This window comes from Agaribacillus sp. DX54 (genome assembly GCF_056858335.1).
On record NZ_JBXEQE010000002.1, the window covers coordinates 115,344 to 173,014 of the forward strand.

At 40.6% G+C, this 57,671-nt stretch carries 59 protein-coding genes (2 of these 59 cut by a window edge); 24 read left to right on the top strand and 35 right to left on the bottom strand.

What is annotated here, in order from left to right; genetic code table 11:
• On the top strand, positions 1-498 hold the 3' portion of the coding sequence (locus AC04NP_RS03030; RefSeq protein ID WP_482857902.1) for a phosphoribosyltransferase family protein. Its footprint begins 12 nt before the window's first position; only the last 498 of its 510 coding nucleotides appear in the window; its start codon lies off the left edge, out of view; it ends in the stop codon at positions 496-498.
• 13 nt (positions 499-511) lie between these two features.
• Entirely contained in the window at positions 512-1,333 is an 822-nt protein-coding gene (panB, locus tag AC04NP_RS03035; RefSeq protein WP_482857903.1) for a 3-methyl-2-oxobutanoate hydroxymethyltransferase, read from the top strand.
• Positions 1,334-1,340: 7 nt separating this feature from the next.
• On the opposite strand, the gene AC04NP_RS03040 is transcribed toward panB, so the two are convergent.
• From AC04NP_RS03040 to AC04NP_RS03055, 4 genes are all read right to left on the bottom strand, one after another.
• A complete protein-coding gene (locus AC04NP_RS03040; protein ID WP_482857904.1) occupies positions 1,341-1,853 on the bottom strand; it encodes a DinB family protein in 513 nt (170 codons plus the stop codon).
• A gap of 119 nt (positions 1,854-1,972) precedes the next feature.
• A complete protein-coding gene (locus AC04NP_RS03045) occupies positions 1,973-2,485 on the bottom strand; it encodes a c-type cytochrome (RefSeq protein ID WP_482857906.1) in 513 nt (170 codons plus the stop codon).
• A 6-nt stretch (positions 2,486-2,491) separates the two neighbouring features.
• The gene (locus AC04NP_RS03050; protein ID WP_482857908.1) at positions 2,492-3,154 is read right to left on the bottom strand and encodes an SCO family protein; all 663 of its coding nucleotides are present in this window, start codon (positions 3,152-3,154) and stop codon (positions 2,492-2,494) included.
• A 45-nt stretch (positions 3,155-3,199) separates the two neighbouring features.
• The gene (locus AC04NP_RS03055; protein ID WP_482857909.1) at positions 3,200-3,736 is read right to left on the bottom strand and encodes a CopD family protein; all 537 of its coding nucleotides are present in this window, start codon (positions 3,734-3,736) and stop codon (positions 3,200-3,202) included.
• A 239-nt stretch (positions 3,737-3,975) separates the two neighbouring features.
• Between AC04NP_RS03055 and AC04NP_RS03060 the strand changes: the two genes are divergently transcribed.
• Entirely contained in the window at positions 3,976-4,653 is a 678-nt protein-coding gene (locus AC04NP_RS03060; RefSeq protein WP_482857910.1) for a Crp/Fnr family transcriptional regulator, read from the top strand.
• Between the two features lie 25 nt (positions 4,654-4,678).
• Here the strand turns inward: AC04NP_RS03060 and AC04NP_RS03065 are convergent, their stop codons facing one another.
• The 4 genes from AC04NP_RS03065 to AC04NP_RS03080 are packed head-to-tail and all read right to left on the bottom strand — an operon-like array spanning position 4,679 to position 7,364.
• Positions 4,679-5,290: a TIGR04282 family arsenosugar biosynthesis glycosyltransferase gene (locus AC04NP_RS03065; RefSeq protein WP_482857912.1), complete on the bottom strand. Its 612-nt coding sequence runs from the start codon at positions 5,288-5,290 to the stop codon at positions 4,679-4,681.
• Complete coding sequence (locus tag AC04NP_RS03070) at positions 5,283-5,804, bottom strand: rhodanese-like domain-containing protein (RefSeq protein ID WP_482857913.1); 522 nt, start codon at positions 5,802-5,804, stop codon at positions 5,283-5,285. The genes AC04NP_RS03065 and AC04NP_RS03070 overlap by 8 nt, the downstream gene beginning before the upstream one ends.
• A 41-nt stretch (positions 5,805-5,845) precedes the next feature.
• Positions 5,846-6,856: a methylmalonyl Co-A mutase-associated GTPase MeaB gene (meaB, locus tag AC04NP_RS03075; RefSeq protein WP_482857915.1), complete on the bottom strand. Its 1,011-nt coding sequence runs from the start codon at positions 6,854-6,856 to the stop codon at positions 5,846-5,848.
• Entirely contained in the window at positions 6,846-7,364 is a 519-nt protein-coding gene (locus AC04NP_RS03080; protein ID WP_482857918.1) for a DUF4442 domain-containing protein, read from the bottom strand. The genes meaB and AC04NP_RS03080 overlap by 11 nt, the downstream gene beginning before the upstream one ends.
• 54 nt (positions 7,365-7,418) lie before the next feature.
• On the opposite strand from AC04NP_RS03080, the gene AC04NP_RS03085 reads away from it, so the two are divergent.
• The 3 genes from AC04NP_RS03085 to AC04NP_RS03095 are packed head-to-tail and all read left to right on the top strand — an operon-like array spanning position 7,419 to position 10,676.
• Positions 7,419-8,555 carry an NAD(P)/FAD-dependent oxidoreductase gene (locus AC04NP_RS03085; RefSeq protein ID WP_482857919.1) on the top strand — a complete coding sequence of 379 codons (1,137 nt, stop codon included), beginning with the start codon at positions 7,419-7,421 and terminating at the stop codon, positions 8,553-8,555.
• A gap of 50 nt (positions 8,556-8,605) precedes the next feature.
• Positions 8,606-10,069 carry a Na+/H+ antiporter NhaC gene (nhaC, locus tag AC04NP_RS03090; protein ID WP_482857921.1) on the top strand — a complete coding sequence of 488 codons (1,464 nt, stop codon included), beginning with the start codon at positions 8,606-8,608 and terminating at the stop codon, positions 10,067-10,069.
• A gap of 4 nt (positions 10,070-10,073) precedes the next feature.
• The gene (locus AC04NP_RS03095; protein ID WP_482857922.1) at positions 10,074-10,676 is read left to right on the top strand and encodes a 3'-5' exonuclease; all 603 of its coding nucleotides are present in this window, start codon (positions 10,074-10,076) and stop codon (positions 10,674-10,676) included.
• Between the two features lie 19 nt (positions 10,677-10,695).
• On the opposite strand, the gene AC04NP_RS03100 is transcribed toward AC04NP_RS03095, so the two are convergent.
• Entirely contained in the window at positions 10,696-11,589 is an 894-nt protein-coding gene (locus tag AC04NP_RS03100) for a hypothetical protein (RefSeq protein WP_482857923.1), read from the bottom strand.
• A 131-nt stretch (positions 11,590-11,720) separates the two neighbouring features.
• Here AC04NP_RS03100 and AC04NP_RS03105 point away from each other — a divergent pair, with 131 nt between their 5' ends.
• Positions 11,721-12,668, top strand: a complete 948-nt coding sequence (locus AC04NP_RS03105; RefSeq protein WP_482857924.1) for a hypothetical protein — start codon at positions 11,721-11,723, stop codon at positions 12,666-12,668.
• 15 nt (positions 12,669-12,683) lie between these two features.
• On the opposite strand, the gene AC04NP_RS03110 is transcribed toward AC04NP_RS03105, so the two are convergent.
• Positions 12,684-13,628 (bottom strand): sulfotransferase family 2 domain-containing protein, encoded by a 945-nt coding sequence (locus AC04NP_RS03110; RefSeq protein ID WP_482857925.1) that lies wholly within the window; start codon positions 13,626-13,628, stop codon positions 12,684-12,686.
• Positions 13,629-13,723: 95 nt separating this feature from the next.
• Between AC04NP_RS03110 and AC04NP_RS03115 the strand changes: the two genes are divergently transcribed.
• Positions 13,724-14,683: a glycosyltransferase gene (locus tag AC04NP_RS03115; RefSeq protein WP_482857926.1), complete on the top strand. Its 960-nt coding sequence runs from the start codon at positions 13,724-13,726 to the stop codon at positions 14,681-14,683.
• A gap of 6 nt (positions 14,684-14,689) precedes the next feature.
• Here AC04NP_RS03115 and AC04NP_RS03120 read toward each other — a convergent pair whose 3' ends face one another.
• The 4 genes from AC04NP_RS03120 to AC04NP_RS03135 form a co-directional block, all read right to left on the bottom strand.
• Positions 14,690-15,502 carry a phytanoyl-CoA dioxygenase family protein gene (locus AC04NP_RS03120; protein ID WP_482857927.1) on the bottom strand — a complete coding sequence of 271 codons (813 nt, stop codon included), beginning with the start codon at positions 15,500-15,502 and terminating at the stop codon, positions 14,690-14,692.
• Positions 15,503-15,666: 164 nt separating this feature from the next.
• Complete coding sequence (gene rsgA, locus AC04NP_RS03125; RefSeq protein ID WP_482857928.1) at positions 15,667-16,590, bottom strand: ribosome small subunit-dependent GTPase A; 924 nt, start codon at positions 16,588-16,590, stop codon at positions 15,667-15,669.
• Entirely contained in the window at positions 16,580-17,833 is a 1,254-nt protein-coding gene (locus AC04NP_RS03130; RefSeq protein ID WP_482857929.1) for a 3-deoxy-D-manno-octulosonic acid transferase, read from the bottom strand. The genes rsgA and AC04NP_RS03130 overlap by 11 nt, the downstream gene beginning before the upstream one ends.
• An 89-nt stretch (positions 17,834-17,922) precedes the next feature.
• Positions 17,923-18,552 carry a peroxiredoxin gene (locus AC04NP_RS03135; protein ID WP_482857930.1) on the bottom strand — a complete coding sequence of 210 codons (630 nt, stop codon included), beginning with the start codon at positions 18,550-18,552 and terminating at the stop codon, positions 17,923-17,925.
• A gap of 330 nt (positions 18,553-18,882) precedes the next feature.
• Here AC04NP_RS03135 and AC04NP_RS03140 point away from each other — a divergent pair, with 330 nt between their 5' ends.
• Positions 18,883-19,962 (top strand): DUF6588 family protein, encoded by a 1,080-nt coding sequence (locus AC04NP_RS03140; protein WP_482857931.1) that lies wholly within the window; start codon positions 18,883-18,885, stop codon positions 19,960-19,962.
• Positions 19,963-20,437: 475 nt separating this feature from the next.
• Here the strand turns inward: AC04NP_RS03140 and AC04NP_RS03145 are convergent, their stop codons facing one another.
• Positions 20,438-20,635, bottom strand: a complete 198-nt coding sequence (locus AC04NP_RS03145; RefSeq protein ID WP_482857932.1) for a hypothetical protein — start codon at positions 20,633-20,635, stop codon at positions 20,438-20,440.
• 417 nt (positions 20,636-21,052) lie between these two features.
• Between AC04NP_RS03145 and AC04NP_RS03150 the strand changes: the two genes are divergently transcribed.
• Positions 21,053-21,538: a low molecular weight protein-tyrosine-phosphatase gene (locus AC04NP_RS03150; RefSeq protein WP_482857933.1), complete on the top strand. Its 486-nt coding sequence runs from the start codon at positions 21,053-21,055 to the stop codon at positions 21,536-21,538.
• On the top strand, positions 21,535-22,422 hold the full coding sequence (locus AC04NP_RS03155) for a fructosamine kinase family protein (protein WP_482857935.1): 888 nt from the start codon (positions 21,535-21,537) through the stop codon (positions 22,420-22,422). Before AC04NP_RS03150 ends, AC04NP_RS03155 begins: the two co-directional genes overlap by 4 nt.
• Positions 22,423-22,434: 12 nt before the next feature.
• On the opposite strand, the gene AC04NP_RS03160 is transcribed toward AC04NP_RS03155, so the two are convergent.
• Entirely contained in the window at positions 22,435-23,715 is a 1,281-nt protein-coding gene (locus AC04NP_RS03160) for an aspartate kinase (protein WP_482857936.1), read from the bottom strand.
• Positions 23,716-23,842: 127 nt separating this feature from the next.
• Between AC04NP_RS03160 and fbp the strand changes: the two genes are divergently transcribed.
• A complete protein-coding gene (gene fbp / locus AC04NP_RS03165; RefSeq protein WP_482857937.1) occupies positions 23,843-24,838 on the top strand; it encodes a class 1 fructose-bisphosphatase in 996 nt (331 codons plus the stop codon).
• A 111-nt stretch (positions 24,839-24,949) separates the two neighbouring features.
• Here fbp and AC04NP_RS03170 read toward each other — a convergent pair whose 3' ends face one another.
• Entirely contained in the window at positions 24,950-25,366 is a 417-nt protein-coding gene (locus tag AC04NP_RS03170; protein ID WP_482857938.1) for a DUF5606 family protein, read from the bottom strand.
• A gap of 15 nt (positions 25,367-25,381) precedes the next feature.
• A complete protein-coding gene (yihA, locus tag AC04NP_RS03175; RefSeq protein WP_482857939.1) occupies positions 25,382-25,987 on the bottom strand; it encodes a ribosome biogenesis GTP-binding protein YihA/YsxC in 606 nt (201 codons plus the stop codon).
• Between the two features lie 262 nt (positions 25,988-26,249).
• On the opposite strand from yihA, the gene AC04NP_RS03180 reads away from it, so the two are divergent.
• The 4 genes from AC04NP_RS03180 to AC04NP_RS03195 all read left to right on the top strand — a co-directional run bounded on the left by AC04NP_RS03180 (position 26,250) and on the right by AC04NP_RS03195 (position 30,840).
• A complete protein-coding gene (locus tag AC04NP_RS03180; protein WP_482857940.1) occupies positions 26,250-28,307 on the top strand; it encodes an OmpA family protein in 2,058 nt (685 codons plus the stop codon).
• A gap of 354 nt (positions 28,308-28,661) precedes the next feature.
• Positions 28,662-29,384 (top strand): bifunctional demethylmenaquinone methyltransferase/2-methoxy-6-polyprenyl-1,4-benzoquinol methylase UbiE, encoded by a 723-nt coding sequence (ubiE, locus tag AC04NP_RS03185; RefSeq protein ID WP_482857941.1) that lies wholly within the window; start codon positions 28,662-28,664, stop codon positions 29,382-29,384.
• Entirely contained in the window at positions 29,333-30,079 is a 747-nt protein-coding gene (gene porT, locus AC04NP_RS03190) for a type IX secretion/gliding motility protein PorT/SprT (RefSeq protein ID WP_482857943.1), read from the top strand. Before ubiE ends, porT begins: the two co-directional genes overlap by 52 nt.
• Before the next feature lie 2 nt (positions 30,080-30,081).
• A complete protein-coding gene (locus AC04NP_RS03195) occupies positions 30,082-30,840 on the top strand; it encodes an SDR family NAD(P)-dependent oxidoreductase (protein ID WP_482857945.1) in 759 nt (252 codons plus the stop codon).
• Here the strand turns inward: AC04NP_RS03195 and AC04NP_RS03200 are convergent.
• From AC04NP_RS03200 to AC04NP_RS03250, 11 genes are all read right to left on the bottom strand, one after another.
• Positions 30,837-31,478: an alpha/beta hydrolase gene (locus AC04NP_RS03200; protein WP_482857946.1), complete on the bottom strand. Its 642-nt coding sequence runs from the start codon at positions 31,476-31,478 to the stop codon at positions 30,837-30,839. The genes AC04NP_RS03195 and AC04NP_RS03200 overlap by 4 nt on opposite strands.
• A gap of 69 nt (positions 31,479-31,547) precedes the next feature.
• Positions 31,548-31,979 (bottom strand): hypothetical protein, encoded by a 432-nt coding sequence (locus tag AC04NP_RS03205; RefSeq protein ID WP_482857947.1) that lies wholly within the window; start codon positions 31,977-31,979, stop codon positions 31,548-31,550.
• A 13-nt stretch (positions 31,980-31,992) separates the two neighbouring features.
• Entirely contained in the window at positions 31,993-32,889 is an 897-nt protein-coding gene (locus AC04NP_RS03210) for a hypothetical protein (protein ID WP_482857948.1), read from the bottom strand.
• 110 nt (positions 32,890-32,999) lie between these two features.
• Positions 33,000-36,086: an ATP-binding cassette domain-containing protein gene (locus tag AC04NP_RS03215; protein WP_482857949.1), complete on the bottom strand. Its 3,087-nt coding sequence runs from the start codon at positions 36,084-36,086 to the stop codon at positions 33,000-33,002.
• A gap of 135 nt (positions 36,087-36,221) precedes the next feature.
• Positions 36,222-36,584, bottom strand: a complete 363-nt coding sequence (locus AC04NP_RS03220) for a DUF1987 domain-containing protein (protein ID WP_482857951.1) — start codon at positions 36,582-36,584, stop codon at positions 36,222-36,224.
• A gap of 48 nt (positions 36,585-36,632) precedes the next feature.
• Positions 36,633-37,178, bottom strand: coding sequence for a SiaB family protein kinase (locus tag AC04NP_RS03225; RefSeq protein WP_482857952.1), 546 nt, complete (start codon positions 37,176-37,178; stop codon positions 36,633-36,635).
• Positions 37,179-37,267: 89 nt separating this feature from the next.
• A complete protein-coding gene (locus AC04NP_RS03230) occupies positions 37,268-40,702 on the bottom strand; it encodes a PAS domain S-box protein (RefSeq protein WP_482857954.1) in 3,435 nt (1,144 codons plus the stop codon).
• A gap of 24 nt (positions 40,703-40,726) precedes the next feature.
• Positions 40,727-41,602 (bottom strand): GAF domain-containing protein, encoded by an 876-nt coding sequence (locus AC04NP_RS03235; protein WP_482857955.1) that lies wholly within the window; start codon positions 41,600-41,602, stop codon positions 40,727-40,729.
• Between the two features lie 2 nt (positions 41,603-41,604).
• Positions 41,605-42,198 (bottom strand): chemotaxis protein CheB, encoded by a 594-nt coding sequence (locus AC04NP_RS03240; protein ID WP_482857956.1) that lies wholly within the window; start codon positions 42,196-42,198, stop codon positions 41,605-41,607.
• Between the two features lie 27 nt (positions 42,199-42,225).
• Complete coding sequence (locus AC04NP_RS03245; RefSeq protein ID WP_482857958.1) at positions 42,226-43,050, bottom strand: CheR family methyltransferase; 825 nt, start codon at positions 43,048-43,050, stop codon at positions 42,226-42,228.
• 405 nt (positions 43,051-43,455) lie between these two features.
• Positions 43,456-43,944: a cytidine deaminase gene (locus tag AC04NP_RS03250; protein WP_482857960.1), complete on the bottom strand. Its 489-nt coding sequence runs from the start codon at positions 43,942-43,944 to the stop codon at positions 43,456-43,458.
• Between the two features lie 102 nt (positions 43,945-44,046).
• Here AC04NP_RS03250 and AC04NP_RS03255 point away from each other — a divergent pair, with 102 nt between their 5' ends.
• Both AC04NP_RS03255 and AC04NP_RS03260 read left to right on the top strand, forming a co-directional pair.
• Complete coding sequence (locus tag AC04NP_RS03255; RefSeq protein ID WP_482857962.1) at positions 44,047-45,384, top strand: saccharopine dehydrogenase family protein; 1,338 nt, start codon at positions 44,047-44,049, stop codon at positions 45,382-45,384.
• Positions 45,385-45,430: 46 nt separating this feature from the next.
• Positions 45,431-46,210, top strand: coding sequence for a helical backbone metal receptor (locus AC04NP_RS03260; RefSeq protein WP_482857963.1), 780 nt, complete (start codon positions 45,431-45,433; stop codon positions 46,208-46,210).
• On the opposite strand, the gene aroA is transcribed toward AC04NP_RS03260, so the two are convergent.
• Complete coding sequence (gene aroA, locus AC04NP_RS03265) at positions 46,203-47,444, bottom strand: 3-phosphoshikimate 1-carboxyvinyltransferase (RefSeq protein ID WP_482857964.1); 1,242 nt, start codon at positions 47,442-47,444, stop codon at positions 46,203-46,205. The two genes, AC04NP_RS03260 and aroA, sit on opposite strands and share 8 nt — an antisense overlap.
• A 107-nt stretch (positions 47,445-47,551) precedes the next feature.
• On the opposite strand from aroA, the gene AC04NP_RS03270 reads away from it, so the two are divergent.
• The gene (locus AC04NP_RS03270) at positions 47,552-47,749 is read left to right on the top strand and encodes a YtxH domain-containing protein (RefSeq protein ID WP_482857966.1); all 198 of its coding nucleotides are present in this window, start codon (positions 47,552-47,554) and stop codon (positions 47,747-47,749) included.
• 41 nt (positions 47,750-47,790) lie between these two features.
• Here the strand turns inward: AC04NP_RS03270 and aroB are convergent, their stop codons facing one another.
• Complete coding sequence (aroB, locus tag AC04NP_RS03275; RefSeq protein WP_482857967.1) at positions 47,791-48,864, bottom strand: 3-dehydroquinate synthase; 1,074 nt, start codon at positions 48,862-48,864, stop codon at positions 47,791-47,793.
• Between the two features lie 41 nt (positions 48,865-48,905).
• Here aroB and AC04NP_RS03280 point away from each other — a divergent pair, with 41 nt between their 5' ends.
• Complete coding sequence (locus AC04NP_RS03280; protein ID WP_482857968.1) at positions 48,906-50,102, top strand: proline dehydrogenase family protein; 1,197 nt, start codon at positions 48,906-48,908, stop codon at positions 50,100-50,102.
• Positions 50,103-50,155: 53 nt separating this feature from the next.
• On the opposite strand, the gene AC04NP_RS03285 is transcribed toward AC04NP_RS03280, so the two are convergent.
• A complete protein-coding gene (locus AC04NP_RS03285) occupies positions 50,156-50,611 on the bottom strand; it encodes a nuclear transport factor 2 family protein (RefSeq protein ID WP_482857969.1) in 456 nt (151 codons plus the stop codon).
• Between the two features lie 77 nt (positions 50,612-50,688).
• Complete coding sequence (locus AC04NP_RS03290) at positions 50,689-51,876, bottom strand: OmpA family protein (RefSeq protein ID WP_482857971.1); 1,188 nt, start codon at positions 51,874-51,876, stop codon at positions 50,689-50,691.
• Between the two features lie 141 nt (positions 51,877-52,017).
• Here AC04NP_RS03290 and AC04NP_RS03295 point away from each other — a divergent pair, with 141 nt between their 5' ends.
• Positions 52,018-52,671, top strand: a complete 654-nt coding sequence (locus AC04NP_RS03295; RefSeq protein ID WP_482857972.1) for a hypothetical protein — start codon at positions 52,018-52,020, stop codon at positions 52,669-52,671.
• A gap of 320 nt (positions 52,672-52,991) precedes the next feature.
• A complete protein-coding gene (locus tag AC04NP_RS03300; protein WP_482857973.1) occupies positions 52,992-53,186 on the top strand; it encodes a DUF2158 domain-containing protein in 195 nt (64 codons plus the stop codon).
• 114 nt (positions 53,187-53,300) lie between these two features.
• On the opposite strand, the gene AC04NP_RS03305 is transcribed toward AC04NP_RS03300, so the two are convergent.
• A complete protein-coding gene (locus tag AC04NP_RS03305) occupies positions 53,301-55,475 on the bottom strand; it encodes a S9 family peptidase (RefSeq protein WP_482857974.1) in 2,175 nt (724 codons plus the stop codon).
• Between the two features lie 124 nt (positions 55,476-55,599).
• On the opposite strand from AC04NP_RS03305, the gene AC04NP_RS03310 reads away from it, so the two are divergent.
• Entirely contained in the window at positions 55,600-56,556 is a 957-nt protein-coding gene (locus AC04NP_RS03310) for a calcium/sodium antiporter (protein ID WP_482857976.1), read from the top strand.
• A 40-nt stretch (positions 56,557-56,596) separates the two neighbouring features.
• Here the strand turns inward: AC04NP_RS03310 and AC04NP_RS03315 are convergent, their stop codons facing one another.
• Complete coding sequence (locus tag AC04NP_RS03315) at positions 56,597-57,307, bottom strand: DUF547 domain-containing protein (protein WP_482857977.1); 711 nt, start codon at positions 57,305-57,307, stop codon at positions 56,597-56,599.
• A 289-nt stretch (positions 57,308-57,596) separates the two neighbouring features.
• On the opposite strand from AC04NP_RS03315, the gene AC04NP_RS03320 reads away from it, so the two are divergent.
• Positions 57,597-57,671 carry the 5' end (the start) of an NAD(P)/FAD-dependent oxidoreductase gene (locus tag AC04NP_RS03320; protein ID WP_482857978.1) on the top strand. The gene runs 1,230 nt beyond the window's last position, so the window shows 75 of its 1,305 coding nt (coding positions 1-75); its start codon is at positions 57,597-57,599; its stop codon lies off the right edge, out of view.

The window sequence follows — 57,671 nt, forward strand, 5'->3', positions numbered from 1 at the left end:
GGACGGTTAATCCTTACTGAAAAGCAGGTTTTACAAAAAATAAGGAGAATTGCCTTTGAAATATATGAAAACAACTTTTCTGAAAAACAGATCTGGATAGCCGGGATTCATGACCAGGGATATATTTTTGCCGGCCTTTTGGTTGAGGAAATTGAAGCTATTTCACCGATAAAAGTAAACCTGGTAAAAGTCAGCATTAATAAAGAAGACCCTGAGCATAGTGATGTGGTGCTGGACATCAAGGACCCTGCCATTCGCAACAAATGCCTGATACTGGCCGATGATGTACTGAACACCGGCAAAACGCTGGCCTACAGCCTGAAATCATTTTTAAATCGAGGGGTTAAAAAAATTGAAACCGCTGTGTTAGTTAACAGAAAGCACAGCCTTTTCCCAATCTCAGCTACCTATACAGGCTATGAATTGAGTACCACCCTTACCGACCATGTTCAGGTGGTGCTCACGGCAAAATCAAAAAGTGTTTTTCTGGTTGATTGAAATTACAATGTATATGTCTGTACATAAATCCGATATTAAAAAAATTACCACCCACCAGCTTCAGGAAATGAAAGTAAGAGGTGAAAAAATAGCTATGTTGACAGCCTATGATTATTCAATGGCAGGAATTATCGACAAGGCTGGCATAGATGTGATTTTAGTTGGTGATTCTGCCTCCAATGTGATGGCGGGCCATGAAACCACCTTGCCAATCACACTGGATCAAATGATCTATCATGCGACCTCTGTTGTCAAGGCAGTGAACCGGGCATTGGTGGTGGTCGACATTCCGTTTGGTTCCTATCAGGGCAACTCATCAGAAGCCCTGAGGTCCGCGATAAGAGTCATGAAAGAAGCGGGGGCCCATGCAATTAAAATGGAGGGGGGTGAAGAGATAAAAGATTCCGTAAGCAGAATTCTGAGTGCCGGAGTGCCGGTGATGGGGCATTTGGGGCTTACCCCACAGTCTATTTTCAAGTTTGGCACTTATACAGTCAGGGCAAAGGATCAGCAGGAAGCTGAAAAGCTTATCAAGGACGCTAAGCTGCTGGAGGAATTTGGGTGCTTTTCAATTGTATTGGAAAAGATTCCAGCCAGTCTTGCTAAAAAGGTAGCCGAGGAGGTAAGCATTCCGATTATTGGCATTGGTGCCGGGCCTTATGTCGATGGTCAGGTATTGGTAGTTCACGATATGTTGGGCATTACGCACGAATTTAAGCCCAGGTTTTTGCGGCAATATGCCGATTTGAATGCTATCATGACCGATGCCGTATCCAACTACATTAAAGATGTGAAAGGTAGCGACTTCCCCAATGAAAAAGAGTCGTATAAATAAACAATATTTACCACACAAACCCGCCCGAGGGTGGAGGCCAGGCCCCAAAAATGCGCCGGAGTAAGATCAACTCAGCCAGGTGGTAGGATACGTGGGAAGCCATGGACTGCACCACGTCATACTTCGTAGCATAAAAAGTTTGATCCCGGATGGGATTGTCCTGTTCAGTCATAAGCGTCTTTGTCAGCTCGATGCTTTGTAAAAGTTTATTGATTTCCTGGTCCAACTCCTGTTGACTGTCCGCGTTAAACGTTTCCTCCCATCCTTCAACCCAACTGGCATCTTCCGTGACTTCTTCCCCCTGAAGCCGGGCGAGAAATTTGTCCTGCCAATAATTCATGTGTTTCAGCAGTTGCCAGATGGTATAGGGTGTGTTCGGGATTTTGCGGCCTGTGACATTCAGTCTTAAACCTCCCAATGCTCTGTCAGGACTAAGATGGGCCTGTTTTCCTTCCAGGGCACATTCGAGAATTCTATGGAGGGTATTGATTTGACGAGGGTTGTTTTCCAAGATTTCCATGATTAAATTTTGTTGCCAACAGCATCGCTAAGAATTGTCGAATCTAATCAATTCTCACCATCAAAACAAATTTAGAAGGTAAAAAATATATCTCAAAGACAAGCTAACCTGTTCTCGGATTATTGCTTATCACCACATTGCTTCAGGACTTGCCTTACTTGTTCAACCGGTATAATTTCAGACATTCCTCCCCAGGTATTATAAACATAAGTCACCAATTCTGCGATTTCAAGTTCAGTCAGCTCCTTGTTGCCCGGCATTTCGTGGTTATAGTCTTTTCCGTTGACAATGATCTCTCCGGACAACCCGTATTTAACGATGCAAATGGTCCGGTCTACATCTTCCTTTAAATAATCTGCCTCTTTTAGAGGTGGGATTAACCTGCCCAAACCCGAGCCATCCTTTTGGTGGCAATTGCTGCAGTTTTCAAGGTATAGCCTTTGACCTTCGACCAGGTAGTGTTTAAGCCTGATCCTGCTTCTTCGGTCGGTCGACTCATTTTCAGTCCCTGATTCAACTTTATTTGTTTTATCGTGACAACCTGCACATAAGAGCAACAGTGGGGACAACAGCAACAGCCACTGCAGGGGTTTTGGAATAAGAGGAGCCCCTTTGATCTTTGGTAACTTCATTTCAGTTTAATCAGGGGTATGGTACTCGGCCATTAGTCTGGGTATGTCGGACATCAAAAGATCGACCTTTTCTTCCTTGGTACCATCATAAACACCCCGTATTCTTCTTTCTTTATCCACCAAGATAAATGCGCCACTATGAATAAATCCGCCGGGGGCGTCCGGGCTTTCATCCGCGGTTACCATGTACCCATTCAGTCCGATATCGTAGATTTTTTCCTTTTCACCGGTTACAAAAAACCATTTGCCTGATTCTTCCACACCAAGCCGCTCGGAATAGTCCTTCAATACCGTTACAGAGTCTCTTTTCGGATCGATGGTATGCGACAACAAGGCAAATTCATTATTGTCTTTAAACTTCTCATATACGCGCAACATCTGTGTTTTCATAGCAGGGCAAATATCCGGGCACGAAGTGAAAAAGAAATCTGCTACGTATATTTTGTCGCTGAATGTCTCCTGTGTAACAGCATTGCTGTCCTGGTCGGTAAAATGAAAGTCAGGAATGGTGTGATAGACCGTATCGATCACCTTTTTCCCGTCTCTCACGCGGTCAACCAAATCCATGTTTCCCAGTATGGGTAAATGACCCTCCCTTTGTTTAGAATCGCAGGAGGAAATGATAGCTGCCAGGGCAACCACCAAAAAAATAGCATTGTTAGTTTTCATTTGACCAATTTAACAGTTACTAATTGATATATTTTAGTACTTATATCAGGTATTTTTTTGCCTTATCTTCTTGTATGCTTTAATACCTATCATCAACAGGATACTTAATCCTATCAACCCCACCACCCCCCAAACCATATTTAATGTATCCCTTAATATTACTAGAAATACGATACTGAATAAAAAAAGTGTCGCCACTTCGTTCCAAATACGCAATTGAGCCGGGCTATAATTGATAATCCCTTTTTGTAACTGCCTGTGGATCATGTAGGATAAGAAATGGTAAACATATAATCCCAGTAACAGGATTAATTTGATTATCAGCCATTTCGGTAGATTATCCAGATACTGGTGGAGGAGGCTAAATCCGAAAATGAGTGTCAAAACAGCCGATGGCCAGGTGATAATATGCCATAACCTCGCTGACATAACCTTGTATTGATTGGTTAGTATCAACCTTTCCCGCTCTTCTTTTTCCTGGGCCTCGGCGTAATAAATGAATAACCTCACATTGTAAAACAGGCCTGCAAACCAAGTGACAACAAAAATAATGTGCAGGGCTTTGAGATATAAAAAAACCATAAATGTTATTTAAGGTTAGGCAAATTTAAGGATCAATGAGAAATTGACGTTATTTATGTTAACTTTATTTATCAGTTGCTGACTGTTGCCTGTCGATTCTCGGTGATCAGAACTTATTTTGCCAATAAAAGGTTGATGTTTAGTATTTGGTCATATGCCATTTTCGGCGACAAAGGATTTGAAATAGATAGTACAAATTATTAATTTATTGGAAAAATTTACCCAACCAATAGTGAGCTATGAACGAACGCAGTAATTTGTGGTTTTTCGAAGATGTAAACCTATATGAAGTATTATGCCCCCACCGGGTAGAGAGTATGAAGGATACACATACCTTTGTAGATTTTAAAAAAGATGAATTTGTTTATTTTCCGGATCAGCCGTCGGATCATATCTATTTGATTGCCAACGGAAGGATAAAAATCGGTGCCTATACCGAGGATGGAAGGGAGAATATAAAAACCATCTTATCTAAAGGTGAAATCTTTGGGGAGTTAGCCCTGGTTGGGGAAGAAAAACGCTCTGATTTTGCCCTGGCTATGGATAATGAAACACGGGTTTGTCCTATGAGTATTGAGGGTATGCAGATGCTGATGGCTGAAAATAAGCCGCTTAGTTTAAAAATCTTTAAATTGATTGGATTCAGGATTAAAAAACTGGAGCGACGGATAGAGTCATTGGTTTTTAAAGATGCCAAGTCGAGGATAATTGACTTTTTAAAGGACCTTGCCTATGAAAAAGGTAAGAAGGTTGGATTCGAAACCCTGATTAAGAATAATTTCACCCACCAGGATATTGCCAACCTCACAGGAACTTCACGTCAAACAGTTACAACCATCCTGAATGAGTTGAAAGAACAGAATGTTATCAATTTTGACCGTAGAAGAATCCTGATCAGGGATTTGAAAAGTTTGTAGCCCTTTGCTCAATCCATACCTTAAATTACAGGTTGCGCGACCTGAAGGCCTTTTTCAGAGTTTTGAGATCTTTTTCTTCATCGATATCACTCAATGGTTCTAAAAGGCTGGTGCTGAGCTTTAGCTGTTTGGTCTGCTCCAGCGTTTCGGTTAACAATCGGTTAGTGCTCCATGATTTATTAAAAAATAGAGGTTTGTGAAGGCGATTCATGCCTAAAAAATAATAACCACCATCTTTTGCCGGACCTATCACCAGATCATTACTCTTTAGTTTTGTAAAGGCATCGAGGAGCAGTCCTTCGGAGATATCAGGACAATCACTCCCGATAATACCCACCATGCGATATCCTTCGTTGAATCCGGACTTAAATGCTTCATACATTCTTTCTCCCAGGTCACCGCCCTGTTGTAACGCCTTATCAAAAAGGTTGTTATCCCAAAGATCATCATCATCGATAAAATCTGAATAGTAGATGATCTTGGCCAATGGAAGATTTTCAATACTTTGCCTGGTTTTTTGAAGCAGCACCCTGTAAATATCCAGCGCTTGTTGTTCACCAATGCTTGCAGCCAGCCTGGTTTTTACCTTTCCCAACTCAGGGTTTTTGACAAATACAATCAGCAGGGCATTATTCATAGACTTTGATTCCTTTCTTTAGCCATTTCGACCAGGCTTTACTGTAGGTGTGGACAGAATCGGTTTTAATTCCCTTGGTATCTACTACAGGCTTGTCCTGATTTTTCCATTGGAATATACCGCCATACAAATTCCGCACGTTTTCAAACCCCATATCTAAAAGCTTTTCCCCTACTCTTTCACTACGGTAGCCGACAGCACAGTAAACGATGATATTAGCATCCTTATTCAGGTGACTGATTTTGTCTTTGTTGAAAGAATCGTAATCTATGAACATTGAATTGGCCAGATGACTAACCTGATATTCTTTTTGTGAACGAATATCGAGAAGCACCAAACTTTCATTATGCTGCATTAAATCACTTAATTCCTCGGGTTTGATCAGGGGAACCGTGTTTTTATACAGGTTATCGAGGAGTTTATCGTATGGGGTCTGAGCCACTGCACTGAAGGCCAGGGTAAATCCCATGGAAAATTGAAAAATCAGTTTTTTTAGTAGAGGTAACAGATGCATGGTATGATTTTTTTGGGTAACAAGTTTTCATGTCGTATAGTTCAACCATTTATAGATTTTTGCTCAAAGATCTGCGTTAGGTGATTGGCTGCTTTCAGAGCGGATATTTGGCCATTTTCTACTTGTTTGGTAATTTTTCCCAGTTCACTTTTGATGGCTGGATGGTTAAAAAACTCTGTTCTTAAATATTCATCGATCCCTTCGTACATCCAGGCTACGTTTTGCCGGTTTCTTCTTTCCTGCCAGTAGCCATTTTGTTTTACCTTTTTTCCATAATCTTTAATTAACTGCCAGATTTCCCGGATGCCGGTATTTTCATTGGCTGAGCAGGTAACCACTTTGGCCGCCCAACCGGACTCAGCGGCAGGAAACAGGTGGAGGGCATTTTGGTATGCTGCTTTTGCTTTTTTTGCAGCATTCATATTCTCACCGTCAGCCTTGGTAATGGCAATACCATCGGCCATTTCCATAATACCTTTTTTAATGCCCTGCAATTCGTCACCGGCCCCGGCTAACATCAATAACAAAAAGAAATCCACCATTTCATGAACGGCAATTTCTGACTGCCCCACACCCACCGTTTCAATAATAATGACATCATAACCGGCTGCTTCACACAGTAACAGCGTTTCCCTGGTTTTGTGGGCAACGCCACCCAGGGAAGTTCTTGCGGAAGATGGCCTTATAAAGGCATTTTCATTTTTTGAAAGGCTTTCCATTCTGGTCTTATCTCCTAATATGCTTCCTCCTGATTTTTTGCTACTGGGGTCGATGGCCAGTACTGACAGTTTGTGCCCTTGTCCTACTACCAGGTTACCAAAACTTTCAATGAAAGTGCTTTTGCCTACTCCTGGCACCCCTGTGATTCCAATTCTGGTGGAATTACCCGTATAAGGCATAATCTTTTCGATAATCTGGCGGGCCAGTTGGTTGTCCTCGTGAAGCTGACTTTCAATCAGTGTGATAGTCCTGCTGAGAAGTATTCTGTCTCCACTTAGAATCCCTTCAACACACTCATTCACGGTGGGGCGGGTTTTCCTGTTATAACTCATTCAACGGGGTTTTGACCTTTTGCCACAATTTGATTTGCCAATGTACGTGGCCGGTAGTGAGGTGGTTGCCCTGGATGTCGTGCACCTTCACTTCGCATGTGACCACGGTGGAGTCCTGGTTCTCCAAAGGAATAGATATATGCTCATGCACCCATTGATCGGATATCGAATAGCTGGCAACTGCATCCATTTTTCCCTGATAATGATAATCCATTTGTAAATTTTTCAGGATAATCCGGTATTTTGAGGTGTCCAGTTCATGGAGTAAGAGTAGACCTGTTGAAAATTCCGAAACAGTGGCCAAGGCACAGGCATGCAATCCTTTTATATGATTTAAATTCACCTTTTTATACGGTAAGGATACCTTGATGGCCTTTTCACTGATTTCAATGACACGAAAAGCGTGGGGCCTGTTGAATGGAATAAGGCGACCTAAAGCAAAATTCAGCATTTTCAGATAGAATTTTGATGTTTTGGCCTTTTCTATTAAAGCATTTGCTTTAAACATAATTGAATAATCATTTTATTTTGTAATTAGCAATTTAACAATCTTCTTTTTGACATGATAAGTTTTTGGGAAAAACGTTCATTGGTCGATTATAATTATCTTGTTATCGGAGGAGGAATCGTCGGACTTTCTACAGCCATATCAATTAAAGAGAAAGTACCGAAATCCAGTGTATTAGTAGTGGAAAGGGGGATTTTACCATCAGGTGCCAGCACAAAAAATGCAGGATTTGCCTGCTTTGGCAGCTTGACTGAACTTCTATGTGATATTAAAAACATGGGAGAAGACCAGACCCTGGCATTGGTGGAAGCAAGATGGTTGGGTTTGCAAAGACTGAAGTCAAGATTGGGAGAAAAAAATATCGATTATCAAAATCACGGCGGTTATGAGTTGCTGAGAGAAAATGAAGCGGGTGTTATTCATTCAGTGCAATCTGTCAACAAGATTTTATCACCTCTGTTTAGATCAGATGTTTTCTCAGAGCGCAAGGCTTTGATCAGACAGTTTGGATTCAACTGTAAAGTCATCAAAAATCTGATTTACAATCCATTCGAGGGACAAATCGACACGGGTAAAATGATGAAATCCCTGACAAGCCTCGCACAGCAAAAAGGAGTTGCCCTGTTAACCGGTGCCAGGGTATTGGCGGTTGAAAGAGGACCGGGCGCTGTAGAAGTCCGGGTAGAAAACATACTAAACATGCAGCCAATTCCTTTCAGAGCAGATTATGTTGCCATTTGCACCAATGCTTTTGCCAGGGATCTGGTGCCCGGAATGGAGATAAGTCCCGGGCGCGGTCAGATCCTGGTTACCTCGCCGGTGCAGGATTTGCCATTTAAAGGAACCTTTCATTTTGATCAGGGGTTTTTTTATTTCCGGAATTTTGGCGAGAGGATCATATTCGGCGGTGGCAGGAACATTGATTTTGATGAAGAAACATCTTATGAATTTGAAGTAACCCCTCCGGTGATGGATAACCTGAAGCGGATGTTGCGGGAAATTATTATTCCAGGCCGGGATTTTGACATTGTCGGTCAATGGGCGGGTATCATGGGTTTTGGAAGCGAGAGAACGCCAATCTTAAAGAAAATTTCGGACAGAATAGTGGTTGGCGCCCGGCTGGGAGGTATGGGAGTAGCTATAGGCAGTCGCCTTGGAGATCAGATTTGTGAATTGATTGTATCCGGATAATCAATAAAATTTTTAATTTAGCTTTTTAATAAACTCGATAAAAATACGGTATGCCCCCAAAAGTTAAAAATCCTACCTTATTTGAAGCCTTGATTCCTATCTTCATTTTAATTGGATTTTTAAGTATCAATGTTTGGATATTTAAAGATGATTCATCTTACGGGTCCAACCAAGTTGCTTTAATTACAGCCGCGGCAGTAGCTGGCCTGGTGGCTTTCAGACTTGGGTATCGATGGAAAGCCATTTTGGAAGGCATTGTCAGTAGCATTAGTGCTGCCATGTCAGCTATGCTGATTTTATTAGTAATCGGAGCGTTAGCCGGTACATGGATGATCAGTGGTATTGTGCCGGCGATGATTTATTATGGGCTTGACGTGTTGAATCCTACCATTTTCTTATTTGCCGCGTGTGTCGTGAGTGCCATTGTATCTATTGCCACAGGGAGCTCATGGACCACTTCTGCTACGATTGGGGTGGCGCTGGTGGGGGTCGGTAAGGCTTTGGGAATATCAGAAGGAGTGATTGCAGGGGCGATCATATCAGGAGCCTATTTTGGTGATAAAATGTCTCCTTTATCAGATACCACCAATTTAGCCCCGGCCATGGCCGAAACGGAATTGTTTACGCACATCCGGTATATGTTTTATACAACAGGACCGTCTATTGCTATTTCTTTGCTGGTCTTTTTAATATGGGGTTTTACGCTGGATGCTACCGCGGGCGTGAATGATGTGGCGGCTGTGCAAAGTGCCATTGCCAGTAAATTTAATATTAACTTTTGGCTGTTTCTGGTGCCGGTAGCAGTCATTGTGATGATCATCAAAAAAGTACCGGCCCTCCCGGCTTTGTTCTTAGGATCCTTATTCGGGGCATTTTTTGCCTTGATTTTCCAACCCGAAATAGTAATATCCGTATCTCAAAGTGATGTGTTTTCAGGAAAAGCTGCTTATGAGGGCGTGATGAGGGCAATTTATGGGGACATCAGCATCGCCACAGGCAATAAAAGTGTCGATAAACTGTTAACATCCGGAGGCATGCAAGGGATGTTAAATACCATTTGGCTCATCATAAGCGCTATGATTTTTGGCGGTGTTATGGAGAAGGCAGGATTGTTGAAAAGAATTGCGAATACCATCATTAAATCTGCCAATTCGGTAGGTTCCCTGGTAGCGTCCACGGCTGCTACATGTTTCGTATTTAATGTATCGGCGAGTGATCAGTATATTGCTATAGTTGTACCTGGCCGCATGTATTCCCAAGCTTACCGGGACAGAGGGCTAGCGCCCGAGAATCTTAGCAGAACCCTGGAAGATTCAGGAACGGTTACCTCTGTTTTGATACCCTGGAATACCTGTGGAGCCTACCAGTCAGGCGTACTAGGTGTGGCTACCCTCACTTATTTGCCATTTTGTTTTTTTAATCTTGTAAGCCCATTTATGACCATATTGTTTGCTTATCTGAATATTAAGATCAGAAGGTTGGATACAAAGCAGGAAGAGAAAATTTTGGCTTAACTGTATGCTAAATAATTACATAACTAAAGAAGAAATAAATCAGCTACCCATAGGACAATTTGAAGGCGAAGTGGTGGTGATCAATAAATTAACAAATGTAGCCTCCGCTGCCAAGGAAATTTCACAGTATGAATTTGTTGGATTCGATACTGAAACCAAGCCATCATTCCAAAAAGGTAAAATAAATCATGTTTCACTGGTACAATTTGCGGTGCCGGGCAAGGCTTTTTTATTCAGGGTTAAAAAATTTGGCCTGACCGATCCCCTGGTCGACTTGTTTATGAATCCTGGTATCAAGAAAATCGGATTGGCTTTAAGAGACGATGTCAAAGATTTGCAAAGATTAAAACCTTTTAATCCCGAAGGATTTGTAGAATTAAGCGAGATCACAAAAGAGTTAGGGATTGTCAACGCCGGCGCCAGAGGCCTCGCAGGACTTCTTCTCGATATCAGAATTTCGAAAGCCCAGCAAACCTCAAACTGGGAAAATGCCGTCTTAACCAAAAAACAAATAAAGTATGCCGCTACCGATGCCTGGGTTTGCTTGGAAATATACCGCAAATTACTGCTAAAGGGCTATTTGAGGGGGAATGCTCCTGACTCCTAAAATGGAATCGCCTCCCATATTAAAATCCGGAATGGATCTCCTGATAGGAAACCAAATAAATGGAAATGATAGCGATAATTACACCGGCAATATTGAGTTTCATCACTTTTTCTTTAAAAATAATCACTGCAGCCAGCGTGGACAACGCAATAATACCTGTGTTTAAAATTGGGAAAAGCAGGGCTCCGTCATTTTTGAACGCGGTCAATGCTTTCAGAATAAAGTAGACAGAAAAGTAATTCGGGATGCCCAAATAAAAGCCCCCGATAAAACTTTTTAACTGGATTTTTTCCTTTTTAACTAATAAAAATACCACGCCTGTCAGGCCCGCGGTTATAAATATGACCACAGGAAAAATATCATCGTCGCCGGTGGGAATTAATGTTGAATTGGCGTAATTAATGATCGTATCGATACCACCCTGTAGTATAAATATGGATACTGGCAATAAGGTAGCCCAGGGGTGGCCCTTTTTATAGACTTTTTGACTACCTGCATTCAAAGAGGCCAGAATTACTGCAATAACTGCTATTAAGATGCCCAGATAGTTGAACACATCAAATTCCCTGGATTGTAAATCAAAAACAAAAAGGGCAAAGACAACAGGTATTACCAACGACATACGAGAGGCAATTGAAGCCACTGTAACACCTGATTTTTGGGTAGTAATCGCAATAGCGTAAAAAGTCACCATAAAAATTAACCCCAGCAATAGTGCTACCGGAAACCACTTCGCACTGATGACTGCCGACATGGAAAAGCCATCTTTACCGCTGTAAATCATACCCACCGAGGCACAAACAAAATAATTAATTACCACTGCTTGCAGCGTAGGGATCCTGAATTTTTTATAGGAACGGAAGGCTACAAAGATCCAGACATTCAACAAAATGCTCAGAACCAGATAAGTCATGAATGTTTTCAGTTTGATCAAAATTATAAAAATGCCATCAATAAAATAGCGGAGGGTTTTTAAAATTAAGATTCACTTTTATTTTTGTAATCTACCTTCTATTCATGATAGCCTGCCATAACTGATATCTGATGAAGTTTAATAACAGATATTCTGTAGTATTTAATGATGACATAAGTGACTATCGAGAGAACTTTACCACTTATCTCTACAACAGACCCGAATTTATAATGCTCAAAGAGGGCTACCAACCAGTATACTGCCAGTTGTTGGATCACCGGGAGAAAAAAATTCTTGTCAGAGCAGTCTTTTTATGTGACGGTGACACAGCCGTGAGCCTCCCTCAGACACCTTTTGGTGGGATCTTTTATCACCATGTTTCAATAGATGGGGTGAAAAGTTTTATTTTGGAACTAATTAAATATTTTACCTCCAGGCATTTTAAAAAAATTGTTATAAAAAACCCGGCTGACATTTACAACTCCGGGCAAAATGCCATCTTGACCAATTGCCTTGTCAATGCGGGGTTTGTAATCACAAATTATGATATTAATCATCATATAAAGGTGGATCAATCCGGGTTTTCTGCCAAAATCCACAAAATGGAAAACCGAAAGCTGAACGCTTCGATAAAGCAAAATTTTAGTTTTCAGGAAATCACCGGAAGTAAAATCGTGGAGGTTTACAATTTTATCCGTGCCTGCAGGCATGAAAAAAAAGTAAATATGAACATTACTTTTGATCAGTTGAATAAGGCTGTAAAAAAGTTTCCGGAACGCTACAAGTTTTTTATGGCTGTTTCTCAAGGGAAGATCGCTGCTGCCACGGTAGCCGTTTTTGTTCATGACAGTATTTTATACAACTATCTGCCCGCTTCACCGGTCGTTTACAACAGGTTGAGCCCCATGGTTTTTTTATTGGAGGGTCTATATAAGTATTGCCAGGCAAAATCGGTGGAGATATTAGATTTGGGAATTTCCACCTTAAACAACAAACCCCAGGAAAGTCTGATTTTGTTTAAGGAAAGGGTGGGGGGTGAGGCGACACTTAAATTGACATTTATGTTAGATTGCTTCTAGCTGATGCGAGATTACTTACTGAGACTTGCCGGATAAATTCATGATCAAGTCATTATAATCTTCAGCATAGTTAAAATAGGTAAAATCCCGGTGATAATACGTGTACACCTTTCTGGCCGTTTCAAGAGAATAAATGTTATCAAGTATCTCCTTGTTTGAATGCCCCTTATTAAGATGCGCCAAAGTAAAATCAAAGTTTGCCATTAAATATGAATTGAGAACTGTATCGATTTCCTCCATTTTGAAGATTTTTATCTTTCTTACACATTGATGATTGTATATTAGTTCATATTGTGGCCTGAAATGATAATCTGCAATTGCCGGAGGGATTTTAGTCACAGCGTTAACAAAACGATCAAAGTCCATATCTCTTGTGAATAGACCGAATAGATAACTCTCGTATATGAAATCTTTTGGAGATCCTTGAAAAATGGTTCTGTACACAGCGTGAAGACGGGATAGAGGATTCCTTACTATGGCTATATTTTGAAAGTGGGCGGTATGGCTTTTCAATTTATTTTGAAACAGAAGATCTCCCAAAATATCGATTTGTTTTTGTGACAATTTTTCAGGTTCTATTGAAAGTTCTTTGGAAACCAGTAATTGCAATATTGAAGTGCTGGCGGCCTTTGGTACTCTAAAGTAATTCATTTTTATGGTTCCGGCACTAAGGATATTGTTGGGGTTATGGGTAATGGCGGTTTTGATGTAAGCAAAGTTTTGAACTAAACTACTGAAAAAAGCAGACCTATCTACTTTTTTTCTTAATCGGACCCCAGTACTTGGCGGTTTTGCCAGCTGGTAAATCTGATCAAAGCCTTGTTGAATCAAGGAGTCAAGTACTAATCGTTTTTCTTGATTAAAATCAATGCTATCTTTTCGAAATCTAATAGAACCAGAAATAGTTCTATTGACCAGATAGATTAAAATTTGAAGAATGCGTTTAACCCTGCTTGTCAATAAAAATTAGTTTTAATTCCAAGATTGCTTTTATTCCAAAAATTGGATATAAGATAAATTTGTGTCAATTTAATTAAATAGAATAATTAAAATCAATGTTTCAACCGAATAGGCCCTTGGTTACCGTAATATGCCTCTGCTACAATCACGAAAGATTCCTCGAGGCCTCCATTGGATCGGTGATCGATCAAACCTACCCCAACCTGGAAATAATTCTTGTAGATGATGCCAGTACAGACGGAAGCCCGGAACTGTTGCGCCAATTTAATAATCACAGCAGGGTGCAAATGGTCATGTTAACACATAACCTCGGTAATTGCGCAGCATTTAACCGGGGACTTGCCCTTGCAAAAGGCAAGTATGTCGTTGATCTGGCCACTGACGACATTTTGTTGCCGGAAAGAATTGAAAAACAGGTAGCTTTTTTTGAAAAGCTGGATGCAAGTGTAGGCGTAATTTTTTCCAACTGTGAATACGTTGATGAGGATGATAACCATTTAAGGTATCACTATCCGGTGAACCGGGAAAAACAAGCTAAACGAGCCATTCCGCAGGGCAATGTCTTTGCCGATCTTTTATCTGCCTACTTTATTTCTCCACCTTCAATGATGATGAAAAAAGAGGTGCTGGATAAACTGGGGGGTTATGATGAAAACCTGGCCTATGAGGATTTTGATTTTTGGGTAAGGTCGTCCAGGTATTATCATTATGCCTATCAGGATTTTGTCCTGACAAAGGTCAGAAAGGTAAAAAATTCTTTGTCTTCCAGGTGGTATGTGCCGGGAGATCCACAATTACATTCCACTTACCTTGTATGCCGCAAAGCTGTTGATTTAATCAGAAATGGGGCAGAAAAGGATGCTTTGATAAAAAGGATAAAATTTGAAATAAGACAGGCCGTTTTTTCTGAAAATTTTGCAGAAGCTACGAGTTTTATAGGATTGCTCAAAGAAATAAATCATGTAGGCGGATTATATGCATTTTTAGAGTGGTTAAATAACAGACAATTAAGACTTTCACTGTTAAGAAAGTTATATCACCGGATCAGATATTAAAATTCATTACTTTTTCCGCCAGAGTCGCATTTCAAGGGATATCCTGGTCGTATCTTCGTTCAGGTTAATGGCACCACCATGAATCAGATATGGAGAAAACACCAATACTTCATTTTCGGCCGGATTGGGCCTGGTAATATCAAGTTGCTTTTTTGACCTGGTCAGACCAGGAACATTGAACCTGATTTTATTGACTATGGCTCCCCGGGAAGTCCTTTCTGTTAAGTCTTCAGTCCAACGATGACTTCCGGGCACAAGCGTTAAAGAGGAAAGCTCATTACTGCCGGCAAGCGGGATATATAAATTAATGGCATGCCGGTTTTCATGCTGCCACACATCGCGATGCAAAGGGTTGTGATCAGTCGTATGAGGTCTGACAATTCGGAAATGAAATACCTCTTCGCGTGTCAATGGGTTTTTTACCTTGAGGGGCACCTTGCAAATATCGGATATCCTGTTTTCCACATGCCTGATATCAATGGGAAAATCGATGTTTTGAACAAGTTTAGTTCTTTCAATAACCTTTAAATGTTGCTGGTAGTCGTCACCGATCAACCGATGATACCGGGTTAAATTGAAATTGTCATCGATGCGCAGCCCTGAATTTCTGAGATGACGAAGTATTAAAGATTTGATACCAGCCATGAATGGTTGATAGAGGGTTTCTTTCAAAAATGGTTTTAAGGCGTATCCTGTACCGGCAAATTCGGTATCTTGTGTTAAATCATCATCTTCAGACAAGAGGTTGACTTTATCCCCAAAGGCCCTTTCCCCTTCAATATTGAGTTGAATATTATGTCCATTCAAGTGTAACATCATGGCTAACCAGGCTATGTAAAAATGAAACGTTTAAAACTTTTCTCAAAATATTATTTTGAGAAAAGTCGATGAAATGAGCATATGTTATTTATTTTTTCCTTCAATTAACTAAAGCAGCATTTAATTTGGTCAATTTTTGCAATATTGTTGTTTTCACACAGCCTCTAACGGCGATTGTCCTGATTTTGATACATGCTAAGATAGCTATCATATCTGGTTTGGGCAATGTCTCCTTCCCGGACAGACTGCAGGATGGCGCAACCTGGTTCATGAATATGGTGGCAATTGTGAAACTTGCATTCTCCCAGCAATTTCCTCATTTCAGGAAAGTAGTGGCAGAGTTCGTGCTGGCTTATGTCCGATAAGCCAAGCTCTTTGATGCCTGGCGTATCGATGATGTAAGTGCCCTCTTCCGCCTCAAACATTTCTGCAAATGTTGTGGTATGTACCCCTTTGTTGGCAAAATCAGAAACATCGGCTGTTTTTTGATCGATTCCGGGTATAATCTTATTGAGAAGCGAGGATTTTCCTACCCCGGAATGCCCTCCCAGCAAGGAGGTCTTGTTTTTTATAGCCTGTCGAAAGCCCGACATACCGGTGGCATGTAAAACGGAAATTAAATAGGAATGGTACCCAATAGATTGATAAACCGACATGATTTGCATCACCTCCTTTTTTTCTTCTGCATTCAGGAGATCACATTTGTTGAACAAAATCATCACAGGAATCCTGAATGATTCGGCAGTCACCAGGAATCTGTCAATAAACCCTAGCGAGGTTTTTGGATAGGCAAAAGTAGCCATTAACATAGCGTGATCGATGTTTGAAGCCAATATGTGGCTCTGTCTCGACGTTTTTGTGGCTTTTCTGATAAGGTAGTTGCTGCGAGGCAGAATGTCTGTGATTACCCCTGTCCGGTCCTTGTTGTCTTCCGGATGAAACGTTACATAGTCGCCTACTGCAATAGGATTGCTGGTTTTCATACCTTCAAGTTTAATTTTTCCCCGTAACCTGCATTGATGGCGATGGTGATTGTCATCGACCACCTCATACCACATACCGGTTGATTTAAAAACCCTACCCTGCATGTAACAACAGGTTTTTGCAATGATCAAGAATTTTTTCTGTGGCACCCGTATGGTGCTTTACATAATCGCTGTTGATGGTGCTTGTTCTGGACCAGGCCGTTGGATCATTGTTGAGTTTGCTGAACTTTGCTGATAAACTGGCACTGTCTGAAACGGTGAATGCGCCTCCCCGGGCAACGAGGTCCCTGGCTTCCTGAAATTTAGCATAATTTTTATCTCCGAAAAAAACAGGTAAACCAAAAGTAGCTGCCTCCAGAATATTGTGCAATCCCTTGCCAAATCCCCCTCCGACGTAAGCAAATTCGCCAAATTGGTAAAGTGAAGACAACATGCCTACATTATCGATGATCAAGACCTGGTATCGATGGCCGTCATGGCCAATTAATGAGGAATACCGGATTGAAGGCTGTTGCAATTTGTTTTCAACGGATGCCATGTCCGCATCCTTGATTTCATGCGGGGCGATTATAAATTTAATCTCCTTGCAGGCATTGATGAAGGGGATCAAAACCTCCGTGTCTTCAGGCCAACTGCTGCCAACGACCATCAATTTGCTATCGGCTTTGAAAGCAGCCACCTCTTCCATAGGGTTAACCTGTTGGCAGATTTTCCACACCCGGTCAAAGCGGGTATCACCACTTACAGAGGTTTGTGTAATATTGATGCTTTTCAAAAGATTAAATGAGGCATCGTTCTGCACAAAAATGTGGCTGATGTTATGTAAAATGTTCCTGTAAAATCCTCCCCAGGGTTTAAAGAATAATTGATTTGACCTGAATATGGCCGAGAAGGAAATGATGGGAATGTTTTTCCTTTTCAACTCCAGGATGTAGTTATGCCAAAACTCATATTTAACAAAGAAGGCAACAGCGGGACTGATGATACCTATGAAACGGCGGGCGTTTTGCCAGGTATCCAGGGGAAGATAATAGACAAAATCGGCGCCCTGATAATCTTTTCTTATCTCATAACCGGATGGGGAAAAAAAAGTTAACAGGATTTTATACTCAGGCATTTCCTCCTTCAATGCCTCTATTACGGGTCTTCCTTGCTCAAATTCACCCAGCGATGCGCAATGAAACCAGGCTACCGGTGCCTGATTATCCTGGAATTCAGTAGATAGTTTGTCAAATAAGTCTTTTCTTCCCGCTAAAAACTGCTTGGCTTTTTTGTTAAAAAGAGAGGCCAATCGCAGGGCTAAACCGTAAGTTTGAATGAGCAAATTGTAAAGGAGAGACTTCATTCAATTTTTTGTTTACCCTGCAAAAATAAAAAACCCTTCATGAAAAAGACTACAAAAGCCCTGAAGACTTTTGTAGCCTCAAACCAATACTAGTTGTTTGAAAGGTAGTGGGCAATGCCTTCCCTGGTAGCAGCCATAGCCTCTTTGCCTTCCTGCCAGTTGGCCGGACAGACCTCTCCATGGGCCTCAACATGATGCAGCGCATCAATTAACCGGATCATTTCGTCAATATTTCGACCCAGGGGCAGGTCATTGATGGTTTCATGTCTGACTATTCCTTCCTTATCAACCAAAAAGGTGCCCCGGTAAGCGATAGGCAACCCATCGAATGCTATTGAACCATCTTCATTGTAGTGCCATTCCCCGCCCAATACACCATAATTTGCTGCAATTGTTTTTGCCGTATCGGCTACAAGCGGATAAGTGACTCCTTCGATACCTCCTTTATTTTTTGGCGTGGACAACCAGGCCAGATGCGTTTCCTCAGTGTCAGTGGAAATACCAACCACAGCTACATTTCTTTCTTCAAAAGCTTTTAATTTTGATTGGAACGCGATGATTTCAGTGGGGCAGACGAAAGTAAAGTCTTTAGGATAAAAGAAGAATATTACTTCTTTTTTACCCACATATTGTTCCAAAGAAAAATCTTCAATGATCTGGTTCCCATCTATAACCGCCGGAGCGCAAAATGATGGGGCCTTTTTTCCTACTAGCGACATTTTTGTTGTGTTGTTTTAATGTTTGACTTTAAAAAATAGATGCAAATGTGAATAATCTTTACGAGATTTCATAGTGACTAATGATACAAATTTTTAATTGTTCCGGCCTTATTTCAGAGCCGGTTGTGTTGGCATAATGCGTATTTTGCGATGGATAAATAGCTTTTTAATCCGGTCATCTGACATACAGATAGTTACAATTCAAAATCACAATTCCCGGGAGGTGGAGAGATATGGTCTAATTCAAACAAATGTAAGATTTGTCAGTAAAGATGATAAAGAATTTTGCCTATTATGAGCACATTTGTATATTATAGTCAAATTTGAAATATGGGATTAGAACTACGAATTAAAATGAGAATACTCATAAAATTGCTGCTACTTGCGGCTACACTTTTGTTTTTAGTTAATCAGAAGGCCAAAGCGCAGGATGAGTTTGATGCTTTACTGGAAAGTGGGGCCGAGGATGCGGAAAAATACCTGGGTAAATACATCGAGCCTGTTTTTAAGGGTGTTGGCATAGGACTGACCAACGGCTGGTACAATACGGCAAAACCTCACAAGTTATTTGGTTTTGATATTACCGTTACAGGTAACTTGGCCATGGTGCCGGACAAAGATTTGGTATTCAGGTTCGCCAACAGTGATTTTGAAAGGATCCGATTGGAAAGCGGGGCAACCAGTGCTGATCTTCCCACTGTGCTGGGGCCCAAAACGACCGAAAATATTGAGCTGGTGGTTTTCGATGAGAATGAACTGCCCACAGGTACTACATTGTCCATTGAGGCCCTTTCAGGGTTGGATTTGGAGGAGGAAGTAGGCCATAACTTTGTGCCGGTTCCTATGGCGCATTTGGGCGTTGGTTTACCCAAAAATACGGAATTAAAGTTGCGATGGGCGCCTACCGTAAATGCAGACGACTTTGAGGGCACAATTTTTGGCTTTGGTATAATGCATGACATCAAACAATGGATCCCCAGCCTGGAGGAATCGAAGTTCAACCTGTCGGGTTTCGTGGGCTATACGAAAATAAATGCCAGCTACGATCTCACAAACTCTGATTTTAACAAAGGCACCAATGACCAGGTTTCAGAATACCGTGTTCGTGCTTTAACTATTCAGGGCCTCATATCCAAAGACCTGATTGCGAAGAAACTTTTCGAATTTACAGTTTACGGAGCCATTGGTTTTAATGACACAAGTTCTGAGCTGGAAATGTTGGGTACCTATGAACTTGATGAGTCTGTCGACACGCTTGTAGATCCTATTGGTTTATCGTTTTCCAGTGCGGGACTGCGTGGAACTGCCGGTTTGAGGATGAAGCTCCTGGCTTTCCTCACCATTCACACAGATTATACACTGCAGGAATACAATACTTTAACAGCCGGTGTGGGGATCAATATAAGGTAAAGGTTCCCACACCTGATTATTTTTTTTCCCCATTATACTTCTTTTCCATTATATTATTGCACCAGATTAGAAAATGCTGTTGTGACGATAATCGATAGAAATTTTTGTTGTTAAGTGCCGGACACAGAACTCACTCCGAAAAGAAGTTATCGCCTATAGCAACTGCTATACACCTATCTCAGACCGGCAATATGGTCACATGATCGACATTTTGCTATGTATGATACATAGGTCCCATATGATTTCAATGCTCCCCTTTTCAACTCTATAAATGTGCTTTACTTTCAAACGGCGAGCCGGACGGTCGATTCCGCTTTCAAATTAGCATAAAAAGAAAAACCTTCTTTTTTTAGAAGGTTTTCCGGAAAAATGTTAAACAGGTGTATGAATAAAATAAAATGTGTGTGTTATGTACCCATATATACCGGATACTCATCATAGGTAACCTCCCTATGCAAATTTTTTTAAATTTTTTTTAGACACTTTGATTGCCGGTTATTTTAATCTTCTTTTCAGGCGTTTTTTGATCAGTACCATTGGTGATGATCAAATCAACCGCTCCCTTTTGCGCTGGTGAGCTGCGCTGATTGTTTTTTGCATATCCCGCCAGCAGAACTGCCACCAGCGTTACAATTTTGGTCAGAAATTTAATTGAGTCCCTATTGATTTTCATGAACCAAACTTAATACTTTAAATAATAATTTAGATTTTACAGTCATACAAATATCTTATTTTTCATATTCAATGAGGATGTCAATTTATGCAAATATATGGGGCATGTAGTGTTTTTTCGGTTTTTGAAGAAAAAAGACCGCATATATTCAAACACATAATCGGCAAATCCTGCCTTACCCTCATATGAACATGTGTGCTATAAGCTTTCAGTACATCAAATTCGAACTTTTGTGATATTTCCTGTTGGGATTATCGACACTATCGATTTTTAATGTTTCGACTGATAAATATTTAAAAGATAGGTATCGTTTCCAAAGAAAAGGCATATTATTTTTTTGTTATGGAATGAAAGACTATTAAAGTTTTTGAAAGTTTTGTAGTCTTGTTCATAAGTTTGAAGCAAAAAACGCATGTTGTGATTAAAGTTATGTTTGTTTGCCTGGGGAACATTTGCAGATCCCCTCTGTCTGAGGCTATTTTTAAGCGACAGGTTGCAGACCTCGACCTCAGCGATAAGATAAAGTGCGATTCATCAGGCACTTCCAACTACCATATTGGAGAGGACCCCGACCACAGGACAGTCACTAACGCCCTGAAAAATGGTTTACGTTTAGACCACAAAGGTCAGCAATTCAAAGTGGAGCACTTTGCTTTGTATGACTACATTATAGCCATGGATCAGAGCAATCTCGATGACATTTTGTTGTTGCAGGAAGCGCATCGAGCCTATGAATTCGGGCTCATGAAAATGCGACAGTTTGACAACCTTGGAAAAGGTTCGGATGTACCGGATCCTTATTTTGGTGGGCCGCAGGGTTTTCAGCATGTTTTCGAGATATTAGACCGTTGCAACAAGCATTTTTTAGATTACCTGATTAAAAAACATGCATTAATCCAGTGAATTTGGTTTTCAAAAATCAACATCAGCAACTAGAGGGAGCGCTAAGCAAGGTACTTGGAATAAATGCCAGCGTGAAAGCTGTCAGGCATCTATCGGGTGGATGTATAAACAATGCTGTCTTGGTGACAACGGATCAGGGCCCCTTTTTTGTAAAATGGAATCATAAGGAAAAATATGACATGTTTTTGGCAGAAAGCAAAGGACTCGTATTGCTTAAGGATTACAGCCGGTTTACAATCCCGGAGGTACTGGGATGTGAGATAGTGCAGGAAGAAAGCTACTTAGTACTGGAATTTATTGAAAATGGGCCGGCAAACCAGCGCTATTGGGAGGCCATGGGCGTTAACCTGGCCGCATTGCATGGTCATCACCATGATTTGTTTGGGTTAACACACCATAATTATATCGGATCACTTCATCAAGATAATACCCGGAAGGACCAATGGATTGATTTTTTCATTGAAAACAGGCTTGAAGTGCCACTTAGACTGGCATTACAAAGGGGGATGATATCCCGGGAATATGCCGATGGTTTTAGAAGTATGTATTCCAGGTTTAAGGATCTTTTCCCTAGAGAAAAGCCTTCTTTATTGCATGGAGACTTATGGAGTGGCAATGTTATGACGGCCTCTAATGGCGATCCCTGCCTGATAGACCCTGCCACGTATTACGGGCACCGTGAAATGGAAATTGCATTTACCCGGCTTTTCGGAGGGTTTGACCAAGTATTTTATGATAGTTACCAGGAGGCCTATCCCATGGAAAATGGCTTTGATCACCGACAGGATGTGTATAATCTTTATCCATTGCTGGTGCATCTCAACTTATTTGGTTCCTCTTACCTGAATAGTATTGACAGGATTGTACGCAGATTTACTGATTAGTCGACACAGTCGTCAAATCATATATTTCCAGTGCTGGTCTTCAACAACGATTTGATAGGTATGCTTTGTTTTTTGCTCCAGCAAAATCTCTTTTCCTTCGGAGACCTTTTTGATAGTTTCCAGGTCATAGTTTTTGACTGTAGTCAGGGATAAGCCCGTATGATGCTGAACTTCAAAGTCGTTTTTGAGCGAAGCTATCAGTTCGGAAACCTTTTCCACCTGATTGTCCACACAGATGGAAAATGAAATCGCAGAGTTTTGCATCATGTTGATTTTTATATTGAGTTGGTCCAACAGGTGAAAAATGATGCTTAAATTGTTTTCATTAATGAAGGTAAAATCTTTGACCTTGAACGTGACCAGACTTTGGTTAGGCTTAAAAATGATGGAAGGAACGCTTTGAACAGTATCCAATGCGTTGATAGCGGTACCATTTTCTTCCGGCCTTTCAAAAGATTTTACCAATAAAGGAATGTTTAAATTGGCCAGTGGCTTGATGGTTTTGGGATGAATCACAGAGGCCCCATAGTAGGTCATTTCTGCTGCTTCATGGTAATTAAGGTTTTCAAATTTTTTGGCTTTGCGGATGATCTTCGGATCGGCATTAAGTATGCCTGGCACGTCTTTCCAAATAGTTACCGACTTTGCTTTCAGGCACGAGGCAATGATGGCAGCCGTAAAGTCCGACCCTTCTCTTCCCAGCGTAGTGTATTCCCCATCCGGTGTGCCGCCTATGAAGCCCTGCGTTAACAAGATATAGTCTTTCAACAGGGGTTTTATCGCGCCGTTTATATTCTTTTCGGTCTGGTCCCAATTGATTTTTGCTTCCCTGAAATTAAAGTCGGTAATAATAAAGTCCCTGGCGTTAACCCATTTTGCGTTCAGGTTATTTTCGTTCATCCTCGCGTGAATAATTTTGGAAGAAAGCCGCTCTCCATAAGAGACTATGTTATCGTAGAACGCAGCTTTGGCGAGGGCAGGAGGGCGATTATTTAAATCTTTGTGAAGCTCGTTAAAGAGCTGGTTGATAACTTCAAAAATCTGATGCTTATCATCTTTGATAAGCCCTGAAGCAATAGTATGGTGATAGGACTTTAATTCATTAAATGGCTTTTCAAATTGACGTCTGGCAAATGCCAGGTGATACAATTCTTCCAGGGCGTTGGTAGTCTTTCCCATGGCTGATACAACAACTACCAGTTGCTCCGGTCTGTGACTTTCCACTATCCTGATCATGTTGTTTACGGCTTCTGCATTTTTGATAGAGGCGCCACCAAACTTGTATACCTTCATTTATTTACCAGCTTTGTTGTTAATTCGTAAGTTTCCCGAAAATTTCATTTTCCGCAATGGTTTTAAGTATTATTTTTGGCAAATTAAATATAGAAACAATAAATTAACATAAACTTCAAAATTTTTCATGGAAGATTCCAGGATTGCCTTACCTATGGGGACGGCTTTGGACCGTTTCATTAAAATAAAGCAAGACGATTTTCAGTATGCTTCAGGTGAACTCTCTCAGTTGTTGCGTGACCTGGCCTTGGCGGGAAAAGTGGTAAACCGGGAGATGAATAAGGCCGGACTGATTAATATCATCGGTTCTATCGGGACTCAGAACGTGCAGGGAGAAGATCAGCAAAAACTCGATGTGCTGGCCAACATCCGCTTTGTCAGGGCTTTTACCAAGGGGCAGGAAGTATGTGCCATCATATCGGAGGAAGATGATGAAGTGATTGAAATCGACAATAACAAAAAATACATAGTGGCCATAGATCCCCTGGACGGCTCATCCAACATCGATGTCAATGTTTCGGTAGGAACCATTTTTTCCATTTATCGTAGGATTTCTCCTTTGGGAAGTACAGTAGAGGGAAGAGATTATTTGCAAAAAGGCACTGAACAGGTCGCTGCAGGCTATATTTTGTATGGTTCTTCCACTATGTTGGTATATACCACCGGTCATGGGGTGAATGGTTTTACTTACGACCCGTCTTTGGGAGAGTATTTGTTATCTCATCAAAACATGACCATCCCGGCAGATGGAACTATTTATTCTATCAATGAAGGTTCCAGCTTAAGCTTTGATGAAGGTATTAAACGCTACATCCGGTATTGCCAGGAGAACAAATACTCTGGTCGTTATATAGGTTCGTTGGTCGCCGATTTTCATAGAAACCTGCTAAAAGGAGGCATATATTTGTACCCGGCAACAGAAAAAAAACCTAATGGCAAACTAAGACTTCTTTATGAATGCAATGCCCTTGCACTTATAGCCGAACAGGCCGGTGGCAAGGCCATGGATGGGAGTCAAAGAATCCTTGACATCCAACCTGCTTCCATGCACCAGCGCGTCCCCTTCTACGTTGGCTCCAAAAACATGGTAGACAAGGCAGTTTTCTTCCATACCGACAATTGAGCGTAAGAACTCACTACATGAACACCACGAAACCATAGATAATTGACAATTTACAGTTGATAATTAACAGTTTAAAATGGACAGTTGATAATTGACAATTTAAATCTCGGATTAGCTGTCGTTTTCATCTTTCCCGGTCAACACTTCAGGGGCATGCTTGTATAAGATTTTATACCATGACACTAATTTTTTGATATCTGATGTGTATACCCTTTCCTGATCATATTCGGGTAAAATGTGGCGAATAAAGGCTTTCAGTTCATCTGCAGAAGCGTTATTGTCCAGTCCCGGGTCATCGTCAAATTCTTTGGCAATCTTATGAAAAATTTTTTTCAAAGGGACAGAACCGTCTTCGGTGGTGGTGTAGATAGAGATTTCTTCCAATACTGAAACCCGGTGCTGGGCATTGGCCACCAATTTGGTTTTTTTATCATCCAAAGACTCGAGTATTACGCCGGTCCGTGTGGGCTTTAGAACCCTGAACAATCCGCTTTTACCAGATAAAGTGGCAATTTCACTTAATTCCATAAATTTTAAAATGTTTCAGTGTGTCTTATAGTTTTCATTAACATTTGCGATAAAGCTGAGTATCTCATCCCGACCGTTTTTATTAACCGCCGAACTTAAAAAGTACTGGGGCATTTCCTCCCAATCGGACAGTAGGCGTTTTTTGAACTTTGCTATGGATTGAGCGACCTTGTTGCTGGTAATCTTGTCGGTCTTAGTAAAAACTATGACACACGGTATACCCTTTTGACCCAGCCAGTTGATGAATTCAATATCAATAGGTTGAGGGGTGAGCCTTGAGTCGATCAGTACGAAAACACATTGCAAATTTTCCCTTCCTAAAAAATAGTCCCTGATCATTTTTTCCCATTTGGCCCTTTCTGTTCTACTTACTTTGGCCCATCCATAGCCAGGCAAATCAACCAGATACCACAATTTATTGATCAAAAAATGGTTAATTAATTGTGTTTTGCCAGGTTTTGTGGAAATTTTTGCCAGCCTTTTGTTACCTGCCAGCATATTGATCAAAGATGATTTCCCTACATTTGACCTTCCTATAAAAGCATATTCCGGCTTGTCTGCGTTGGGACATTTTCTGTAATCGGTGTTGCTGCGAATAAATACTGCCTCCTTTATTTTCATAGTGAAATTCCTGAGGGAGGCGTAAAATTATGAAAAATTCAAAAAATATGATTAATAATATTAGTGTAATATGTAATCCAAATTAGCATATTTATTAACACACATTAATCATAAATTAGCATTCAGTTAAAGTTTTTTACGGTGATGCCTTACCTTTTAGCGCGATCTTACGGTCGTCTCAAAATGTATGGCTTTGACCTAAATTAGTGTATACATAACCAGTAATTCGCGATTTAGGGATATTAAACAATAATAATCAGTAATGGCAAAAAAGTATTTAAAAGGATTTTTTGCATTTGCTTTTATATTGGGACTTCACTTTGGGGCAATTGCCCAGGACGAGAATAAGGAAGTTGCCAAGCAGTTGGTAGAGATTGCCGATGAGATCTATTTTGAACAAAAGGCGGTGGTCATTGCCAATGAACAATATGTTGCGGCAGCCAACATGGACCCGGATAATATCAAGGCAAATTACATGGCAGGCAGGACTTATATCGAGTCTGTCAATAAGGACAGATCTTCAAAATATTTCCTGAGGGCCTATGAAATTGACCCTGAATACCGGTTTGATTTACTATACTACGTCGGCAAAGGCTATCAATACGGTATGGATTTTGACAATGCCCTGAAATACTATAACCAATACAAAGAAAAGCTATTACAAGAGAAGAACTACCGCGGGCAGGATGTTGTTCCTCTAAGAGAAGTGGAAAGAAATATCTATGAATGCGAAAACGGTAAAGAATTTACAGCTAACCCGGCTAATTTTTCCATTGTAAACATTGGTAAGGCCGTTAATTCCGAATTGATGGATTATGCGCCTGTGTTAAATGCGGATGAGGATGTGTTGATTTTCACTTCGAGAAGAAGAGATGGAAACGTGAATGAGGATGTGGCAGATGACAACTTTTCTTTCGAAGATATATTTATTGCCAAAAAAGAGAATGGCCAATGGAAAAAAGCAGAAAACATTGGTGATCAGATCAATACATTGTATCATGACTCTAACCTCTCTTTGAACATGGATGGTAGTCAACTCTACATCTATAAAAGTGAGAATGGTGGTGACATCTACGTGAGTAACTTAAATGAAGACGGAACCTATTCAGAACCCAAACCCCTTAGCGAAAACATTAATTCCAGTTTTTCGGAAAACTCCATTTCCGAGTCTCCGGATGGCCAGACCCTTTTCTTTTCCAGCGACCGGCCCGGCGGTTTTGGAGGTCTTGATATATATTACAGTACCAAGGATAAAAGTGGAAAATGGAGCCGCGCAAAAAATGTCGGTGATGTGATAAACACAGAATTTGATGATGATTCGCCATTTATCCATTATGATGGCAAAACGCTGTACTTAAGTACCAAAGGAAGGAAGGGTATGGGTGGATACGACATTTTTAAGTCAGAATATGACAGCGTAGCCCAGGAATGGAGCGAGCCGGTAAATCTGGGTTACCCAATCAACACCCCTGATAACGATGTGTTTTTCGTTTCCACTAAAGATGGAAAAAGAGGGTATTATGCTTCGGTAAGAGAGGATGGATTTGGTTACAATGATATTTATGAAGTAACCATTCCGGATCTTGTCAATGGCGGAAAGCCTATAGCCAGCAAAGATGCTGATGTGGAAGAGGAAAAGGAACCTGAAGAAAAGAATTTGGAGCCGGTGGAAACCAAGCCGGTACTGCAGCCTGTAACGCTGAAAGTAAGGGTGGAAGACAACAATACGGCAGAGACCCTGAATGCCAAAGTAAGCCTGACCGGCTTAGGTGACAACATCATTATCCCTGTTCGTAGGGATGAAAAGAGGAATTTTATCTTTAATGTGACCTATCCGGAGTCCAAAAAATTTATGCTTACTGCTGAAAAGGACGGTTATGTTTTCAAATCAATTGAAATCACCCTGCCAGCAGCCAAAGAAAAGCGAAGGGAGATCAGAAGAAAGATCGAACTTGATCCGCTTACAGTGGGTTTAAGTACGGTTTTAAGAAATATTTATTTTGAGTTTGACAGGGTCACCTTTACACAGGAGTCATATGTTGAATTGAATAAGCTGGAAAAATTGTTGTCTAACAATCCGAATATTGATGTGGAGATAGCAGGGCATACCGACCGGGTCGGCACCATTATATACAACAAAGACCTTTCACAGCGGCGGGCTGATGCTGTGGTGAAATGGCTCAAGAAAAAAGGAATTGATCCCAGGCGACTGGAGTCCAGGGGATATGGTAAAACCAGGCCTTTAGCGAGCAATGATGATGAATTTGAAGGCCGGGAACTGAATCGCCGTGTTGAATTTAAGGTCACCAGCAAAAGATAACGGCATTAACTGTAGTATAAAGAGCCAGCATTTACAAATATTGTTTTGGTGCAAGTGTCTTGCTTATGCTTTCTGTTATGCTAGGGCAAAGAATTTTGTCGGAAACTTGTGCAATAGCCATGGGACGCTTGCACGAGGTTGTCTTAAATTATCACATTAGGTTATATTGATTATATCTATTAAGCCGGATACCTGACCCCTCATACCTCTCCTCTGCCTCCTTTAAATCAATGGGTTAAAATCCATCTACAAAAAAGATTTGCCCTATAAATCTATCAAATAAAGTTATCATTCTGCCATTCCTTACATATTTGTTACTATTTTTGCGAACAGCAAAATCATACGAAAGCGGTTATGTCGGTTTTACCCTATAAAGAGGAGCAGCTTGGAAAAAAAGAGCAGGTTGCCAGGATGTTTAACAATATCAGCAGGCGCTATGACATGCTCAATCACCTGCTGAGTTTCGGTGTGGATATTATCTGGCGAAAAAAGGCGATCAAAATGTTGAAACCCTATAAGCCTCAACTAATACTTGATATTGCCACGGGTACGGCAGATTTCGCTATAGAAGCCCTTGCCTTGAACCCCCAAAAAGTCATTGGTGTAGACATATCAGAAGGCATGTTGGCAGTGGGGAGGAAGAAAATAGCAAAAATGGGATTGCAGGACAAAATCGAATTACAGACCGGTGATTCCGAAAAGCTTTTGTTTTCTGATAATAAGTTTGATGCTATCATCGTTTCATTTGGTGTCAGGAACTTTGAAAATCTGGAAAAAGGACTGGAGGATATGTACAGGGTATTAAAACCAGGTGGAACTACAGTGATTGTAGAGTTTTCAAAACCCACCGTTTTTCCCTTTAAGCAGTTATACAATTTTTACTTTAAATATATTTTACCTTTAATAGGTAAAATTATTTCAAAGGACAATGCAGCGTACTCATATCTTCCCGAATCGGTTCAGGCCTTCCCTTATGGAGATAAGTTTCTGGAGGCACTAAAAAAAACAGGTTATAAAAACACAGCATGCAGACCTTTGACTTTTGGTATAAGTTCGATTTATCTTGGGCAAAAGTAGTAATTGCGGCTGCGGCCATCTTTGCGGCGTCGGGCCAGTACACTTTTGCGCAATTACAGGGTGAAGTCAACCTGCCTAACTCAGACAGCAAGAAGATTAAGTACGGATTTGCGATAGGTATTTTTAACTCCAATTTCAAGTTAAAATACGATGATGTTTTTACAACCCCGGCGTTTGACAGTGTTCAATCGATCAATGCGTTTAACAAGTTTGGCTTTTCTCTAGGCCTCATCGCGAATTTTAAACTGGCACAATATCTGGACTTCCGGGTTGCACCGCGGGTGGGGTTTTATCAAAATGAAATCGAAATTGTATATACAGACCCTGACAGGGAGCCCTTCATTGCTAACACCGATTTAAGCAGGGTGGAAATACCATTGCTTTTCAAATACAAATCCGTCAGAAGAGGTAACACAAGAATGTACCTGGTAGGGGGAATTACCCCCGGTATAAGAGTATCAGGCAGTACCAGGGAAGAAGAACTTGAGGAGCGAATCATTGTAGAAGATGAGTCTTTGTTCATTGAGTTTGGATTTGGTTTGGATTTGTACTACCCATTATTTAGATTTTCACCTGAAATAAGGTTTTCCCGGGGTATTAACAATATGTTGAGCCCTAATGATACCGCCAATACAGAAGGGGTAAGGAGCCTTACACTTAATGCTGTGACATTGTACTTACAATTCGGAGATTAACCATGAATAAAACCGCCTTGATTACCGGTGCCACCAGTGGTATCGGCAAAGCCTGTGCTGAATTGCTGGCATCCAATAACTATAACCTCATACTTTGTGGACGAAGGGAACAAAAACTGAATGAGCTTGCCCGGAAACTTGAACCCGATACAAAAGTATTAACCCTGTCATTCGATGTAAGGGACAGGGAACTGACAACCCGGATGATTGCATCGATACCTGATTCATGGAAACCAATTGACGTATTGATTAATAATGCCGGCAATGCCCATGGCTTAAGTCCTATTCAGCAAGGGGACATAGATGACTGGGAGGCCATGATCGACATCAATGTGAAAGGTCTCTTATATGTATCGCGATCAGTTATTCCCATGATGGTCGACCAAAAACAGGGACACATCATCAACATCGGGTCCATAGCCGGAAAGGAGGCCTATGCAGGAGGAAATGTTTATTGTGCCTCCAAGTTTGCCGTCGATGCTCTTAATAAGAGTATGTTAATTGATTTAAATGGGTCAGGAATAAAAGTTACCGCGATAAACCCGGGACTGGTAGCAACCGAATTTTCGGAGGTCAGATTCAAAGGGGACAAAACCAAGGCAAAAAACGTATACAGGGGCATGGAACCCCTGAAGGGTGAGGATATTGCAGAAGTTGTCCTGTTCGTACTTACCAGGCCATCTCATGTCAACATAAGCGACCTGATTGTCTTTCCAACGGCACAGGCCTCGGCTACGATTGTGGCCAGGAACGATGATTAGATAGTGCTGATTTTCAGCAGGGTATTGTCATCGATGACATGCTTTCCCTCAAATGTTATCATCTTTGGATGGATAGAAAGTCTTTCAAGTTGACGGTGCTGTTCTTCCAATTGCTCCGGTCCGATGTAGGGATCCTCATTGCCATAAACAATCACTGTGTCTGCCTGACTGAATTTTTCCCTGGCCAGATCGATATTCAAATCCGGAGGAATTACCCCGGCCCACCATATCAGCCGGTGGTAGCAAAGACCCTGCTCATTGGCCCATCTGGAAACAGTGGCTACACCCTGAGAAAACCCCAGTAAAGTGATATGCAGATCCTTTCTTTCACCAATTACTTCTGCATACACTGTGTTCAGATAATTGATGTAATTTTCGATGTCAATCAGGCGGTCTTCTTTAGTCATCCAGGTGGCTCCCACCCGTCCTGCAAATCCATTCAGATAGAACTTTGACAGCCCTTCCGGCGCCACCACACAATGCCTTTTATTGTTCAATACCTCAAAATTTTTAATGAAATAACCAGCCAGTTGTCCATACCCGTGACAAACAAACCAGACATTTTCAGTTTGTTTATTTACAGCGCCTAACTGATAATAGCGGGCCTTGAAGCTGAAATCCAGATGTACTTCATTCATGACCCGAAAATAAACAAAAAAGCAGCCCTTTACTGAAAGACTGCTTAAATAATGTTGTCTTTTTTTGTTTTATCGCTTAAAGCCCAGGACCGCACCTCCACAATGGTTGGCTGAGCCTTTAAATGTAAATTGTATATAATAAATGCCCGTAGCATTACAGGGATATCCAATGGCGCTGTAAAGTTTACCGTTGGCATCACTGGTTGAAACTAGTTTTCGGGTTGAATCATAAAGGCTTACCACAATGCCGTCGGTTTCCTCTCCTCCACTGCATATATTGATAAAATATTGCGTCCCTTTTGCAAATACATAGGAATACTCAACTTTTGCTTTGCTGCCACCTTCTCCATCAACGGAGTAGCTTTTCACGAAATTGAAGCCGTCTTTTAGCTTTGGAATGCATGCTTCTGCATATTCATCAGCATCACATTGAGCAAAGGCGGACGGCGCTACCAAGGTAAGTAACGATAAAAAGCTTATGGTAAAAATAATCTTTTTCATAAAGAGCTCTCAATTAGTTTATTATGTTATTTCTAATGGCGGCTGTGATACTGGTAATGTCCGCTACATTCTGATCCGTTATATTAATACTGCTGGTACTGTTATCAACAATCATCAATACCCCATCCACCTCCTGGAAAGTAGACTCAGCGTAGGTGGTCGTTATTTCAATCTGATCGAATACTCCTTGTAAATCTTTTAACTGGGCACTGAGATTTTTGATATCCGGATCGCTTTCATACAGAGACAAAAGTAATTGAATTTGTTCTAATATGATTTTTTGTTCACCGATTTTTTCTTTCAATACCACATTATCAGGATTTTTCTTGTACACCTGGCAGGTAATATGCAGGGCTTCGAGCCAGCCACCGGTTAGTAACAAAATGCTCAGATTGGATCTTTTCTGATCCTGAAGGTATGTATTGATTTTATTGAAGTTTTTGGTGGTGATAAGCAGTAATGAGTCAAGATTATTGCTATTGGTTGCCAGCTTTCTGATCGTGTTAAAGTCAAAGAACTGTCCAATGTTCAGTCCGTCTGCCAAATCCCTGATAGAACCGATATAACCCAGGGCGTCCTGATTTTCTTTGTAAATATTGGTATAACCGAGATCGGTTCCATAAATACCCAGATTCAAGGCTTTGCTAAAGTTGTTGTTATAGTTTGAAACCATATCATCGGGATTCAGCATGCTATAGTCATATGCTGAACCTGACTCTTTTAACAACACTGAAATTTCCAAAGGTGATGGAATTTGTTGAATAATGTCAGCGATTACATCCTCTGAAATCTCTGGTGTTTCCACAGCTATTGAGTCCACGCTGTCTAGGATGGCTTGCTCAGCAGCGTCTTTGTTCGGCCCGCATGCGTACAATGAAAGTACCACCAAACTGAAGCATAAATTTCTCATAAGAATGATTTTATTTGTTGCAAATTTATAATTTCCACTATTTTAATCAGGCGAAGTTTCCTCCATTTCTTACACCGATAATAATTTTTTAATTATGCCTGAAAAACGTCTCATTTCTTTGATTTTGAGGATTTTACAAAGCTGATTCTTCCCAGGTACCGGAACATTTGTTTGAATGATTCAAAGTATAATGTGACATACAAAATCAGCGACATTAGCCAGATTACAGCCACATTAAAACCATAGGTAGCAAACAGGTTATTGAAGAGATGTTTTTCCGGAGCGTAAAAATGTGTCCGGTAATCCAGTGCATGGGCAGGCATCTCGGGGACATGAAAAATGGGATCTATCTGTTGCAATAATTTGCCCTTGTGCTCCAGGATACGGTTTTCAACATTGATGTTGCGTACCAGCTCGGATAAACTCTCATTGTAGTAGAGGTTTTTGAATTCATTCAGATTGTAGTCTGTCTTTTCCTCTCTTAGTTTGATCTCATGGGCTTTTTTCTTTTCCGACTGATTAAACCGGTCGAGGTTTTTGTCCCTGATCATTTTTAGATATTGCGTGATCTTTTTTCCTGTTTCAGGCTTGTAGTGATCGAATGATAAATCCTGTTCCATATTAAAACCCTTCACCGGAACAGTTAATGCTTCCTTTCTCAGCTCATTTCTCAGCACCGTCAGAGCGGATTTCACCTCAGCCCGGATAGAGTCATTGTCCTTATTCAGGTTATCGTTTACGTATCTTACTTTTTCTTCAAGTTTTTTAATCTGGTAGCTTACTTTAAAATCAGCTTGTTTTTCTTCCTTCTCGTGCCGGTATAGAGGTCTTTGGTAGTCATTGTTGATAAACTGGTCGACGGCTATGGCTTCAAAAGCCCACCGTGATGCCATCAGGTCGGCTACAATAGGGGTTTTGCCTTTGGTACTGATGGAATTGTTAAGCTTGTCAAAACTAAACAATAAGCCACTTAAGATCATTTGTGGTATAAGCAATATGGGAATTAAAATGTAGACGTTAATAGCCGATTTAAAAGCCGAAGAGGCATTTAACCCCATAATATTGGCAAAACACGACACCGAAAACAACACTAACCAATAGCTCAGGGTCATGCCTTGGATTTCCAAAATGGATTGACCGATCAGGACAAATGAAAGGGTTTGCAGACCGGACAAAGTAAACAATATGATCAGTTTTGAAAGCAGGTAGCTGTTCCAGCTAAGATTCAGAAATGACTCCCTTTTTAATATTTTTCTGTCTTTGATTATTTCTTCGGCACTTACCGACAGTCCCATAAACAAAGCTACAACAATGCTCATCATGATAAATGCCGGGATATTGTCGTTAAATCTGAACAGGTAATCCTTTCCGTCATTGGTATTGAGGTACTTAATGAGAAATGCCAGAATCAAGGCAAGAAAAGGTGCTTCTAAAAAATTAATCAGCAGGTATTGCTTGTTGCTTATTTTTGACAGTAAGTCCCGTTTGGTAAAAATAACAACCTGCTTGAGCTTTGAAGGAATGTTCAAAGACCTGGGAGGCGTTTCGTCTATATCCCGGATCTTTTTCAATTCAAATTTTTCTTTGAATAACTCATTCCACTGCTGAGGATTTACTTTTCTTTTATTGGTAAATTGTCCGTATTCATCGACAACATTGGATTCTATAATGTTGAAAATCTGTTCCGGGTTCACGTTACTACAGGTCGGACATTGACCTTTTTGGCTATCTACCTGCTTGGAGGCCCGTTTAAAGTAGGTGATGGCCTCGATAGGGTTATCGTAAAAAATCGGATACCCGCCGGTATCGAGAATAAACATTTTATCAAACATTTTGTAAATGTCTGATGAAGGCTGATGGATCACCACAAAAATTAACTTACCCTTAAGCGTCAGCTCTTTTAAAAGGTCGATGACATTTTCAGAGTCCCTCGATGATAAGCCTGAGGTAGGTTCGTCAACAAACATGACAGCGGGTTCCCGGATAAGCTCCAGGGCGATGTTCAACCTTTTTCTCTGGCCCCCACTGATGGTTTTATCCAGTACGCTGCCTACCTTCAGATCTTTCCTTTGCTCTAAACCAAGGTTTTCCAATACTTCGATTACCTTTTTGTGGAGCTCGTTATGACTCAGATAATCAAAACAAAGTTTGGCATTGTAATAGAGGTTTTCATATACGGTCAGCTCTTCAATAAGCAGGTCGTCCTGCGCGATGTAGCCAATTACCCCATTGATTTTATCAGACTCTGTGTGGATATTGATACCATTAATAAGAATCTCACCGCCCGAAGGCTTTTCAATGCCTGCCAAAACATTCAACAGCGTTGTTTTTCCGGCGCCACTTGCTCCCATGATTCCTATAAGCTTACCGGGTCCCTCGGAAATATTGATGTCTCTTAACCCTAATTCACCATTGGGGAACTTGAAAAAGAGGTGGTTAGCGTTGAATGAGATATTATTGGTGGTATAATCTGATCTAAAATGTCTTATCAGGTCACTATAGTATAACGCCGACCCCAACGGTGTTTTAATGGTGCTTCCCTGTGAAAAAAGATAGGCCTGGCCGCGTTTCATGATGAAACCATTCAAATTGATTTCGTCGCTTCCGAGATATTTCATGAAATACATTTCCACACTTTTTACGTGGATGAATATGATTTCACCATCCATGTCGGCATGCACATGTTTTGACTTGCTGTCTTTTATAGGGGTTTTATGGCTTAATATCAGGGTTGTGTCATTGTTAAGCTGTTCGCTGGTGTCTTTTAATACAAAGTCAAGGATTAGTTCGTATTCTCCCTTTTCGAACTTAAAAGCATCTGCAACCGTATTGATGATTTCCCTTCTTTTTTCGCTGAAGTTTTTGTCAGAGGCCACCAGTTCCAGGATTTTGACCAAGACAACAATTTTTTGTTTTTGAGAGAGTGTTTTATTGATTTTTTTGCAAATGCCTAAAATCCTGACCGAATCCTTCACTGAGGTCAGCTTTGTTTTTCTTTTCTCCCCTTTGGCTTTAGAGTTTTTATTATCTCCGATATATTGATCGTAAAGCTCAATATATTCCTTGACGGAATCCCTGTCCAGTTCCTGTTCAAAAAATCGAATGACAAAATTTCTTTCAGTTACCGTTACACCTTCATCCTGCTTGGTAATGATTGCGAATAATTGTGTTAAGGCCTTTAATATTTCTTCACTCATAACTTAGATCAAGTGTCTTTGACTAAAAAGTATGATATATTACCAGCCAAAAGACACAAAGGTATCTCAGCCGATTTTTTTTATTGGCAAATAAGTTAACAGGGCGTTATTTAAATTACAGTTTGGGGAGGTGGTTTAGTAAGTTTTAAATTCGAAGGGTATTTCAACTAATTCTGAAAATTCTTCTCCGGCTTCTTCCATATCTTCATCATCTTCACGAAAATACCAAAGTACCGAGGTGCCATCGATATCTTCCAAAGCGGATAAAACATCCAGTATTAACTTGGAAGAGGCCGTGTTAAAGTATTCCAGTTTAAAAACGAATTCAGTTTTGTCGTTATGGTTTTGAGCGTAAACTTCCAGCCATTCCAAAATAGGTTGATAGAATTCTGCAGTATCCTCAGGCAATGATCTTCCAGAGATTTCAAAAATGCCATTCCCCTTGTCCAACATAATTTTCGGGGTATCCTCAGTTCCTTCAAGATTTAAAATTTCCATATCTTTTAAAATATTATAAGTCTAATTAATCAATAACTTTCAAAAAAACTACATTTGCCCGGAAATAGTAGACTTTAAAGAAAAGAATGAATATTTATCATTCATTTGCTCAAATGCGTAGTCAAGACTGTTACCCGATTTACGAGCCATGTCCACAAAGCCTAATCCGGCCCCACCTTTATCAGAAATTTCCGTTCCCTTTATAATTTCTTTATAAAGTTGCTTTAACCCATCTTTGTCCAGACCGTTGATCTTATCCAATCTGCCTTTCACTTTGTCGACATTTTCATTTTTAATCGGATTGCCCGTTGTCACAATGTAATCCCCATTGCTTTTTCCAATCATAAAGATCGCCGTAGGCTGGTCACTGTCCTGGTCATCTACCTCATCACTGTGCTTAACAATGTTCTGTAGACATTCTACCATCACATTAAACACCTTGCGTTTAATGTTAGACTCTTCACCCATTGAGTCCATGTTCCTTTCAGCCATCGCAAGTACGGATTTGGTAATCTCCTGGGTGAACTCACCTTCGTAGATCAAGATCAGATTGTTGGCGAGCATCGTTTTATGCAAGTCATATATGTACTTCATAAGACATTTTTAATTTTATATCACAAATTTTATAGTAAATAATCTTGATTTTCCTTTTCAATTTCAATATTAGAAAAATTTAGCTAATTCTAGAATTTTATTCCTATCATCAATACGTCATCTGTTTGTTTTGTATCACCTTTCCACTTTTCCCATTCCGCATCCATGGTTTTATGTACCTGTCGCATACCGTTTTTGTGGTTTTTTTCAATAAACTCACGAACGCGCTTGGGACCGTATTTACGATTTTCAGGCCCGCCAAACTGATCGGGATAACCGTCTGAACAAAAATATATTGAATCTCCCTTGCTTACTTTTATTTTAACTGTTGTAAAGTTAGTCTGGTTCCTGTACCGGCCTCCTCCGATAGCAAATTTGTTACCTTTCACCTCTACCATTTTTCCTTTTTCCATAAAGTACAGTGGCCTGTGAGCCCCTGCAAATTCAACTTCATTCTTTTTCAGGTTGACCTTGCAAAGTGCGATATCCATGCCGTCTTTCGATCTTGAGTCGTCCTGATCCTGACGTAAGGTTTTAGTCACTCCATCATCTAAAAGATCAAGGATTTTTCCCGGATCAGCCACTTTCCTGCTCCTGATAATATCGTTCAGCAAGAAATATCCTATCAATGATATCAATGCTCCGGGCACACCATGTCCGGTACAATCGACTGCCGCAATATAAATGTCATCGCCCACCTGCATAAACCACGGAAAATCACCACTGACAACATCCCTGGGTTTATAGAGGATGAAAGATTCTTTGAATACCTGATTGATAATGGCCGTGTTAGGTAATATGGCTCCCTGAATACGTTTGGCGTAATTGATACTGTCATTGATTTTCTTATTTTTGGACTGGATTTCCAGCTCGATCAGCTTTCTTTCCGTGATATCATGCGATACAACCAGCACCGACTCGATTTTTTCCTGTTCGTCATACTCCGGGATTGCATTTACCTGCATAATTCTTTCGCCCATTACCGAGGGAAATTCCATCTCCATTGAAACCTTTGAATTTTGTTTCGTAACGTCTTTCAGTATATCAGCCCATTGCCTGGTGATGGAATCATTGAGATTAAGTTTGTCCACTTTCTTATTGAGAAACTGCTCCGCTTTTCCGCCGGCATAGGTTTCTATCATCGGGTTAATGTATGAAACCGATCCGTTTCCTTCCAATCTTGTGATCAGGTCAGGGGAATTTTCAGAAAGTGCCTGCATTTTACTTCGCATTCTTTGCTCCTCCTCGGCCCTTCGCCTTTCGGTGATGTCCCTTGAATTAACAATGATCCCCTGGATAGCAGGGTCTGACAGCTTATTGGTTCCCGTAGCTTCCAGCCAGATATAATCCGCCTCTTTTGTTTTGTACTTGTATTGAATGGTAACCGGGTTAAACGGATTATCCAGTAGTTGTTTGAACATGGCGTGGAAGTGTTCTAATCCTTCCGGATGAATATTTTTGAGGTCTTTTTGACCAATCATTTCGGTTTGTGAATAACCCAGGATATTTTCTACCGAAGGACTGATGTACCGGATGTTTTCATCCTCTTCATAAATGGTAATTACCTCAGAGGCATTTTCCAGTAACAACTGCATACGTTTTTGCGTCCGGTTCACTTCTTCAATCTGGTCTTCCAGTCTCTGGTTTGTATTTCGCAGTTCATCCTGTGTCGCCGCCATTTCCTCTGCATTTTGCCGTAGCTCACCTTGTTGGATTTGAAGTTCCTTACTCATCTGTTGTGAGTCTTCCAACAGCTTTCTGGTTCGTTCATTTACCTTGATGTTAAAAATGGTTCTGGCGATAATAACACTTATTTCTTCCACAAATTTAACATGTGTTGGGCTGAATTTTTTAAATCCGGCAAATTCCAGTACGCCATATACCTCCTCGTTGGTGATAAGTGGCACAATCAGGATGGCCTCAGGTCTTTGATCTCCCAGAATACCCGAAGTAACAGACACGTAATCATAAGGAATTTCTGTTCTCAGGATTGTTGCCTGCTCAATGGCTGACTGGCCTACCAGTCCTTCGGCAAATTTAAATGTTGCCTTTAAGTTTTTCTTTTTATTGTATGCATAGCTGGCAGTCATTTCGATGAAAACATCGTCCTCATTTTCGTTATTGGTTACGTAAAACGCGCCCTGAATGGCATCGATTTTATCTGTGATGTAAGCCACCACTTCATCTCCTAAAGGGCCGAGCTCATTATGTTCCCTGAGTATTTCTCCAATTTCGGCTACCCCGGTCACGATCCAGTTACGTTCCGTATCTCGTTTTTCAGCATTCTGAATACTATCGCGCATATTGATCAGCGCATTGCCAAGGTTATCCTGGTCACTTAAAGGCTCAAAATCCGCATCAAAGTCACCATCACCGATTTTATGGGCGAAGTTGGCAGTTCTTTTCAACGACTGTACCAAATCGTTTGTGATTTCGGCCATTTGTCCGATTTCGTCATTGCTGGATTTAGCTACCTTATCGGGAAGTACCCCCTTGCTTAACTTGGCCAGGGTGGCTTTCAGGGAGAGAATAGGATTGATTAACATCTTGGAAAAGATGATACCGATCACCACTGCCAACAACAAAATAGCAAATCCGGAAATAAGAAAATTAAGGAAAAGGCCACCTTTCAGACCATGGATTTCGCTTCTGTCCATCTTCACGATCAACCCCCAACCTGCCAGAGGGATATGCCTCCAGGCAGTCAGGGTGCTGTTTCCTCTATAGTCCTGGCTATATTTTATACCGCTTTCACCCTGACTCGCCAGTCTTATGGGGTGATCTTTATGACCGGTTTCCAGAGCCAGGCTGAGCACGGCATTTTCTTTCAGCCTTAGTGGACCCAAATTATAGAATTTTTGATCTTCAAACTGCTTCACTAATTGGACTTCGCCGGTTTGCCCCATTCCTGTGGTATCGCTCGCTATACTGTACAACGAGCCCATATTTATTTTGATGAGCAGCAATCCTCCTAAAACGCCGGAGTCATCTTTCAGTGGCGCACCGGTAAGCAGGTAATGATTGTTGTTTTCGGGAAAGACCCTGGAGAAATAAAGCGTATTTTTCGATTCTCCAATCGTACCGCCCACATTATCGTAAAATGCATCACCGGCACTTTTAGCGGCATCGGTGGTATACAGAATGTTACCTTCCTTGTTGGTGATATAAAGATTTTTGTAAGCCAGTGTCTTTGCAAATCCCGCGAATTTGTCGGATAAGTTTTGTGTGACAATCGTTTTAATGCTATCCCCGGAAATTCCTTCAAAACTGTTTAACAGCCCAATATTTTCTTTGATAACATTTTGGTTTTGGACGACTTGTACGTCTGAGCTTATTTGCTCAAAAAAATGGGTAACCTCTTTAACCTTCATGTCAGCCAGGGTATTCAAAATCTCAATCGATCTTGTTTCCATGGCTTTTTTACTTAAGTTGTAGTTTACCAGGCTTACTGCGACGATGGTGAGTAACACCAGGCTTACCAGCAAACTTGTAACCTTACTTCCTATATTGATGTTTTTAAACATAAGCCAATTATCTTATATCCATTTTCATTTAGTCTGATTTTCAGCCTCGTCGGTAGTGGCTGTCTTTTTTGTAGTCTTGTTCTTATTCTCAGCCGATTTAACCATCGTTTTTTCAGCAGCAAGGCTAAATACCTGTTCCAGATAAGCAATGTCACCCTTTCTGAAGGCTTTGAAAGAGGCTATCTCCACTACCCCGATTACTGTGTTGCCTTTTTTCAGGGGTACAATCAACAAGTTGTTGGGTGTCGTATCACCCAGGCCGGAAATTACCTTAATGTAGCCTTCCGGCACCTCGTTTATATTGACCAGTTTTCCTTCCTTGGCTACCTGCCCTGCCAGGCCTTCACCAAATTCATATCTTATTTCTTCACTTTCCGGTTTGTGGTAGGCATATGCGGCCATTAACTCGATGTATTTAATGTTTTTTTCTTTGGTAACAACATACAGCGCCCCCTGAACTGCTTCAATATGATTACAAATCTTGTTGAGTACATTATTGAGTTTTTGTTTGTTATCCTCTTTTTCAGCCAGCATAAGGTTAATCTGATCCAAATCCGCTCCCTGGAAAATTTCCTCAACCTCCTCCTCGTTCTCCACTTTTTCGGTTTGTTCCCGGGATTCTTTCTGCTGTTCGGGAAGGGTTTCGTTTTGAATGTCTGCTGTTCTATGGTTAAGCAGGAAAGTAATAATGGCCAGCAGCCCCAGCATAAAGACCGATGCTACCACTATGTTTAACTCGTTGAGAATAGGCTGGATGACCTCAAGCTCCTTCAGGTCAATAACAGTCGCCCGGTAAACTAAGTTTTCTGGCAGTTGATATAGCATCCAGGCTGTAACCAATATCCCCACAACAAAGAGGATGGTAAATATTGTTCCGGTTCTTTTCACTGACACCTTCATACTCATTTATAATTTTTGTCTAATTCAATTAAAAATTCGATGATTTCCTTTATTTTCAGGACATAATCTATCTTAGTCGCTTCCAGCGCAGACTCTGGCATGGTTTTGATCATGCATTCATTAGGATCCTGTACAATGGTTAGCCCCCCTCTTTCCTTTATAGCCTTCATTCCCAGGGCGCCGTCTTTATTGGCCCCGGATAACAGGATGCCGATTAATCGGCGTTTATAGTTGTACGCGGCCGTTTCAAGTGTAATATCTATAGAGGGTCTTGAATTATTGACCATATCCTCGGTACTCAAGGCAAAATTATTGCCCAGTTCTATAGATAAATGATAATTTGACGGTGCTAAATACACTTTTCCTCTTTTTAGTTTTTCTTTGTCATAAGGTTCGGTCACAGGTTTTGTACTTTTAATCGACAATGCCTCTACAAATCCGTTTCTCACGTGTTTAAGCCGATGGAGGCACATGATAACAGGGAGTTCGAAGTTATCAGGGATGCTGGACAAAATCTTAGTTATGCCCTGAAAGCTCCCTGCTGACCCACCCAGTACAATCGCTCTGTAAGTATTGTCTAATTTGTATTTACTCATTCCTAACCTTCAACTACTTTACAATACTTATTCCCTGATCTTTTTATAAATCTTTTCTTCATTGTTTACTACAATGAATTTATTGGCTATTTCACACCAGATAAGTGACTCTTTAGATCCTATAATAAGATACCCATACTTAAATAAACTTTCGTGCAGCTTTTTAAGCACATCGTTTTGCAAATTTTGATTAAAATAGATCATTACATTCCGGCACAGTACGAGGTCGAACTTATTAAAAATTCCACCCTGTACGAGGTCGTGTTTTCTGAATGATACATTTTCGACCAAAGCAGGATTCAGAACCGCATGACCATTCTGCTCTTTATAGTATTTTGATAAAGACGCCGAGCCTTGAAACCTTATATAGTTTTTTTCATTCAATTCCATGTTTTTTATTGGAATGGTCGCCTTTTTGGCTTTATTCAATATGGAATTGTCCAAATCCGTTGCTATTAATTTTACCTTGTCAGATATTCCCATTTCCCTTAATAAAATAGCCATTGAAAAAACCTCTTCACCTGAAGAACATCCGGCATGCCATACATTAATACTTTTGTGGTTTAGTAAGATGTTAGGAATTATATGGTCTCTGACCTCCCTCCAAAAAGAAGGATCCCTGAACATTTCAGTAACGTTGACAGTTATTTCGTTAACAACTTCTTCAACAAATGCTGGCTGTACCTTGATTTTATCTATCAAATTACTGACTGAGGTAAAGTTGTAAAGCTCCAGGATTCTGTTCACACGCCGCCTGAATGAAGACATGGCATAATTTGTGAAATCATATCCGTAGGCATCTTTTACCATCTGGGTTAACTTCTTTAAATCTGTAATTTCAATGTTGTGCATTATACAGTTTCTGTCATATCATTTAATGAATCACTATTGGTCTTCCTTCCCTCAAAACATATTTATTTCAATAGTTTTGAAATCCTGTCATAAAAACCCTATCTAGCCAGAATATCTTACAGTGTCGGTCGTTACGATATCATTTAGCTACTAGTCTTTTCTTTCAAATATTAAATCGATCTTTTGAATTCAAGCTGCTTGTTGTCGAGCCCTGAAGAAGATTAATTTATAATTTGTTTGTTTTTAATCACTGTTGAAAGTTATTATGGGTGTGTTTGACAAACAATCATAAACAGACGGTTTTATTACATTAGTAAAACATTGATGATTGTAATTCCTTTTTGGTGGTTCCTGCGGTGGCTGGCTGAAAATCTTAAGCCGGTCGAATACCTCACCTCGACCGTGTCAGGTCAGGCTATCGGGAGAAAACTTTAATGGTAGCAGGCTGTCACTATTATTCACAAGGTATAATGTATGATGGGGCCCCATCATTAAAACCCGGATGGGAATTTTACCCTTGGTTTCGTATTCACTAATGGCCTGACGACAACCGCCGCAGGGAGTAGCTGGTAAGAATTTTCCTTTTTTACCTTTTTGCGCCATAATGGCCATTCGTTTGACTGCATTTTTGGGGTATTGGCTGCTGGCTGCAAATAGTGCTACTCTTTCCGCACATAGCCCGGTTGGATATACGGCATTTTCCTGGTTGTTTCCGGTAACTATGATGTCGTTGTCCAATTGTACTGCTGCGCCGACATTAAAATCGGAGTAAGGCGCATAGGCGCTGTAGCTTGCTTCTTTGGCTTTTTGGATAAGTAACTGCCAGGCGTCATCCAAATCATTTTCAGATTCCACTACCTCAATTTTGATGTTGATTTCTAGCCTCTTATCCATATTTCAACATTTGGCTGGCTAAATTTAACACTATTTTATTTCTCCCGAATATTTTGCTGTAAAAAACTAAATGCCATAATTTGGCCCTCAAATTCAATATTAATGAAGAGAATATTATTATTGGGTGCCGGAAGGTCATCTGCGTCGCTGATTAAATATCTGGTTCAAAAGTTGAATCCGAATAACTGGGAACTGGTGGTGGGGGACTATGACCTGAACCTTGTCCGGCATAAGCTACCCTCCCATCCCCGTTTGAAGGGAATTCAATTTGATATTTTTGACGAACAACAAAAGGAAAAGGAAATAAGCGGGGCAGATATTGTCATCTCCATGTTACCGGCAGCATTTCATATCCACGTGGCTCGAGGTTGCCTTAAATTTGAAAAAAACCTGATTACGGCATCTTACGTGACCGATGATTTCAAAGAACTGGAAAAGGAGGTAAGCCAAAAGGGCTTGCTGTTTTTAATGGAATGCGGCCTGGATCCGGGAATAGACCACATGTCGGCCATGAAGGTAATAGACAATATTCGTAGTCGGGGTTACCGACTGGTAAATTTCGAAACCTTCACAGGAGGACTGATTGCCCCCGAATCGGAGGGTAGCAATCCCTGGAAATACAAGTTTACCTGGAATCCCAGAAATGTGGTAATGGCCGGCAATGGCACCGTGAAATTTATTCAGGAGGGCCGCTTTAAATATATTCCCTACCACCGGCTGTTTCGCAGAACGGAGATTGTTGAAATTCCTGGCTATGGACTGTTTGAAGGCTACGCCAACAGGGATTCGCTGAAGTACCTGGATGTTTACGGATTGAAAGGTATCAGAACACTTTACCGCGGAACTTTTCGTCGGACCGGCTACTGCCGTTCGTGGGATGTTTTTGTACAGTTGGGAGCTACCGATGACAGTTACAACATGGAGGGAGTAGGGAAGATGACACATCGTCAATTTATTAATTCGTTTTTATCTTACAATCCAAATGACTCGGTGGAGCTAAAACTGGCGCATTACCTGAATCTAGACCTGGAAGGGGAAGAAATGTTCAGGCTGAAATGGCTTGGCATGTTTGATGATGAACCGGTTGGGCTTGCAGAAGGAACACCGGCTCAGATTCTTGAACACATCCTGAAAAAGAAATGGGCGATTCAACCCGGTGATAAGGATATGATTGTTATGTGGCATAAATTTGATTTTATGGATGGGGATAAAATGCGTAAGATTCATTCATACATGGTGGTAAAAGGGGAAAATGCTGAAGATACTGCTATGGCAAAAACTGTAGGTTTGCCATTAGGCATTGCTGCAGAACTTATACTGAACAACAAAATCACTACCAAAGGTGTAAAAATTCCAATCAGTGAGGAAATCTATGACCCAATCCTCAGGGTTTTGGAATCGGAAGGTATAAAGGTTGTAGAGAATGCAATCAATACCTAAATGGGTTTTCAATTCAGGACAGGTTTATATGAATAAGGGCGGCAGCATGATAACAGATCAAATGGGAAATGAGGTAGCTATTCCGGTATCACCTCAAAGAATCATTTCCCTTGTTCCCTCCCAAACAGAATTATTGTTTGACCTGGGGTTGGAGAAAGAATTGGTCGGCATCACCAAGTTCTGCGTCCACCCACAGCCAAAAGTTCGAACCAAAATAAAAATTGGTGGCACCAAGAACTTTAATTTTGACCGGATCACTTCGCTAGACCCGGATTTGATCATTGGTAACAAGGAGGAAAATTATCGGGATGGGATAGAAAAATTAAAAACCCAATATCCTGTATGGATGAGCGATGTTCGCAATCTGCAAGACAATCATGCTATGATCATAGCTTTGGGGCAAATCAGTAATCGTTTATCCCGGGCCCGGCTCCTGACTGAAAATATTCGGCAAATGATCGACGCTTTTGAACCGGTAACTGCCAAAAGTGTACTCTACCTGATCTGGAAAAAACCTTATATGGCGGTTGGCACAGATACTTATATTAATGAAATCTTAAAACTTTGTGGCTTTGACAATGTGCTGCAAAATCAAACCAGGTACCCCGAGCTCGAAGCTGAACAAATAAAAGCCTTGAATCCCGAAGTAATCCTGTTGTCTTCCGAGCCCTTCCCATTCAAACCCCGTCACCTGGATGAGTTCAGGGCCATCTGTCCCCATGCCAATATTCTGTTGGTTGACGGCGAAATGTTTTCATGGTTTGGCAGCAGGTTGCTAAAAGCTATTCCATACTTCCAACAACTAAAAAACAAGCTTGTTAATTGACAATTCTCAATCCAAAACCCGCCATCACCATATGATCCCAAAACCCCGGATAAGATTTCTCCACCACCTCCGGGTCTTCTATAACCACATTTCCACTCGTCGCCAATGGAGCAAAGGCCATCGCCATGCGATGATCTTCATAAGTGGCAATGGTCAGGTCTTCAAATTTTCCGGCAGAAAGCGCGGGGATCACCTGCCACTGACCGGGGCTGATTTCTGTAAACTCCGCACCTGTTTTGGCCAATTCATTTTGTAGTGCCGCTATTCGGTCTGTTTCTTTGATTCTTAAACTTTCAAGACCAGTCATTGTACAATCGATTTGTTTGGCAGCACAGGTAACCGCCACGGTTTGTGCCAGGTCAGGACAATCACTAAAGTCGAAGTGTATGGCTTTTTGGTGCTCTTTTTTCGTTAGTGTCACCCCGTCTTTATCAAACCTGGCATGTACACCTAAAGGATCCATGATTTCTACTATGCGCTTGTCACCCTGCAATGAATTTTCCCGCAAGTTAAGGAGTTTGATTTCTGCCTTTTCGGCCAAGGCCACCATAGCGAACCAATAGCTGGCACCCGACCAGTCCGATTCAATGGTGTAAGTAGCCGGTTTATATGGCTGAGGATCCACGGTAATGATGTTGTTTTGCCATGCATAGCAGATACCGAAATGTTTCATCAATGCCAATGTCATTTCGATGTAAGGCCGGCTCATTATCTTGCCGGTTAAGTGTAACTTCAGACCGTTTTGAAGCACAGGGCTTATCATTAATAAGGCAGAAATGTATTGACTGCTCACATCTCCCCTGATTTCAAGTTCAGATGTTTTTTGTCCGGGAAAAAGTTTTAGCCGGATAGGCGGGTAACCCGGATCACCGAGATATTCTATTTCGGCACCAAGTGTTGCTAAGGCATCCACGAGTATTTTTACCGGACGTTGCTGCATTCTTTTTGTACCGGTCAATATTATGTTGCGTTCAGACAGCGCATGATAAGCGATCAGAAATCTCATGGTAGTACCTGCGTCCATGACGTCCAGCACTTCCTCTTTGCTGGTGAGCAGCCGCTGCATTGTACGGGTATCCCTTGCATCGGACAGGTTATTGATCCGGGCCGTTGGTTTACAGAAAGCGTTGATAATTAAGGCGCGGTTACTTTCGCTTTTTGAGGAGGAGAGCGGCACTTCCAGATAATTTAAATTTTTTGTGTGAAAAATTTTGCAACTTTTATGTGTTTTCAAACGTGTAATTAATTAATATTATACAAAGATTATATTTAATAAATCAAAGATTACGGTTCAAACCGGATTGATTTAGGTCCGGTGTTGAATTATTAAAGAATAAAAGTATGAAAAGCTCAGGTAAAATATTTCTGACATTCCTAGGAGGGGCCGCCGCCGGAGCTTTGGCAGGGATGCTGTTAGCTCCGGAAAGTGGCAAAAAAACCAGGGAATCATTGTCAAAAAAAGCGACAGATTTAAGGAAGAACCTGGAAGATAGTATTAGAATTCCCATATCTAGATCCAAGAATTTTACATTGTATTAAAAACGGATTTAATGCCGAATGAATTCTGTACATCCATTTTTTTATTTATGATGCTTTGCCAATGTTTCATTGTATTGGTTCAAAGCATGACAGATTTCCTCTTGTCCTAGCGTTATATCATAATTGGCTTTACCTATTTGTTTCAACAGGGTGCATTTGACGGTTGAACCGATATTTTTCTTGTCCTGCGTCGTAAGATGAGCAATGGCCTTGATATCTTCATGATAAATAGCTCTGGGGTTATAGAGATCGATCAGATACTCTATGATTTGATTGTAATGACTTTTATCCATTCCGTTTTTAAGCACGGAGAGATAGGACTCTGCGATCATCCCCACTGCAATAGCTTCGCCATGCAGCAATTGTTTATCCGCCTGATTCAGGTAAAAACTCTCCACGGCATGACCGACAGTATGTCCGAAGTTAAGTATTTTTCTCGCGCCCTGCTCTAATGGATCCTCATCCACAATCTTTTGCTTAATATCTACGGAATGTTTTATAATATCATACCAGGAGATATCGGATAATGATGATTGAATTAAAGAGGGCCACCCTTCCTGATCGCGAATCAGGTGATGTTTGATTACCTCGGCAAAACCTGATCGTAGCTGATCATAGGGCAGGGTGTCGAGAAATTGGTCACAGATAATTACCTGCTCCGGAAGTTTAAATAACCCTATATGGTTTTTCAACCCTTGAAAATCTATTCCCAATTTTCCTCCTACGCTTGCATCTACCTGGGCCAGCAAGGTGGTAGGTAAGTTGATAAAATCGATTCCTCTTTTGAAGGTGGCGGCACAAAACCCTCCCATATCTCCAATCACGCCCCCACCGAGATTAATCAGCAATGATTTTCGGTCGAACCTGGCTTCAGTAAGCTGATGCCAGATACTTTCACACGTTTTTAACGACTTGTTTTCTTCACCGCTCTCGATGGCTATTGCCAGGTGATCCGGTAGCAGGCCCCTGACCAGGGGATAGCAATGGATTTTGGTATTTTCATCCATTAAAATACCAACATTAGAAAAGGTTTTTTCATCAAAAAACGTCTTTAATGCTTCACCTAATTTCCTTGTAATGATAACCTCACCCGGTGCCATAATATCCTTTTTCAATAAGTTGGTTTTTTTATCTTTGCAACGGTAAAATATCGACTATGAAAGCAACTAAACCTGTTTCATTTGAGGATACCTCTGTAGCATTTTCTTCCAAATCAAATTATCGCCTGTTTAAGATGTATTTGTTATTCGGCGCTATGAATTTTAATAGGCTGGTAAAAATAGGCAATATTTTAATTAGTTTTTTTTTCAAAATCAGATTTCCTGTCAAGCCCATCATAAAATATACTTTTTTTGAACATTTCTGTGGGGGCGAGAACATTGTTGAAAGCGAAAAAACCATCCATGAACTGGCTGAATTCAACATCGGTGCGATCCTGGACTATTCTGTGGAAGGAGAGAAAACAGAGGAAGGGTTTGACAGAACAACTGCTGAAATTATCAAAACCATTAGAAAGTCTAAGGAGTCGGACAATATTCCTTTTTCTGTCTTCAAACCTTCGGGAATAGCTTCTGCTGACCTGTTGACAAAGGTTCAGAACGGAATGACTTTAACTGAACAGGAATGCCGGTCTTTTCAGTTGGCCAAAACCCGTGTGGAGAATATTTGCCGTGAAGCTCATGCATGTGATACAAGAATTTTGATAGATGGTGAAGAGTCCTGGATGCAGGATACCATTGATGATATTGTTTACGAAATGATGATCAGGTTTAACCGGGAAAAAGCTATTGTCTACAATACCTATCAAATGTACCGCCACGATATGTTGGATAATCTTAAATCAGCATTTTCAATGGTTTCGGAAAAGGGGGCTTTATTTGGGGCAAAGCTGGTAAGAGGGGCTTACATGGAAAAGGAAAGGGAAAGGGCCGCAGAAATGGGATACCCAAGTCCTATACAACCTGACAAAGCCTCTTCAGATCGTGATTATAATCTGGCCTTGAAGTTTTGCGTCGATAATTACGGCGTTATTAGCTTATGTTCCGGTACGCACAACGAATATAGTAACCAATATCTTACCGAATTAATGGAGGAAAAAAATATCGCCCCCCACGATCCTGGCATTTATTTCGCACAATTATATGGCATGAGCGACAATATCTCTTTCAACTTGTCCAAAGCAGGTTACAATGTTGTAAAATATGTTCCCTACGGGCCGGTGGAAGCGGTACTTCCCTACTTGTTCAGGCGGTCAGAGGAAAACTCATCAATAGCCGGTCAAACAAGCAGGGAATTTCAATACATCAAAAAGGAAATTAAACGACGTATAAAGCAAGAACGCTCAAAAACCTGAGCGTCCCTTGAATCCTTTGCTATTTGTCCTGCTTCAACCGGAGTGTACCCTTTTTATTCATGTTTGTGGTAGACCTTCGCTACTATCTTCCAGCCGCTGTCAAACTTTAGCAATGACAGATAATCAGTGTAAACCTTCTTTCCATCCTTCGAAAGCTCTATTTTGACAGAGGCCGAACCGCCAGTCACATCTACTGATACAAATTTATGTTCCCATTTGTTCTCTGCGGGATCAAAACCATCCTTTGCTTTTCTTTTTCTGACATTCTCTACCCAGTCCTTTATTAGATATTTTTGGATAGATTCACCTTTGGCAGAGAATATGGAGAAATCAGGATGAAAGCCTTTCGCCATGGCATCAGGGTCCAATGCATTGAAAGCGCCATTGATATAGGATTTTTCTATCAGGCTTTTTACCTCATTTTCTGCTTCGATATTGTGGTAGTGTTTAAAAGCAAAGAAGGGGATCAAAATCAAGATAGCAAAATAGGCATAGTTCTTAGTTTTCATGAGCATTAGGGTTGAGTTAATAATTAGTTTGGATAACCCATATTAACGTAAACAATGGTTGGCAGGTTGAAATGTTATCATCTTTTTAGAATCAGAAACTCCACACGCCTGTTTCTGGATCGGCCATCTTCAGAGTCATTACTGGCAATGGGCATACTCCGCCCGTACCCTTTGTAATAAATCCTGGTTGCCGGAATTCCCTTTTTCACCAGGTAATCGACCACCGCCTTGGCCCTTTGCCGGGAGAGGTTTTCATTGTAAACATCAGACCCGATAATATCGGTGTGTCCTTCAATAAGAATTTCCATCTCCACATTTTCCCACAGCAGATCAAACAACTTGTTCAGCTCGAAAAAGGATTCTGCCAAAAGGGTCGATTTATCAAACTCAAAATAAATGTTACTAAGTTCAATCTTATCTCCAACCGTCATCATCCCAAAGTATTCGTGGTTTAAGGGATCCCGGTGTACGAATACCGGTTCAGCTTCGGGGTTACTCTCCAGGCTATCTACGGGCACTACTTTTACGTCGTCAATGTAATAGTAGGCCATTTTCGGAAGAAATTTTTTGCGGAATATGTTGTTGAGCTTTGCGGATTTATTCTTTTTAACCCTTGTGGCGTCATCGTTGTCAAAATTTCCGATCGTTAACACATTTTCACCTCCCTTGGCGATAAAGGTTCCGGAGATTTTGGTCCATACCTTGTTGTTGTCTATGACCTCATGGCTGTCATGCCGGATTTGAGGCTTGAAATACCCAAATTGAATTTTTGGCCAGGTAAGTTCCGGTGTCTCATTGGTTAGCAACAACCCCAGGTTGGCAATCCCATAGTCACAATCTTCCACCAGGCTAACGTGAAATTCTGCATAGTATGTTTTTCCCTCTTCCAGGGGATAGGTTAAATAGGTTTGGATAAATTCCCTGTGATTATTTGAAAGTTCCCAGTTTTTCTTGTTCTCCTGATCAATAGTAAGGTAAGCAATCAAACCAGCATAAGCCTGACCACTTCTGGCATATTGATGACCAAAAGCATTGTTAGGAATCCCCATTCTGTGAGGGCTGGAACAGGAATGAAAATAATCCGGTGAGGGGTGATTGGTACCGCATGGCAGCCAGTGATCACATAGCACCAGCTCATCTAATCCCACGGGGCAGGCATTGTTTTCTTCAAAACTTCCATTCTGCACTAAATTCTGAGCCCTGACGTTAAAAGTAAAGATGATAATCAGCATTCCGAGTCCTGAAAACCATTTATCAGCGTACATAAAGACTTTGTAATAGAGTTTTTGTTAAAATTATGTTAGTTCAATCCAGGGTATATTAAATTTCATATAAAAAATTGAATTATTACTAATTATATATACTGATTCCGATGAATAAGTAAACGGTTTTTTTAAAATTTACCCATGAAATTTTTCATTTGCTTTCAAACCCTTGTTTTCTGCTTTCTGCTTATGGCAACCCATGGCTGCGGTAATCGGCATGAAAAGGAGGAAATTCAGGGTTTAATTGATAAAAACCTGGCCCGGGAGCCTCGTGCCGTCAATACCCTTTTGAGTATTAAATTTGGGGATTCACGGACTGGTTATCTGAAAAAAATGGATAGCCTTTATCAGCAAGGTATTATTCATTCGTTCGTTTCCGACCCGGCATTGGCTACGGGGCAGGATTTATCTTATTACAGGTATTATTATATATTTCCTGATAACGAAGCTGTAAAAAAAATCAAATGGATTTTTTCACCGGTATTTAAAAATAACCGGTTGATTGAACTGGAACTGATTACAAACCCGGTTTTAGAGCAATCACTGATGGAAAAATCCTTTGAATTAAACAAAGGGATATTAAAAAACATTATCGAAACATCGGAGGCAGTTATGGAAGATGCAGCTATTATTTACCGCATTACAAAAGCATACTTTATAAGCGTATATGGTACACCGGAATTTGTATCGGAAAACAGTGATATAAGTTACTGGTTTAGGGGAAACTGTGTCATAAGTGTTAGCAATAATATGACTATGGTAAAGGTAAAATTTAAAAATTCCGAGTTAAAATAGGATTATTTTTAATCAGCCAAAAACGCTTAAAAAATTCCGTCAGGAATTTGTAATAATCAGTGTGAAGGGCTTGAATTTTGCAGAATAAAGTTGTAATATTCATAGCCTTTTGGATTGGAGTCATTTTTTGATACAGGCGAGGTTTTCTAAGAATCTTTCAATTTTAGTCAAATGTTACCTGAGAAGGTTATGTTCCTGTTTTGGCTAATATTTATTTAAATAATATTGCATATTCGAGTTGTGATCGATATGAATTAATTATCGCTATTTTTTACACGGTCATAAAAAGTCATAATTGTTAATAAAAAACAAGTTATAAAATGAGTTTCAAAATAGGAGATGCTGTCAGATTAAAATCAGGGGGGCCAACTATGATTGTAAATTCAATCAAAGGAGACATTGTAAAATGTAATTGGATTGGTGTGAATCGCCAGTCATCCATTTGTATTCATTTTTTGGAAATATTTAAACCGAAAAACGCTATTGCCGGGCAAACTAACAAAATCAGTGCCTAAAGTTCCCAAATTTTTTCCAGACTTCTGGTGTTCAATTTTTTAGGTTAGTCCCACATTAAGACCAAATAATACGAAGTACATCCTGACATAACAGCGGTCGTTCGATTGCTGTACTCACAAATTATTCAGTAAATAATCGGTCATCATCCGGTACAGGTGAGAACGGGTCGTTTTGCCCTTTCTGATTCCATGTGCCCTGTCCGGATAATAAAAGGATTGAAACTGTTTGCCTGCTGCTATCAGGGCATCTTGCAGGTTTACAGCATTTTGAAAGTGGACATTGTCGTCTGCCGTACCATGGACCAGCAAAAAGTTACCTTTCAGTTTGCCGGCATGAGTGATCGGTGAATTATCATCATAACCTGCCGGATTATCCTGGGGTTTTTGTAAATACCTTTCGGTGTATATGGTATCGTAGTATCTCCAGGTGGTCACCGGTGCCACCGCAATGGCCGTTTTGAAATAATCCGCTCCTTTAAACAATACGAGGGAGGAAATGTATCCACCATAGCTCCATCCCCAGATTCCGATCCTTTCCTCATCGATAAACGACAGGTTGCCGAGGTACCTGGCGGCCTCTATATGATCTTCCGTCTCATATTTACCGAGCTGTTTATAAGTAACCTTCTGAAAAGCCACACCCCTCGATCCTGTGCCTCTGGAATCAACCACAGCCACTATGTATCCCAACTGCGTTAGCATTTGGTGCCAGTAAAAATGTGCTCCTCCCCAACCATTGGTAACATTCTGTGATCCCGGCCCGCTATACTGATAAAGCAATACCGGGTACTTTTTTTGTTCATCGAATTTGACCGGTTTCAGCAGGTAACCATGTAATTTTGTGTCTTCTCCGGTGTTAAAAGTAAAATATTCCTTCTTACTCAATGAAAATGTTTGTGTGGCCTCCTTTAGCTTTTCATTGGACTCAAGTATTCTGACCATTTTATTACCCCTGGTACTGAACAGCCTGACAGAAAGTGGTGTTTCGGAGTTGTGATGATAACTGAGGTAATGACTGAAATCACGGCTCATATTTATGTTGTGAATTCCGGCCTGTGCCGAAAGCCTGGTTTTTTTCTTGCCTGATAAATTGATCTTGTAAAAGTGTCTTTCCAGAGGGGAGGGTTCTGTGGAAATATAATAAATGGCTTTTGATGAACCATGCTCATCGATGCCGATAAAATTTTTTACTTCCCAATCACCACTGGTTATTTGCCTGACCAGTTGGCCTGTCATCGTGTATAGATACAGATGTTTAAAGCCGGATTTTTCACCCGAAATAATAAAATGCTTTTTATCGCTCAGGTAAGTTAAATCATCGGCTTCATCGATATCTACATAGGTGGGGTATGACTGGCTAAATGCGGTGGTAGATTGACCACTGTTTGCATCTACATGTAATATTTCCAATTTATTTTGTAATCGATTCAACCTGATAACCGATAAGATACCATCGGTTTTAGTCCACTTGACCCTGGGAATATAGATGTCTTTCTCTTCCCCGATGTCGGCATTCAGGGTTTTCAGGGTGGCCAAATCGTAAATATGAATGGTTACAATAGAATTTCGCTCCCCGGCCTTCGGGTATTTGTAACGATAATTTTCAGGATACAAAGCGCCCTCATTCCATTTTTGTAATACGTATTCTTTGACATGCCCCTCATCAAAACTGTAAAATGCCAACTTTGCGCTATTCGGAGACCAGAAAAATGCCTTGGTTAAACTCAGCTCTTCCTCATAGACCCAATCGCTGCTACCATTAATGATTTTTTGTTTCTCCCCATTATCGGTTACCTCAATTTCCTGCATATTGTCGAGTGTTACATAATAAAGGTTGTTATTTCTGGTGAAGCCCACCTTTGACCCGTCAGGTGAAAATGTGGCATATGCCTGTCGTCCGTTTTCCGAAAGCCTGGTGAGGGTTTGGGCGTTCAGATCATACATATAAAAATCCGCGGTATATGACCTTCTGTAGATCCCTTGCCTGTCAGTCATGAGTAAGAGCTTTGTTTCGTCATGACTGAACTCATAGTCATTGATTTTTCTTTGATCTTTGAAAGTACTGCCATCAAAAATCACTCTTTCTTCTTTTCCGGTTGTGATGTTAAATTGGGTTATTTTATTTTCTACAAGGGAGGTGTAATAATTGCCGTCATTCATCCAGTTAATTCCTCCAATGGCATTTTGCTTAAATGTTCCCTTTTCAGTAAAGTCTTCGATGGTTATTTTTTGCTGGCCAAAGCTCACCATACAGACAAAAAGTAAAATCGCCGGTAAAAATGTTTTCATGTTTGCTTATTACAATTATGTATTTTTTGTAATAAATATAACAAGAAGGAAACTTTTTCGCTCACACTTAAATTTTCTTTGTTGAAAATTCTTGCGATATTACGGCTTACTAATAAATTGGACATTGCAATTCATACAATTTTTATTTGGGTTTGTCATTTTGATCAAGGGGGCTGACTTTTTAGTTCTTGGTTCTACTTCTTTAGGCAAAAGATTTGGGTTATCTGATCTTGTAATAGGGTTGACCGTTGTTTCGTTCGGAACCTCAACCCCTGAGCTTCTTGTCAATCTGGTTTCCAGTGTTAACGGAAGCGCAGAAATTGCCATCGGTAATGTAATGGGAAGCAACATTGCAAATATCCTGCTGATACTGGGCGTATCTGCGGCCATATATCCTTTACCGATTACAAGAAACACATACTTCATTGAGATTCCATTTTCTTTAACAGCCACTTTGCTGGTAGGCTTCCTGGCCAATGCTACCATTTCCTCTGCAACCGGCCCGCTCATCATCGGGAGGATCGATGGTCTGATTCTGTTGTTTTTCTTTTTGCTTTTTCTGGGTTACGTATATATTTCCACTAAGGAGAAAAAGGAAAAAAGGTTTGAAAAGGAATATAAGACCATTGCTATAAGCATGTCGGTCGGTTATGTTATATTGGGTATACTCGGTTTATATTTTGGAGGAAATTGGGTGGTGAATGGGGCGGTCCATTACGCGCAGCTTTTTAACGTCAGTGAATCACTCGTTGGCTTAACCATTATTTCGGTAGGCACCTCTTTGCCAGAGTTGGTTACTTCCGCCCTGGCTTCTTTCAAAAAAAATACCGACATAGCCGTTGGCAATGTAGTTGGTTCCAATATATTCAACATGTTGTGGATACTTGGTTTAAGTGCTATTGTCAAGCCGCTTCCATTTAATACGATCAGTAATATTGACATTATGATGATCGTGGCGGCCAGTACCATGCTGCTTGTCGCCGTAGTCATTGGTAAAACGCCAAGGATCAGCAAGTGGGAGGGTTATGTTTTTATTATTATTTACATCATCTATATCTATTATCTTATTCAAAGAGGATAGTAAAAGATCCGGGCATTGTCATGGACCATCAATTTGGTGTTTACATATTTAAAGACCAGTTGTAAGTATAATAATCAAGTCGATAGCCTTCAGGTATCTTGGTCGTTCTGTAGGTATTGATAAATTGTATCACCGACTGGCCATTCATGGTGAAATCTTTTTCATACCATTTAAAAATCATAGAAACGTTCACTTTCTGATTTTGATCTGCCACCTGGATAAAGTATTTGTCGTTAAGGGCGAGTTTGGTGCGATCATTTAATTGCTTATCCAGTTGCAGGGGAAGATAAGCAAAACTTGCCAGTCTAGGACAGCCTTTGGCAGCGCATGCGAGGGCAAAGTGAAACTTCGGATCTTTATAGTTACGCAATAATTTGATTATTTCCAGGGCATTCAGGGTTATCATTTCCCCGGCCACCTTGTGCTTTACTTTATCAAAAAAACCACTTTGGTCCAAAGCTGATTTCAGCGGATAATACTTTGCTACCTGATAAATGACGATCATGTTGTAGGCATTTATGTAAAAAGCAATTTTTTCATTGTCGGTCGTACGGCCTAAATCCATGGTACCGATATCTTGATAAATAGCTTCTGCCTCTTGCATGGATTTATTGATTTTATCGTAGCTAACACGTCCATTTTTGGTATATTTTTTCAAGAATGCGTCAACCTGTTGGTAAAACCGATTAAGATCCTGCGCTTTTGCAGAAAACAAAGTAAGGCTTAACAGAAGTGTAAAAATCTTTTTCATGATTTCGTAAATTTAGTTTGTTTGTATTGTGAGTTACAAGCTGCGCTTGTAGGCATTATTTTTTTACTTCACTATTTTTATAATCAGGTTAAATTTACATTTGGGTTAGGATGGTAACGGCCAATTTGATATTTTGATTAAAATAATAAGGGAGTCGATTTAAAGGCTACCATAGTTTACGGGAACGGCAGCCAGCCTGTTTAGACAAATAAAACCTAATGTCATCCCTTTGACAATTAGGTGACTTCATGAAACCAATTATCGCCTGGCCCTGTTTTGAACAAATAATATGAAGAACATAGTTATTATAGGAAATGGCATCTCCGGTATTACTGCTGCCAGGCATATTCGAAAAATGAGTAAG

Excerpts from the sequence above, each read along its gene's own strand:
- panB (WP_482857903.1), top strand. The coding sequence starts at position 512 with ATGTCTGTACATAAATCCGATATTAAAAAAATTACCACCCACCAGCTT.
- AC04NP_RS03040 (WP_482857904.1), bottom strand. The coding sequence starts at position 1,853 with ATGGAAATCTTGGAAAACAACCCTCGTCAAATCAATACCCTCCATAGA.
- AC04NP_RS03045 (WP_482857906.1), bottom strand. The coding sequence starts at position 2,485 with ATGAAGTTACCAAAGATCAAAGGGGCTCCTCTTATTCCAAAACCCCTG.
- AC04NP_RS03050 (WP_482857908.1), bottom strand. The coding sequence starts at position 3,154 with ATGAAAACTAACAATGCTATTTTTTTGGTGGTTGCCCTGGCAGCTATC.
- AC04NP_RS03055 (WP_482857909.1), bottom strand. The coding sequence starts at position 3,736 with ATGGTTTTTTTATATCTCAAAGCCCTGCACATTATTTTTGTTGTCACT.
- AC04NP_RS03060 (WP_482857910.1), top strand. The coding sequence starts at position 3,976 with ATGAACGAACGCAGTAATTTGTGGTTTTTCGAAGATGTAAACCTATAT.
- AC04NP_RS03065 (WP_482857912.1), bottom strand. The coding sequence starts at position 5,290 with ATGAATAATGCCCTGCTGATTGTATTTGTCAAAAACCCTGAGTTGGGA.
- AC04NP_RS03070 (WP_482857913.1), bottom strand. The coding sequence starts at position 5,804 with ATGCATCTGTTACCTCTACTAAAAAAACTGATTTTTCAATTTTCCATG.
- meaB (WP_482857915.1), bottom strand. The coding sequence starts at position 6,856 with ATGAGTTATAACAGGAAAACCCGCCCCACCGTGAATGAGTGTGTTGAA.
- AC04NP_RS03080 (WP_482857918.1), bottom strand. The coding sequence starts at position 7,364 with ATGTTTAAAGCAAATGCTTTAATAGAAAAGGCCAAAACATCAAAATTC.
- AC04NP_RS03085 (WP_482857919.1), top strand. The coding sequence starts at position 7,419 with ATGATAAGTTTTTGGGAAAAACGTTCATTGGTCGATTATAATTATCTT.
- nhaC (WP_482857921.1), top strand. The coding sequence starts at position 8,606 with ATGCCCCCAAAAGTTAAAAATCCTACCTTATTTGAAGCCTTGATTCCT.
- AC04NP_RS03095 (WP_482857922.1), top strand. The coding sequence starts at position 10,074 with ATGCTAAATAATTACATAACTAAAGAAGAAATAAATCAGCTACCCATA.
- AC04NP_RS03100 (WP_482857923.1), bottom strand. The coding sequence starts at position 11,589 with ATGACTTATCTGGTTCTGAGCATTTTGTTGAATGTCTGGATCTTTGTA.
- AC04NP_RS03105 (WP_482857924.1), top strand. The coding sequence starts at position 11,721 with ATGAAGTTTAATAACAGATATTCTGTAGTATTTAATGATGACATAAGT.
- AC04NP_RS03115 (WP_482857926.1), top strand. The coding sequence starts at position 13,724 with ATGTTTCAACCGAATAGGCCCTTGGTTACCGTAATATGCCTCTGCTAC.
- AC04NP_RS03120 (WP_482857927.1), bottom strand. The coding sequence starts at position 15,502 with ATGATGTTACACTTGAATGGACATAATATTCAACTCAATATTGAAGGG.
- rsgA (WP_482857928.1), bottom strand. The coding sequence starts at position 16,590 with ATGCAGGGTAGGGTTTTTAAATCAACCGGTATGTGGTATGAGGTGGTC.
- AC04NP_RS03130 (WP_482857929.1), bottom strand. The coding sequence starts at position 17,833 with ATGAAGTCTCTCCTTTACAATTTGCTCATTCAAACTTACGGTTTAGCC.
- AC04NP_RS03135 (WP_482857930.1), bottom strand. The coding sequence starts at position 18,552 with ATGTCGCTAGTAGGAAAAAAGGCCCCATCATTTTGCGCTCCGGCGGTT.
- AC04NP_RS03140 (WP_482857931.1), top strand. The coding sequence starts at position 18,883 with ATGGGATTAGAACTACGAATTAAAATGAGAATACTCATAAAATTGCTG.
- AC04NP_RS03145 (WP_482857932.1), bottom strand. The coding sequence starts at position 20,635 with ATGAAAATCAATAGGGACTCAATTAAATTTCTGACCAAAATTGTAACG.
- AC04NP_RS03160 (WP_482857936.1), bottom strand. The coding sequence starts at position 23,715 with ATGAAGGTATACAAGTTTGGTGGCGCCTCTATCAAAAATGCAGAAGCC.
- fbp (WP_482857937.1), top strand. The coding sequence starts at position 23,843 with ATGGAAGATTCCAGGATTGCCTTACCTATGGGGACGGCTTTGGACCGT.
- AC04NP_RS03170 (WP_482857938.1), bottom strand. The coding sequence starts at position 25,366 with ATGGAATTAAGTGAAATTGCCACTTTATCTGGTAAAAGCGGATTGTTC.
- yihA (WP_482857939.1), bottom strand. The coding sequence starts at position 25,987 with ATGAAAATAAAGGAGGCAGTATTTATTCGCAGCAACACCGATTACAGA.
- AC04NP_RS03180 (WP_482857940.1), top strand. The coding sequence starts at position 26,250 with ATGGCAAAAAAGTATTTAAAAGGATTTTTTGCATTTGCTTTTATATTG.
- ubiE (WP_482857941.1), top strand. The coding sequence starts at position 28,662 with ATGTCGGTTTTACCCTATAAAGAGGAGCAGCTTGGAAAAAAAGAGCAG.
- porT (WP_482857943.1), top strand. The coding sequence starts at position 29,333 with ATGCAGACCTTTGACTTTTGGTATAAGTTCGATTTATCTTGGGCAAAA.
- AC04NP_RS03195 (WP_482857945.1), top strand. The coding sequence starts at position 30,082 with ATGAATAAAACCGCCTTGATTACCGGTGCCACCAGTGGTATCGGCAAA.
- AC04NP_RS03200 (WP_482857946.1), bottom strand. The coding sequence starts at position 31,478 with ATGAATGAAGTACATCTGGATTTCAGCTTCAAGGCCCGCTATTATCAG.
- AC04NP_RS03205 (WP_482857947.1), bottom strand. The coding sequence starts at position 31,979 with ATGAAAAAGATTATTTTTACCATAAGCTTTTTATCGTTACTTACCTTG.
- AC04NP_RS03210 (WP_482857948.1), bottom strand. The coding sequence starts at position 32,889 with ATGAGAAATTTATGCTTCAGTTTGGTGGTACTTTCATTGTACGCATGC.
- AC04NP_RS03215 (WP_482857949.1), bottom strand. The coding sequence starts at position 36,086 with ATGAGTGAAGAAATATTAAAGGCCTTAACACAATTATTCGCAATCATT.
- AC04NP_RS03220 (WP_482857951.1), bottom strand. The coding sequence starts at position 36,584 with ATGGAAATTTTAAATCTTGAAGGAACTGAGGATACCCCGAAAATTATG.
- AC04NP_RS03225 (WP_482857952.1), bottom strand. The coding sequence starts at position 37,178 with ATGAAGTACATATATGACTTGCATAAAACGATGCTCGCCAACAATCTG.
- AC04NP_RS03230 (WP_482857954.1), bottom strand. The coding sequence starts at position 40,702 with ATGTTTAAAAACATCAATATAGGAAGTAAGGTTACAAGTTTGCTGGTA.
- AC04NP_RS03235 (WP_482857955.1), bottom strand. The coding sequence starts at position 41,602 with ATGAAGGTGTCAGTGAAAAGAACCGGAACAATATTTACCATCCTCTTT.
- AC04NP_RS03240 (WP_482857956.1), bottom strand. The coding sequence starts at position 42,198 with ATGAGTAAATACAAATTAGACAATACTTACAGAGCGATTGTACTGGGT.
- AC04NP_RS03245 (WP_482857958.1), bottom strand. The coding sequence starts at position 43,050 with ATGCACAACATTGAAATTACAGATTTAAAGAAGTTAACCCAGATGGTA.
- AC04NP_RS03250 (WP_482857960.1), bottom strand. The coding sequence starts at position 43,944 with ATGGATAAGAGGCTAGAAATCAACATCAAAATTGAGGTAGTGGAATCT.
- AC04NP_RS03255 (WP_482857962.1), top strand. The coding sequence starts at position 44,047 with ATGAAGAGAATATTATTATTGGGTGCCGGAAGGTCATCTGCGTCGCTG.
- AC04NP_RS03260 (WP_482857963.1), top strand. The coding sequence starts at position 45,431 with ATGATAACAGATCAAATGGGAAATGAGGTAGCTATTCCGGTATCACCT.
- AC04NP_RS03270 (WP_482857966.1), top strand. The coding sequence starts at position 47,552 with ATGAAAAGCTCAGGTAAAATATTTCTGACATTCCTAGGAGGGGCCGCC.
- AC04NP_RS03280 (WP_482857968.1), top strand. The coding sequence starts at position 48,906 with ATGAAAGCAACTAAACCTGTTTCATTTGAGGATACCTCTGTAGCATTT.
- AC04NP_RS03285 (WP_482857969.1), bottom strand. The coding sequence starts at position 50,611 with ATGAAAACTAAGAACTATGCCTATTTTGCTATCTTGATTTTGATCCCC.
- AC04NP_RS03290 (WP_482857971.1), bottom strand. The coding sequence starts at position 51,876 with ATGTACGCTGATAAATGGTTTTCAGGACTCGGAATGCTGATTATCATC.
- AC04NP_RS03295 (WP_482857972.1), top strand. The coding sequence starts at position 52,018 with ATGAAATTTTTCATTTGCTTTCAAACCCTTGTTTTCTGCTTTCTGCTT.
- AC04NP_RS03300 (WP_482857973.1), top strand. The coding sequence starts at position 52,992 with ATGAGTTTCAAAATAGGAGATGCTGTCAGATTAAAATCAGGGGGGCCA.
- AC04NP_RS03305 (WP_482857974.1), bottom strand. The coding sequence starts at position 55,475 with ATGAAAACATTTTTACCGGCGATTTTACTTTTTGTCTGTATGGTGAGC.
- AC04NP_RS03315 (WP_482857977.1), bottom strand. The coding sequence starts at position 57,307 with ATGAAAAAGATTTTTACACTTCTGTTAAGCCTTACTTTGTTTTCTGCA.